We start from the raw sequence: 57,671 nt of genomic DNA on the forward strand, positions 1-57,671 counted from the left end.
GCTAATCCGCGATGAACCACAAAAAAGCCCATTATCGATAAAGTGATCTATCAATAATGGGCTCTTTTAATGAACATGATTTCTGAGCGTTTTTTATGCGTCCGACGCTAGTGGTTGAGAAGCGGTCTCGATAACTTCTAATGGAATGTCTGAATCTTTAAGGATGTTCAGGATCTCTTCTGGTGGCTGTTTATTGGTGAACACCATGTGTGCTTGAGAGATGTTACCCAGCTTAACCATTGCGTTACGACCAAACTTACTGTGGTCAACTGCCAGGAAGATGCTGCGGCTGTTTTCGATGATGGCTTGCTTCACTCGAACTTCATGGTAGTCAAAATCAAGCAGTGAGCCGTCAAAGTCGATACCGCTGATCCCTAGAATGCCGAAGTCGAGGCGGAACTGCTTCACGAAATCGAGTGTTGCTTCACCCACGATACCGCCATCACGGTTTCTTACCTCGCCACCCGCCAAGATAACCTTTATCTCTGGGTTTGGTAGCAGGATACTGGCAACGTTGATGTTGTTAGTCACGACTCTGAGTTGTTTGTGGTTCTTGTTCAGCGCGCGCGCCACCGATTCTGGCGTAGTGCCGATATCAACGAACAAGGTTGCACCATCTGGAATGTGCTTAACCAGTTCGTCGGCGATCACGTCTTTTTCGTTGAAGTTAAGCGCTTTACGCGTGTTATAAGAGGTGTTTTCCGAGCTTAAAGGAATGGTTGCACCACCATGATAGCGACGAATTTTGTTGCTATCGGCCAGCTCATTGAGGTCTCGTCTGATGGTTTGTGGGCTGACATCGAACTTTTCAACGAGCTCTTCGGTACTCACATATCCTTGTGTTTTTACCAGATCTACAATCTGCTGGTGTCTTGGTATCTGCTTCACTTAACTTACCACTCCCTGCGCGCAAAGGGCTCTAGCGCGTCAAAATCGAAAATATAAACTCACGCTATTGTGCTCGAATTGATGAAAAGAGAGAAGTAATGATGGTAAGGAATCATGTCTAAACCGCAAAAACGCTGGTCAAAACGTGGAATTTGAGCCTGAAACGCAAAAAAAGAGCACAAAATAGTGCTCTTTTTAGTTTCGTTTGCTGAGGTTCGAGCAATCTAATCGATGAGATTGCTCGAGTTCCGAGGTCAACGGTTAATGATTAACGATGAGCTGAATACTCAGTATTACTCTTCGTCGTCATCGTGCAGTTCAGACCAAACCTGTGCACACTTGATAGCACGCTTCCAGCCTTTGTAACGGCGGTTACGTTTCTCTTCGTCGTGGTGTGGCATGAAGGTGCGGTTAAGAACGGCTTTGTCTTGAAGCTCGTCAATGCTGTCCCAGAAACCAACCGCTAGGCCAGCAAGGTAAGCGGCACCCAGAGCCGTTACTTCTGTTACTTCAGGGCGGTGAACTTCAGTATCCAGCACGTCTGATTGGAATTGCATTAGGAAGTTGTTCGCTACTGCGCCGCCATCAACACGTAGGTTTGCTAGCTTGATGCCTGAATCAGCTTGCATCGCGTCTAGTACGTCACGCGTTTGGTAAGCAATGCCTTCCAAGGTTGCACGGATGATGTGGTTCGAGTTAACACCGCGAGTCAGGCCAACAATTGTACCGCGAGCGTAAGCATCCCAGTATGGTGCGCCTAAACCAGTAAACGCAGGAACCACGTAAACGCCGTTTGAAGAGTCCACTTTAGTTGCGAAGTACTCAGAGTCTTCTGCGCCAGCCAGTAGTTTCATTTCATCACGTAGCCATTGGATTGATGCGCCGCCCATGAATACCGCACCTTCCAATGCGTATGCTGGTTCGCCTTTAGGACCACACGCTAGCGTTGTTAGTAGGCCGTTCTTCGATGTTACTTTCTCTTGGCCCGTGTTCATTAGAAGGAAACAACCTGTGCCGTAAGTGTTCTTAGCTTGGCCTGCTTCTACACACATTTGACCGTAAAGTGCAGCTTGTTGGTCACCCGCAATACCCGCGATTGGAATACGAGTACCGCCTTTACCACCAAGGTTCGTTTGACCGTACACCTCAGAAGAACGCTTCACTTCTGGCATCATTGATGACGGGATACCCATTTCATCAAGTAGCTTTTGATCCCAGCATAGGTCGTTGATGTTGAACAACATAGTACGTGACGCGTTAGTGTAATCCGTAACGTGAACACGTCCTTGAGTCATCTTCCAAACCAACCAAGTATCAACCGTACCGAACAGTAGTTTGCCAGTTTCAGCGTCTTCGCGAGCGCCTTCAACGTTGTCTAGAATCCATTTTACTTTGGTACCTGAGAAATACGGGTCAAGGACTAAGCCAGTATTGTCACGTACGTAGTCTTCTAGGCCACGTGCTTTTAGGTCTTCACAGATGTCTGCTGTACGGCGACACTGCCATACGATTGCGTTATAAACCGGCTTACCCGTTTCTTTGTTCCAAACGATGGTGGTTTCACGTTGGTTAGTGATACCGATACCCGCTAGCTCGTCGCTGCGAATGCCTGCTTTAGCTAGAGCTTCAACCAATGTAGAGCTTTGAGTCGCCCAGATTTCCATTGGATCATGCTCAACCCAACCGGCTTTTGGATAAATCTGAGTAAATTCTCGTTGAGAAGAACTAACGATGTTTGCATCGTGATCGAGGATTACAGCGCGAGAACTTGTGGTGCCTTGGTCTAGGGCAACAATGTATTTTTGCTCGGTCATGGTAAGAATCCTTTTTCTTTTGTTATTTATATTTTAGTAAATGTAGGGTCGCTTAGGAATTAAGCTTGAGCTTGTTCAGCTTCTTCTTCTGTTTCACATTGGTTTGGAATTGTGCAGCCTTGGCCTTCTACTGGTAGGTAAGCACCGATAACACGTGGGTACAACCAACCACCAAAACACGCACCAGCAATTGGAGCAAGAATTGGAACGATGAAGTAAGGAATATCACGAGCACCGCTTAGTGCGAAATCCCAACCTGCAAAGTAAGCGAACAGTTTTGGTCCGAAGTCACGAGCAGGGTTCATTGCAAAGCCAGTCAGTGGACCTAAAGAACCACCGATAACCGCGATAAGAATACCGATCAGTAGAGGGTTCATTGCACCGCGAGATGCGCCGTTGTTCTCATCACCTAACGCTAAAATGGCAAACATCAACACTGCAGTAATCACGAATTCCACAGCAAAAGCGCCGAAGAAAGAAAGTGAAGCATGTGGGTAAGTCGAGAAGATACCAGCAGTTGATAGTGCGTCTTGGCTGCTACGAACAAAGTTATGTGCGATTTCGTAGTCAGTAAATAGGTTGCTGTACAGGCTGTAAACCAATGCTGCAGAGCAGAAAGCGCCAAGCAGTTGCGAAATGATGTAAGGCACCACTTTCGCTTTATCAAAGCCATGGAACATGGCCAGTGCAATCGTTACGGCTGGGTTGATGTGTGCGCCTGAAACGCCGGCAGTACAGTAAATTGCAATCGCAACACCGAAGCCCCAGATGATGCTGATTTCCCATTGTCCGAATGTCGCACCAGTTAATACCAGAGCGGCCACACAGCCAACGCCAAAGAATATGAGTAATCCTGTACCGATAAATTCAGCCAAGCATTGCCCAAATAAAGAAGGGTGTTTGTTTGTTGTCATGTTCGAGTCCTTTTTAGTTTTGCTTATCTAGCACGTGTATTGTGCATATATTTGCGAACTCGAAAATAAACGAACATCAAAAGTGAGCGTTTGAGCATAAAATTGTTAATTAAAGTCACTTGAAATGTTAATTCGAACACTTTTGCTCGAAAAAGATGCTCGCATGAACGTCATTGCTCGAATTGATAGGTTGCGAAGCCGCTCAAACTACCTATATGTAAATGAATGCGCAACTGGTACGAGGAGTTTATGTTTGGATTTGTGATGCTACTTCGTGAGTGGCGGATTATTAGACTTAATTAGGGAGGGCTGTGTGATGTTTTTGCTATGTAACAAGGGAGTTAACAAATGAGCTTATATGCATAAATGAATAAACTGCCAACTATGTTGTAGTTTGGCAGTTTTCATTTGGGTGTATGTTCTTGTTATACGAGACGAACTTACCGCTCTAAACCAGAGCTGCCACTTTTCCTTTCGCAACCAATTGATATCGAACCGAGTCATACGCCCAGTTGAACGCAATCGCGTAAAGTACGAAGAAAATAACTAGGCCGATGTCCATGATCAGTACGGTTAGGAAGTCGAGTTGTAGAACCCACATCAAGACAGGTAGAGTCACTGTCATTAAGCCAAGCTCAAAACCTAATCCGTGCAGGATACGTGTTTTCGTGGTTCTTTTGCTTCGGTCTGCTCCGTAAATTTTGTCGTAGCCATAGTTGTAAACGTAGTTCCAAGCCATCGCTATCAATGATATTGCGAGCGCTAAGCCTGCCATTTCACCTGCGCCGTTTCCTGTAATATAGGTTGCAAGCCCTGCCATTAAAACCAAAGCAACCAATTCAAATAGCACCATGTGCAACATGCGTTCTTTATGTGACATTTTTCTAACTCTCTTTACGATTAAATAGCCGCCGATGGGCTAATGACTTGGCTAAATAATATCTACTTAAGTGATAATATAAAGATAGTAAACATCACATATAGTGATAGTAAGTTTTGGGAGACACCGAATGTACAACATTGAACAACTGAGAATGTTTGTGTATGCCGTTGAATTAGGGTCATTTTCTGCCAGTGCTCGTCATTTGGGGAAGGTGCAGTCGGCGGTGAGCCAAGGCATCAGTAATCTTGAAATAGATTTTAATGTTGAGCTTTTTGATCGTTCGACTCGAAAGCCTTCACTAACCAAAGCGGGCGAGCAGTTATTTAAACAGGTGAAAGCGATCGTGCTTCAGGTTGAAGATCTGAATGTGACGGTTAGTGCGATGGGCAGTGGTGAAGAGGGGCTCATCAAAATTGCATTAGATGATTCACTATTGGTCCCGAATCTATCTAAGATCTTTAGTCAGTTCAGTCAACAATTCCCTGCGACTGAAGTGGAACTGGTTGCGTGTACCACGACAGAGGTCAATCCGTTAATTATCGAAGAGAGGGCCGACATTGGATTAATGTTTACTAACTTGGCTTTTGATGTCGGTTCTGAGCCTTGCTTTATCGGTCACTTACCGTTTATTGCTGTGTGTCATCCAAGTCATGCGCTCGCAAAAACAGGTGTGGCGAAACTCTCTGACTTACTCCCGCATCGTCAGTTAATGTTGAGGGGAGACAAAGGTAAGGTGATGGATCAGTTTCCGCTGATTGCCGGAAAGGTATGGTGGTCAAACAGCTTTATCGTCATTAAAGAGATGATTCTTGGTAGCGATATCGGTTGGGCATACTTACCGAAACACCTTGTTGAAGAAGAGCTTATTAAACAGCGCTTGGTAGAGGTGAATGTGTCATTTGACCATAAAACTTGGTCGCCTCCGGTTGATCTTGTTCTGTCTAAAACACGCTCAAAAGGTCCTGCATTACTTTGGCTTGAACAAGCATTGAAAGGCCTATTAGACGAAACTGAATAAAGAAAAGGCTCACCGTTTAACGTGTGAGCCTTTCTGTTCAAAGTGATGCTGCTTTTTGTTAGTTCTAGTTCTAGGTGTAGACGTAGATGCTATACGCTAGGTTTAACCGTCTGACCGTTGTAGTACTTGTCTTTCATCTTAAGCGCCACGTTCACAAGGTAAATCAGCACAGGGACTTCAATCAGTGGACCGATAACGCCTGCAAACGCTTGGTCTGAGTTGATACCGAATACTGAGATAGCCACGGCAATCGCTAGCTCGAAGTTGTTACCTGTTGCTGTAAATGCAATTGATGCGTTCTTGTCGTACTCGATGCCCATCTTTTTACCGATGAAGAAACTGATGAAGAACATCGCAGTGAAGTAGATAGTCAGTGGAACCGCAATTAATAGAACGTCCATTGGCAGTTCAACAATCATTTCACCTTTCAGGCTGAACATCAGAACGATAGTCGCCAGTAGTGCAATCAGTGTGATTGGAGAGATGCGTGGAATAAATACGTCGTTGTACCACTGCTCGCCTTTCATCGACACAAGGATCTTACGGCTTAGGAAGCCCGCTAGGAATGGTATACCTAGGTAGATAAGTACACTGTGTGCAATGTCGATCATCGAGATATCAACCAACATGCCTTCGTAACCAAATACTGGTGGAAGAACGCTGATGAACAACCACGCCATAAAGCTGTAGCTCACCACTTGGAATGCACTGTTTAGAGCAACCAATGCCGCGCCGTACTCTTTGTTACCGCCGCCGATGTCGTTCCAAACCAGAACCATCGCCACACAACGAGCAAGACCAATCAGAATCACCCCAACCATGTAACCTGGGTGGTCTCCCAAGAAAGTTAGTGCCAATACAAACATCAGAATTGGACCAACGATCCAGTTCATGATCAAAGAGAGCTTAATGGCTTTCTTATCTTTTACCACAGTGCCTAGCAGGTTGTAGTTAACCTTAGCCAGAGGTGGGTACATCATTAAGATAAGGCCAACCGCAAGCGGAATGTTAGTGGTGCCAACAGACATTGAATCGTTCCACTGTTCGATCTGTGGGAATAGGGTGCCGAGTAGTACACCAAGGCCCATGGCAATAAAAATCCACAGTGTTAAGTAGCGATCTAGAAAACCTAACTTTGGTTTCATGATAATCTCTCTTAGTTGATATCGTAAATCGTCGAAAGACGATTGGTTGTGGCAAAAAAACACGCTTAAAAGTAAAGGCTATCAAAGCCGATCATTCAAGCGTGAACTTCTATTTTAAAATGCTGTTAAATATCGATTCGAAGCGTTGAATATTGTCGCGGTCGATGCGGTAACACATCTTCGGCGGAATCGACTCAGCCGTAATAAAACCTGAGGCTTTCAATATTCTTAAGTGCTCTGATACCGTTGATTGAGCTAAACCCAATTCACTCACCAGATCACTGTTCAAGCAGCCGCCCGATTTTTCTAACGTGGAAAGGATACTCAATATACGTATTCTTGCTGGGTGAGCGAGTGCTTTCGCCAGTGCGGCCATTTGCTTTTCTGCTTTAGCATCACCGTGTTCGATGGGCAGAGAACAGCCACCAGATGTCGAGCAAGTTGAGTTCATATTGACGTCTCACTTTCATTAATCGTTAAAAGACGATTAATGATAAGCCTATTTTAAATAGGGGTCAATGCTCACTGTCTATTTGAACGAACTTTAAGGTGGCGATTCAGGGACTATGGTTGAACTCTGCTTTGACTCAGCTACGCAAAATGGCGTGAACATCGATTAAACGCCATTTTGCTCGGTTATCCGCTAGTTAAGAACGGTATAGCCTCGGTTGATCATACAGTTACGATTCACTTGAAACTTCTGCTGCTCAGATAGCTCGGCGGATTGTCTTTTTTGAGCACCGTGCTTTAAAGCGCCGCTGATAATACCGATGCCAGCACCAATTTTTGCACCATCATGACCACTCCCGCCAGAGACGGCTCCACCAACCGCACCCAGCGCTGCACCCTTAGCGGTTGAACCGACAATATCGCTGCCAAGAGAATCGACCTCTTCAGGCTTCACTTGTTGAGCGTATTGCTCACATTCATACAGATCGGCGTGATACTGTGTTTCATCAACACCTTTAGTATCGACAATAATTTGATTAGCAAATACTGAACTTGATGCTACAAGCAATATCGCTGCGATTGGAGAGAATGGAAATTTCACAATATAGACCTCTAGAGTATTCATTGCATTGTTAAAGTGACGTGTAGTTCTCGATGAAATCAAGGCGACGATCGGTGTACTCACCAGAATCCAACATCTTAGATAACCCGCGAAGCGTGTTGTAAGGCTGAGAAACGGCCACCATGTTAATGAGCCAATACGGAATATCGCCACCTGGATCACTCAATACTCGATAAGAGATATGGGTGGTGTTTTCGTCGATTGGTGTCAGGATCCAACTCGCCTCTAATTCAGCCACTCTGATGATTTTTTTATTATTGTTTGGCAGGTAATCAGGCCTACCATGCTGACCAATGGTGACAACCATCGTCTCTGGATCTTGAGTGATGACGTTCTCTACGATAGCTTCACGATCGGCAACTGGCCAAGGTGCCTTGGTATAGGTTTTGGTGATCGTGTGCGCCGCACTAAAATGCTCTATTTCTTCCATGTCATCGATGTTTTCTACCCATTGCGTGCCAACAGAGGTATCGATAAAGAGTGCGATAATAGAAGTGAGGGACGCGTTGATGTCGCCTTCTGCTCGAAATTCTTTAAAGTGACTGCCTTCAATTTTACGGTTATAAACCTCGATGCCTTTTTTATCGCGTGCCAGTGACCAGCCATCGGTGTCTGATGCAAACACCGAAACTGAACAAGCAAGAAGAAGCAAAGTAATAATCTTATTCATCATGTTAATGAGCGCCCTTTCCAGCTGATTTTATTGGTTTTAGATAAGCGGTAACTGTTCAGCACGAGTAGGCTTTGAACACAAATACCGAAGGGTACGGTTAACGCAAATTTTGCGGGAACAAACAGTTCCTTAACCAAAATGAAGTAGGTGACGATCGACACCAAGAGCATCACAGAGCTGACAATGAGCGAATAAGCATGAATGGCAGACATGTCACTGATGAAGGCGTTCGCCGATACCAGCATCAAAAGCGGTCCCGCCCATGCGATGATGTTGGCTTTGATGAAGACTTTTAAAGCTTGTGCTTGCGATTGACAATTCACAATAAGATTCATGTTTTTGGAAAAGCCAGCCCAGATTGAGTTGAAGTCTGAATACATGTGCGTACTCATTAGTTTGTCTGCAAATGCCCAGAAAATCTTAAATCCATTGACCTTCATGACTTTTGCAAAGGCGATGTCTTCCGATATCGCGTTTGCTACTGCGGCGTGTCCACCGACTGCGTCGTAGGATTTTCGGGTAAACAACATCGCCTGACCGTTAGCAATCGCTTCTTCCTTAGTCATGTCGTTCGAGTTTTTAAAGTTCATATAAGATGCGATCGATAGAAAGATGCCCGGCAAGGTCGCTTTTTCTGCCACAGACGCAAAAGTTTGTTTTGGATTAAACGATAAGAGATCAGTTTTTTGTTGGATAGCAAAGTCGATAACGCTCTGTAGCATCGCGGGTGCTGAATCGGTATCTGCATCAATGAAATACACATATTCACCGCTCGCGTTGAGTGCGCCAGCCATACATGCATTGCTCTTACCAAGCCATCCGGTCGGTAACGTTCTACCTGAAATACAGCGCGCGTTAACGTCGAACTTACTGATCAATGCTTCTACTTTTGCACGGGTTGAGTCAGTAGAAAAGTCATCAACAACAATGACTTCAAACTTGTCTTTTGGGTAGCTCTGCTTCAATAGAGAGCCAAGGCTGATTTCAATATTGTCTTCTTCATTTCGCGCAGGAATAATGACGGAAACAGTCGGCCACTCAGTTCTTTTGAACGATATTTTAGGTTCAATGTGAATACGATGGCGCTCTAAGTTCGCAAGTGTGATTAGAAACTTGACGGTAACGATGCAAAGCAAGGTCGTAATAATAGCTAAAATCATAATGACTGTGGTCGGAATAAAGTGATGGAGAGACAGGAAAGAATATAGTGGAGTGTGACCTAACGCACATCTTGTATGTAGGACTTAACCCTTCAAACTGGAATGCGCTTCTGTTAGCGTTTGCCTTGGAAAGATGTGAAACAGTGACTGACAGGCGGTAAAATAAGCATTGTATTCACCAGCGACTCTAGCGATATAATCGAACCCAGAACCGTTACTCAAGATAACGAATGATCATAATCCAATAATAGGTACGCCCGACATGCCCCAACAAAACATCAAATTTATCGCGACTGATATGGATGGCACCTTACTCGATGAGCATGGAAAGCTCGACCCTGAGTTTTTCAATCTTTATGAGCGCTTAGAAGCGCAAGATATTATTTTTGCTGCCGCGTCTGGCCGCCAGTATTACAGCTTGCTAGAAACATTTTCCCCGCTTAAAGATCGCATGATGTTTATTGCTGAAAACGGCACATTAGTGATGCACAAAGGCCAAGAACTTTACAGCTGCTTGCTTGATACCGATGCCATTAAAGAGATCATTAAAGAAGCTCGAGCTATTGAAGGCGCGCATGTGGTGCTATGCGGTAAGAAATCGGCATACATCGAAACCAAAGATGAGCGTGCTCTGGCGGAGATCTCTAAGTACTACCATCGCCGTGAGCAAGTAGAAGACTTACTGGCGGTAGAAGACGATTTCATCAAGGTGGCTATCTGTCACTTCGACGGTTCACAAGAGAAAGTGAACCCAACTATTGATGCCAAATTCGGTGAGAACTACCAAGTGGTTGTAAGCGCAAAAATTTGGTTAGATGTGATGAACGCTGAAGCGTCAAAAGGTGCGGCGATTAAACATCTACAGAACACATTAGGTTTCACTTACGAGCAGACCATGAGCTTTGGTGATTACCTAAATGACTTGGAAATGCTTAAAGAGAGCTACCACTCTTACGCGATGGAAAACGCGCATCCAAAGTTAAAAGAGATCGCGCGTTTTGGCGCGCCAAGTAACGTTGACGCGGGTGTGTTCCAAGTACTTGAGAAGTTGCTAGCGTAACGCTCTTAAGCTAGATTCGATTTTTATCAAAGCCAACTCGTGAAAATGAGTTGGCTTTTTTGTTGGCTGCTGTTGTATTGAGTTAAATTTGAACGAGTGTTCAGCTTGTTGTAGTCTAACCAGAAAGATGGGTATTCACTTTGAATTGGATACGCCTTAGTAACGATATTTGGAATGATTATGAGCAAGAAACTTCAACTTGATATTATTTCTGACGTAATGTGCCCGTGGTGCGTAGTCGGTTACAAAAACTTAGAGCTAGCCGTTGCGGAACTTGGTTTAGAAGACCAGATTGAACTTGAATGGCAGCCGTTTGAGCTTAACCCTGACATGCCGCAAGAGGGCGAAAACCTGCGTGCCCATATCATGAGAAAATACGGTTCTAGCGCAGAAGAGAGCCAACGTTCACGAGAACAGCTTTCGGCTCGCGGCCAAGCGGTTGGTTTCGATTTCAATTTCTATGACAGTATGAGAATGGTCAATTCACGTCATCTACATGTACTTCTCGATTTTGCACTAGCGCACGGCAAACAGACTGAGTTAAAGCTACGCTTCTTTGCTGCTCACTTCACAGAGCAAAAAGACCTGTCCGATCTTGAAGTCATTGCACAAGAGCTTGAAGCGGTTGGCTTAGACTCAACGAAGGCACTGAAGCGCCTAAAGAACACCGACAACTTGAAGCAAATTGAAGCGCAAGAGTTTGAATGGCAACGCATGGGGATCTCTGCGGTTCCTACTGTGGTGTTCAACCGTAAGAGTGCAGTAACGGGCGCGCAGACGGTAGAAACCTACAAGCAGATTCTTCAAGAGCTTATTGCTGAATCATAAACGGATCATTGCTATCAATTAGAGTCTGAATTTCATGGAATCACTGTCACTCGCTCAAGCGCAAAAACTGGTATTGCTTTCGCAAAAGCTGCCGCCTAAGAAGTTGCCACCTAAAAAGCAACGCAATGGGGGCGCTTTGGCGAACACGTTGTCTGCGATTGAAAACCTTGGCTATGTGCAAATTGATACCATCTCTGTGATTCAGCGAGCTCACCACCACACGCTTTGGAATCGCAATCAAGATTACCAACTGAACCATCTTGATAAGCTGTTAGAGCGTCGAGAAGTATTTGAGTATTGGTCGCATGCCGCCGCGTATTTACCCATGCGTGACTTCCGATTCAGCCTACACCGCAAGAATGGCTTTGCGAGCGGTAAGCTCAAGCATTGGTATAAAAAGAATGACGCACTGATGGCTCATGTTCTCAAACGTATTGAGAATGAAGGGCCGTTGATGGCGAAAGATTTTGAAGGGGATAGGCCAAACCCCGGCGGTTGGGGCGGTAAACCGGCCAAGCAAGCATTAGAAACATTGTTCATGCAAGGCGACTTAATGGTGCCAAGCCGAGTTAACTTTCATAAGGTGTATGACCTAACCGAGCGAGTTTTACCGAGCGGAATTGATACCTCTGAGCCGACAGAACAAGAGTACATCGAGCATCTGATAACACGTTATTTAGAGGCTAACGGAGTTGGAATAGCGTCGGAAATGAGCTACCTACTCAAGAACACAAAGCCTTTGATTCAGAGAGCACTCCAACAGATGCTTGAAGATAAGCAGGTTCTGAAAGTAGATATTCAAGGCTCTGATTACTATGTCCTGCCAGGTGCTTTTGAACTGCTGAATCAACCTCTTTCCAGAACCAAGCTTAAGATACTGTCTCCGTTTGATAACCTGCTGATTCAACGAAAGCGAATGCAATCATTGTTCAACTTTGATTACCTCCTAGAATGCTATGTTCCAGAGGCCAAGCGTCAGTTTGGTTATTTTAGCTTACCGATTCTGTGGCAAGGTGAGCTGGTGGCACGAATGGATTGCAAGGTCGACAGGAAGAGTGGTTTGCTCAATATCCGTAACTTGGTTGTGGAAGAGCGAATTAAAAACCATGAGTCGTTGGTTCATGCTTTATGCGATGAACTAAAACACTTCATGGTGTTCAACCAATGTGATGAGATGATCGTCCATAACACCACGCCCTCTGATCTTGGCAAGCGCTTGATGAGCCAATGGCAAACAGTCTAGCGGTCTTTGTTGTTTAGAAAGCGCTTAGTTACTCAGCAAACGCAGCTAACAAGAACTCGACAAAGGTTCTGTTCTTCAACGACAGTTGCTTGGTTTTGTAGAGCAAGTGAATCGGCTTTGGTAACGGCGCCATGCCGGGTAGGATTTCCAACAGCGCTCCACGATCAATCTCTTCTGCGACTAAGATAGTCGGTTGCAACAACACGCCCACACCCTGCAGGGCGGCATACCGCAACACATCACCATTATTCGACATCAAGCGCACACGTTCTTTATTCGGTGTGGCGTGAGGAGCTTGGCTGCTGTAACTGAATCCAAGCGATGGGTGCTGCGCCAAGTCTTCCAATACTCTGATTTCAGCATGTTGGTTTAGGTAAGCGGGCGCCGCGCAGTAACACATCTCATAATCCCCTAAATACCTTGCGACCAAGCTTGAATCGGATAGGTCACCAATTCGCACAATCAAATCAATGTCGGATGAGTAAGGATCAACAAGGTCATTATTCAACATCAGCTCAACGTTAATGGTTGGGTGATGCGCGAGAAACTTAGCCACGATAGGGGCGAGCACCTTGTTTCCATAGGTAACTGGGCAGTTAATTTTTACCGTGCCTTGCGGTTGATTTTCCAAGGTCTGAATCAGGTTCTCTGCATTGCTGATGTCTTCGAGAATTCGCTTACACTCACGATAGTAAAGCTGCCCTGAGTCGGTTAACGATTGCTTACGCGTGGTGCGGTGGATCAGCTGAGAGTTCAGACTGGTTTCTAAGGAATGGACATGTTTGCTTATCATGGTCGCCGACAGGTTGAAGTGGTTTGCGGCGCTGCGAAAGCTACCTTGTTCCACCACATAGACGAAGACTTTCATGCTGGTTAACTTATCCATTGAACACTCTTGGTTGATAAACAATAAACAAAAGGTGAGTTTATCAATTATTAGGGGTTAATTATATTAATGGCAAACCGATAATTAACTAAAATAAGAGTGTGCAATGCCTCAAACGAATGAAACTATCTTTGTTACTGCCGAACTTAAGATCAAAACCAACATAGAACGAGCAGCTGCGCTCGAAGCTATCGAACAGTTTTGTTTAGACATGCAAAGCGAACCGGGCTGCCTACAAGCGATTGCAACCTATGACCAAAACCAAAGCGATCGTGTGATCTTGCTTGAGCAATACGTAAACCGCGAGGCGATCAATCAGCACTTTGTGATGCCTCATACCCAAGCGTTTATTGAGCGTGATATTACCGAGTTGGTTCAAGCATTCGAAACGCAACGTGGGCCTATCAAAGCACAAGAGCAGGAGATCTAAGACATGAAATGGGGAATCCTAGGAACCAGCTTTATCTCAGGCGTAATGGCGGATGCGATTAAAGGCGATGCTCAAAGTGAGCTGTATGCTGTTGCTGGACGCACAGAGAAAACACTCAATGAGTTTGCTGCCCAATACCAGCCAACACGAACCTTCAACAACTATGAAGCCTTGATTGAAGATGAGTCGGTCGACATTATCTACATTGCTCTACCAAACCACGTTCATCATGAGTATGTGATTAAAGCGGCTCAAAAAGGCAAAGCGATCTTGTGTGAGAAGTCTTTGTCGGTAGATATGGAAAAAACCGAGCAAGCTTTACTAGCCGTGAAAGAAGCGGGCGTATTCTTTGCTGAAGGTTTGATGTACTTAAACCACCCAATGATCGCCAAGCTTCATCAAGAATTAGCTACTGGTGAGATTGGCGAAGTGCGTTCAATTCAAGGTTCCTACGTTGCGGCGATTGATCAGTTCGTGAACCCTGCAAGTAAAGGCGCGTTGTACAACCTGGGTTGTTACCCAATGTCTTTGATTCACTCTGTCGCACAACACCAGTTTGGTGAGAGTGTGTTTGATGATGTGCAGATCTCAGCAATCGGCCGACGAGGCGAAGATGGCAATATCTGTGAGTCGTCGGCGATGATGCGTTTCAACGGCAGTTTTACCGCGCAAATCCACACTGCTGAAGATCACGGCTTAAAGCATGGTTTTACGATCCTAGGTAGCAAAGGCTGTATCACGCTAGATACTAATCCATGGCTACCGACGGCAGAAAACACGTTTACGGTAGAGATCTATGAGACGTCGACACGTGAAGTGAAAGTCGAAGCGCAAGGCGATGGTTTCCATTATCAAGTGCGCAATATCCGCCAAGCGGTTGAGCAAGGTGACACACAACTTGCTGCGCCGATGGCAACCCACCAAGACTCTCGCGTAATCATGAAGTTATTAACTGATTGGGAACAAGCGGCGAGCTAATGTTTTAGTAAATTCTATACTCGTCTCATGTTTGATCGCCTCGTAAGCTATCAAACATGAGGCGTTTCCTCTATATCTTCCAGTCGACTCTCCCCAATAAATACTTTGCATTTGAAACCGCCACAGTGTCCAATATCAGGTAGTACGAAACTGACCGAAAAACCTTATTTTTTAAGGTGTTAAATAGGACCTTTGCCGCATGCGTAAATCAGATAAGAAAATCGAGAATCAAATCAGAGACGTGTTAACTGACGTTTGTGAAGACACGCTGAAAGGCTTCGATGGTTTTTTGTGGGTGACTCACTCGGTCAACTTTTCCTCTTTTCCGCAAAGTTTGAAAATTGTCTGTGTATTCGATACCAATCAGGATAGAACGAACTTCTTAAGTGGCGAAGGTCAACAGAGTGTCTCAGGGGCTATTCAACAAGCGTTCAATCAAGTTGGAATTCAACTGAAGAATATCGATAAGCATGTTAGCTACGATACGCAAGAAAATTGCGATCGCGACCATCAAGGGAAGTGGAACAAGAGGCTTTAAGGAGCGTTGTCATCGTTCTTGTTTAGACAGCCTATCCAAATTGAGTTTCAATAGTGTGGCGCTCAAACTGAGATTCGATACAGCAAATCCAAGTCCTATTCTGAGTTCTAGGCTCTGATAACTTCTCATCTTCCAAACCGTATTATTCTCATTTTGAGAAAATCTGAGCTGATTTCTCGTTAGCCGGAGATACTTGGTTTCCAAATAAAATTAAAATCACAAAAACTTATATTTTCCTTAATGCATTGATTTTGAATCGGCATTTGCTCGTTTTACTTGCCACCGATGAAACAAGACAGACGAGCACTTGAACAATAGAGCCATGTAGTCGATACTTTTTTCGTATTTTGATTCCTAAATTGACACGTAAGTTGGCTGACTTTTCGTCTTGTGATTTAAGGCATGACAGTATCGATTAGGAAATTTGAATCATGAAAACCTACATTTCTGGGCTGCTCGCACTCATACCGTCATGTTTAATCGCTGGCTACGCTTTTGCTGTTGGTACAGCAGTTGTGCTGCCAGGGCAACATGAAGCGGGTGTTGATCTTTCGGGCTCCCCACTATCTGCGAATGCTGTCATTGATTGGGAAATTACCAACAGTGACATTGTGTTCGGAGCGTATGCCGACAAAGCCGACAATGAGCGGGCCACGACAATTGGTTATATGTACAACCAAGTCATGGCGATGAACTCGGGTTGGTTGGAGAACGATCTCCGTAACCAAGCTGAGTTAGAAGGCCTCAATTTCGAAGACTATTTCCTGCACTTTTCTGAAGATACTGTCATTGCCGAAGTTGATAAAACTCATGGCGAAAAGACCCTTTTAAACCGAAAACCTATGATCTTGGGTTATACAGCCAGTGAAGACCATGCTGGTTTTTGGTTGTATCAAGAGCCTCCGTGGGATGCCGATGTGTTTGAGAATTTCGAACAGGGTGGGGCTTTGTATGTCTATCATGCTGAACAGTTCGAACGGCTGACCTTTAAGTTCTCACAGTTTGCTGGCAGCGGTGAATTTTGGATTGAATACCCAACTGCTATTGATTCTCAGGGTAGGGTTTCACAATGGGAAAGGCTTGATGTAAAGAAAGACAAAACGCTCAATATGACCAAAAACCAATCGGTGATCTGGAACCTTCCGGATAACTGGTTAAGAGCTACAACTCATGATGGGAGCGGTGCGAGTTATGGCGGCGGCCAGTATTTTGGTTCAACCTTTTTGAGAGATGGTGGGCGCTTATACGTTGTGAGAGTTCGTTGGCAAAGTGAGAATGCCGACGACAGGCCGCGTTTAAAAGAAGTAAAACTCAAAAACAGTTTTCCAACCGTCAAGTTAACCGATGCTCCGACTTCAACCCCGGACGGCAATGCTATCAGCCAATGGCGAAAAATCCGTGGTTTTGATGTGTCTGCAGATCTAGATGGTGATAACTACTTGTCGCCAAGCGAGTATCGAAATCGAACCAATAAGAACGCAACAGCGCGTTTTCGTTGGGAATCAAGAGTGGTGCCATTTGGTCGAATGTGGAGCGCTAACTCGTCTTGGTCGCTAACAAACGTCGCAAACGCGGATTATCTATCTGCCATTCATCGCTACTACAAGCAAAGCTGGGCAAGCCAAGGTTTGAATGGTGCGTACAACGACGACACAAATAAACTCATTGGCTCGAACCAGTTCTATGTTCACTCTGGCGGGCATGTTCAAGAGTTAGGAGCTGTTGCGGGTTCGAATCAAGCGGATGATCTCTACAAGCAACAATTTTCAGCGTTTCTCAAAAATCTTTCTGCTTTAGAAAGTGATGCGTCGATTGGGTTGAATATCGGAACCGCGAACTTACTGGGTCGAAATGGACAGTCTCATCTTAGCGAGGCGGGCTCTCTGTATTTACGCGAGCACTACATTTTTCCGTCTACTGGGTTTAGTGGTTACTCGGGGATCTCAAAATTCTGGGATAATTCTGCGCTCGCCTACAATGGGCAAAGTGTTATTTTTCAGGCGACAACGCGTTATGGGCGAGTTCAGTATCTTGGAAATAGTGAAGATAATTGGAAGCAAGACCAATACTCGACCCTAGCGATCTACCACCTCAATCGACACGCTCAACATAGCTACTTTAATCAGTGGAACAATGGTTACGTCTATGGAAGTGGCAATACGACGGCTGAGATTTTCTGGCAAAGTGGTGTCCCTAAAAACATCGCCTACCAACCCAGTTCGTTATTGGCCGTTGACTTGGGAGAGCCGAGTCATCAAATCCCACATGGCTTTGCGCCGATTCCTTTGATGCTTTCGACAACGACACCTCAGCCTGCTGACTACACCATCGTTGGCGATTCCTCGATGAACGAAATGGTGCATGCTGATCTGCCCAATGGTATCACTCACGTTCTACCGACGTTCACGTACTTTATGTATCAATCTGAAAATCAGGTGGTTGCTGGTGGCCCTGAGGACATGGTGTTAGCGAGAGAGTTCAGCAATGGTCGTGTGTTGTATCGCACGGATTTCCACGGTAAGAATCCGAGCTTTTATGACGCGGCAAAACTCACCATCGCGCTGGATGTTCCAATGAAACCTGTTGATGCTAACGGTAACGTTGGTGACTATGTGAGTGAAATAGAAATTGGCGGTTATGAAGGGCTGTTCTTACTTTATTAGAACTAATGCGAGTGAGCACTCTCGAACCAGAGCAGACTAGAGCTTAGGTTCGGGATATGAGCTTATTCTTTTTACACTGCTTAAATTCTTTGGCGATCCACGATTGCTCGTTTAAACCATTGTCGATTAGAGCAAAAAGGTAGCCATCGACTTTGCTTGAAGCTGCTGGATATTCTTGAAAAGCGTGCTTAGGGTAGCCGGGGTAATCTGTCTCGTATTGAGCGTCTAACTGCTTACCGAGTTGACGCCATTTTACGAATAACTCCGAAGAAGACGTCTCAACCTTATATTGCCCCAAAATGCGTTGGTGATGGGTTAACGCCACTTTAGCGCAGTGGTTGGTCTGTACGACTTTTTGTATCAATTCAACTTGTTCTTCACTCATGGTTTTCGCCAGTACATTCTCTTGTTCGATGCGCGCCATTCGCTCACCAAACGTTTCAGCATGGATGGGAAACACAAAAGTAAGCGGTAAAGCCAATACCAAAAGACGCTTGTAGAACATAACCAAACTCGTTAGAAGGATTCGCGGCTATTATGCCGCCCGCCGCCAATATTATTAATCAATATAAACGCTTAATTGTAAGAATTATTTTTATCGAGTAGATAAATAGATGATTTTGGAGTTGTGGTATTCAGGCTCTGAATGTTTGGTTGGTGAGCCTGAAATTTGATGAGGGATCCGTTACGAATTAATGACCTTGATGCCTTTATCTTGAAGCTCATCAATCACACTACTCGAAAGATCAATGTCGGTGATTACGCCATCAAGCGCACTTAAATCTAAGGCGTGGAAGGTAGCGATACGTCCGTATTTGGTTGAGTCTGAAATCAGATAGTTTGAATGAGCTGCTTGAACAATGGCTTGTTTGACTAACACCTTATTTTCACAAGGTGTCGAGAGCCCTTTTAGATTCCAAGATGAAGATGAGATAAACGCAATATCAATATTCATCCCTGCCAAGAACTCAGCTACTTTGCCCCCAATACTTGATTGATTTTCACGGTCAATCTTGCCACCAGTATGGTAAATCTCAGATTGTGTGCTGTTCATTAGGTACGCGGCAATCGCGAAGTCATTGGTGATGATAAGCAGATCATCTCGCCCTGCAAGTTGGTGAGCGATCTCCAAAGAGGTTGTTCCAGCGTCTAAGTAGATAGTCGAATACTCAGGAACCAATTGAGCAGCTAGTTGACCTATTTGAGCTTTTTCGCTTGCTTGCTGTTCTACCTTTATGTCGTGTGACAATTCGCAGTGAAGTGCTTTAGTCAGTTGAACGCCACCCGAAACTGAAATCACTTTCCCTGATGTCTCTAGCTTTACGATATCTCGACGAATGGTCATATGAGACACCTCTAAGTGCTCAACAAGCTCAGAAATACTGATCACTTCTTGGTGTGATAATAGTGACAAAATAGTTCTCTGACGTTCCGCTGGAATCATGATTCTTCTTCTATGTTCTTATTTTTCATCATCCTATCAATCTTTAGCTATTTTGTGAATATCTGTGAATATCTGTTGTGAAATAGCAATTAGAACTGTGATTGCTGCCGAAATTACCCTTACCTAATGCCTCTAAAGGGTTAAATTACTCAGGTGTGTTAACTTTTGTTAAGAGTGTGACTTATCACTAAGTCGCATTCGATTGCTTCACATATAATCACAAACATAAACAAGAATTAACAAATCTAGAATTAAATAATTACGTGAAAGGCATCTTGCTATGAATGAAGTTCAATCTGTTGGTGTTATCGGTTTAGGTTCTATGGGCATGGGCGCAGCGAAGTCATGCGTCCGTGCAGGCCTTGATGTATATGGTTTCGATTTGAATCCGCAAGCGCTTGAAACCTTGGGTGAATATGGCGCAAAAGCGGTCTCTACAAGCGCGGTTGAGTTTGCCGACAAACTTGATTCAGTTTTGGTATTGGTTGTGAATGCAGCTCAAGTTAACACGGTACTGTTTAAGACTGGTCTTGCGGCGGCACTAAGACCTAACACGCCAGTTATGGTCTCGGCAACGATCTCAGCAGAAGACGCGAAACAAATCGAAGCTCAGCTTGCTGAACATGATCTTGTGATGCTGGATGCGCCAGTGTCCGGCGGTGCAGTAAAAGCAGAAGCGGGCAAAATGACGATTATGGCTTCAGGTGCGGTGACCACATTTGAAGTACTGGCTCCGGTACTTGATGCAACTGCAGCTAAAGTCTACAACATCGGTGAGACCATTGGCCTTGGTGCGACCGTTAAGATTATCCACCAGTTACTAGCAGGTGTTCATATTGCTGCGGGCGCTGAAGCGATGGCACTAGCCGCACGCGCAAACATTCCGCTTGATTTGATGTACGACGTTGTTACGAATGCAGCGGGCAACTCTTGGATGTTCGAGAACCGCATGAAGCACGTAGTCGATGGTGATTACTCTCCAAAATCTATGGTTGATATCTTTGTGAAGGATTTGAACTTGGTATCAGATACCGCTCAAGACCTGAAATTCCCACTCCCATTATCAAGTGCAGCACTGAACATGTTCGTTAGCGCGAGTAATGCTGGATTTGGTCAAGAAGACGACAGTGCAGTGATAAAAGTCTTCCAAGGTATTGACCTACCGGGTGTAAACACATCAAAGGCGGAGAAATAATCATGTTATTAGGTGTTATTGCAGACGACTTTACAGGTGCTACAGACATTGCTGGTTTCTTGGTTGAAAACGGTATGCGCACTGTTCAATTGAATGGGATTCCAACGGGAGAGTTTGACACATCAGCAGATGCTGTGGTGATCAGCCTTAAATCTCGCTCTTGCCCAGCTGACCAAGCGGTGACGGATTCGGTTACTGCGCTTAAATGGCTTCAATATCAAGGCTGCCAACAGTTTTACTTTAAATACTGCTCAACGTTCGACAGTACCGCTGAGGGCAATATTGGTCCCGTAACAGATGCACTTTTGGCTGAACTTGGAGAATCTTTCACTATGGTTTGCCCTGCATTGCCAGTAAATGGTCGCACGGTTTACAACGGTCACTTGTTTGTTTTTGATGAGTTGCTCAGTGATTCAGGTATGCGTAATCACCCTGTTACACCAATGACGGATTCAAGTGTGGTTCGAATGATGGACGCACAATCAGAAGGTGTTTCCGGTTTAGTTAACTTTCAAACGATTGAACAGGGCGCTGATGCGGTTACCGCTCGTTTTAACGAACTCAAAGCTCAAGGTAGTCGCTACGCCGTGGTAGACGCATTTAATGCAGATCACTTGGTGACGCTAGGTCAAGCGGCTAAATCTTTGAAACTAATCACAGGTGGTTCAGGCCTAGCTGCTGGTATCGCTAAAAACTGGACAGAACATCTTGCTGACCAAAGTGATGCAAAACATGCCGGTAGCCCAGTCAAAGCACCAACCGTTGTGTTCTCTGGTTCTTGTTCAGTGATGACTAACCAACAAGTTGCGGTATACAAGCAGCTTGCTCCTCACTTTGCTATCGATGTGAAGGCTTGCTTAACCAATGATCAATACGCCAATGAAGTGTTCGATTGGGTGATGACCAATAACCAAGGCGAGTTTGCTCCTTTGGTTTATGCAACCGCAGATGCTGCCGCACTAAAAGCAATTCAAGAAGAGTACGGCGCACAAGCTTCAAGCCACGCAGTTGAACAATTTTTTAGTCAACTCGCTATCAAACTACAACAACATGGCGTGAAAAACTTCATCGTTGCTGGTGGTGAAACATCAGGCGTCGTGACGCAAAGCCTAGCTGTGAAAGGTTTTCATATTGGTCCTCAAATTGCACCAGGTGTGCCTTGGGTTAAATCGGTCGAAGGTGAGTTATCACTAGCGCTAAAATCGGGCAATTTTGGTGATGAAAACTTCTTCGCTAAAGCTCAATCATTCTTTTCATAAGCGAGATTCAAATGAGTAAAGTTTTGATGAACGAGCAGCAGTTAAGAGAGCAAATGGTCACGCTCGCTCGTTCAATGTTTGAACGAGGTTACGCCACTGGTGGTGCAGGTAACCTGTCTATCAAATTACCTAATGGGTATTTTCTAGCAACACCAACAGGCTCTTCATTTGGCCGCCTTGTCGCTGAAGAATTGTCGGTTGTTGATATCGATGGCAACCACATCTCAGGTAAGAAGCCTTCTAAAGAAGCGGCATTCCACCTAGAGATTTATAGAAATAATGCGGAGTGCAATGCGATTGTACACCTGCACTCTACATACCTAACTGCACTATCTTGCCTTGAAGGGTTGGATCGTAACAACGCGATTAAGGCTTTCACACCGTATTTCGTGATGCGAATTGGCGAGTTACCAGTCATTCCTTACCTACGTCCGGGTGACCCGCAAATCGCTGAAGAGTTGGCAAAACGAGCAGGTGATTATCGAGCATTTTTGTTAGCAAACCACGGCCCAGTAGTAACAGGCACTGACTTTGTTGATGCCGTTGATAACGCTGAAGAGCTAGAAGAGACCGCCAAATTAGCATTCTTATTGAAAGGGAATGATATCCGTTACCTAACGGACGAAGAAGTTATGGATTTAAAAGGGAGAGGCAAATAATGGCTAAGTTCGCAGCAAACTTAACGATGTTATTCACAGAAGTACCATTTTTAGATCGCTTTGAAAAAGCACATCAAGTCGGTTTCAAAGCAGTTGAATACCTATTCCCTTATGCATTTGAGGCCGAAGAGCTTGCCGAAAAAATGCAAAAATTTGGCTTTGAACAGGCGCTGTTCAACATGCCTCCGGGTGATTGGGACGCAGGTGAACGAGGCTTCGCAGCGATTCCTGGCCGTGAAGAAGAGTTTAAAGCTAGTGTTGATACGGCGCTTATGTACGCTAAAGCGCTGAACTGCAAGAAAGTTCACGCGATGTCGGGTCTACATGATGCGAATTTCACGAGGCAGCAACACGTTGAAACCTTTATCTCAAATATTCGTTTTGCCGCAGATAAGTTTGCTGAGCATAACATCGAATTGATGATTGAACCGCTAAATAGCCGTGATGTTCCTAATTATTTCGTTGCTCACCAACGTGACGCTGTTGAACTTATTAAGTTAGTCGATAGGCCAAATGTGAAGCTGCAACTCGACCTTTATCACGCGCAAATCATGGATGGTGATTTAAGTACTTTGATTCGTGAAGTGGCTGCTTATACCGGTCATATCCAAATTGCTTCTGTACCAGAAAGGCATGAACCATCGGAAGGCGAACTGAATTACCCACATCTATTTAATGTTCTGGATGATTCAGGTTACCTAGGTTGGATTGGTTGTGAATATAACCCAAGAGGCACGACAGAAGAGGGGCTTAGCTGGGTAAAAAGTTATTTATAGCGCGGTGTGAATGCCGTTTATATGTAACGAACCATAAAAGTAAAGAACTGATTTAGATAACACGTCTTACAGGTAAGCCAACACATAACGATAAAGTGCAATAGGTGATCCCGATATCACCTATATGCACCACCCTACAATTTTCATAAAAATGAAGAAAGAGACAAAAGGAATATAAAAATGGATGGAGCACTGATAGGCATCGTAATTGGCATCTTAGCCATGATGGGTATGATCATTAAAACGAGAATCCCAGTCGCACTTGCTATGGTTATTGCAAGTATCATCATGGGTCTTTTTGCGGGTATGGCGCCAACAGAGTTGATTGATGCAATTAAAGCTGGTTTTGGTGGCGTGCTTGGTGGCATTGGTTTGATCATCGCATTCGGCGTTATCATGGGCGCGTGTTTCGAACGATCTGGAGCCGCTGTTCGAATGGCAAAAACGTTTGTAAAGCTGTGTGGTAAAGGTCGTGAAGACTTAGCACTAGGTTTTACAGGGGTGCTTGTCGCTATCCCAGTTTTCTGTGACTCTGCGTACATCATTTTGCATTCTCTTGTTCGCGCAATTTCACGTGATACGGGTAAGTCAGCGGTTGGCCTTGGTGTGACTCTAGCACTTGGCTTGCTTATCACTCACGCACTTGTGCCACCAACACCGGGCCCAGTTGCTGTGGCTGGAATTCTAGGTGTAGATCTAGGTGAGTACATGTTGTGGGGTTTGATGGTTTCTATCCCTATGATGCTTCTTTCTATGATTTATATTCGCCGAGTAGGTAACGAGTACTACCGCGTACCAAACGGTGAAACATGGATTACGAACCAAGCTGATTGGGCAAACCTTGAGAAAGTAAAAGAAACAGATGACAGAGAGCTACCAAGTAACTTTTTATCATTCGGTCCAATTCTGCTGCCAATCGCATTCATCCTAATCAACACGCTTGTTGGTCAAGGTGACACTGCAATGCACAACGTTATTTCGTTGATTGGTAACCCAGTGGTTGCTGTTGGTATCGGTGTTCTTATGGCGCTATACGGTCTTACTCGTCATATTGAGCGCAAAGACATGGTTAGCTCTATGGATGATGCTCTGTCTACTACAGGTCTAATTCTTGTGGTAACTGGCTGTGGTGGCGCAATGGGTGCAGTACTTAAAGCATCAGGTGCTGGCCCTCAAGTAGCCGAAGCTATCGCGAGCAGCGGTATTCCACCACTACTTGTACCACTAGCAATTGCTTCAATGCTTCGTCTAATCCAAGGTTCAGCAACGGCATCAATGATGGTTGCAGCAACGATGACGCTGCCATTGGTTGAAACGTTAGGTCTAGACCCAGTATTCGTAGCACTTGCATGTGCGGTAGGTCCGGTTGGCTTCTCTCATTTGAACGATTCATACTTCCACATCATCAACCGTACGTTAGGTATTACTGAACTTGCTGACCAAATTAAGATCTGGTCTGTGTCTTCAACTATCGCATGGGCGATTGGTGCAAGCATCATCATGATTCTAAACTTAGTGTTTGGTAAAGGCGGTACGTTGATCGACCCACTGATTCCAATTGCGGTTCTAGGTGCTGTATTCGTGTGGCTAAAAAGCAAAGAGAAATCACAAGTAAAGACAGCCGTTACTAACTAATACTACTTACCTTTATATACTGCCCCTATTAAGTGATTAGCTTGCTGATCTTCAATAGGGGCATTTTTGGATCGGGCACTCATCAAAACTAATATTCTTTTGGATCTCTCAGTATGAAAATTGTTATTGCACCAGACTCGTTTAAAGAATCTTTATCGGCTGTATCGGTAGCGGCGTGTATTGAAAAGGGCTTTCGTGAAATCTTCCCTGACGCTGACTATGTGATCTTACCTTTGGCCGATGGCGGTGGAGGTACGGTAGATGTATTACTGCAAGGCTTAGCAGGGCAAAAGCGAACACATCTAGTTGAAGGGCCGTTGGGCGCATTGGTTAATGCTGAATGGGCGATGTTAGAACCATCGGAGCATAACCAGAACAAAACGGCATTGATTGAAATTGCTGCTGCATCGGGTTTGGACTTGTTGAAACCAGAGCAGCGTGATCCATTGATTGCTTCTTCATTCGGAACGGGGCAATTGATTTTGGAGGCGATAGAGCAGGGCGCTCAAGCGATTATTCTTGGATTGGGTGGCAGTGCAACTAATGATGGCGGTGCAGGTATTGTTTAAGCATTAGGTGGGACACTGTTAGATAATGCAGGGCAAGAGCTTAACCGAGGTGGCGTTGCACTAGCTGATTTATCATCGATTGATCTTACTGGTTTAGATTCACGCTATGCTGATATCGAGTTAATTGTGGCGTGCGATGTCGATAATCCGTTGTGTGGTGATAACGGTGCTAGCCATATATTCGGCCCACAAAAAGGCGCAAGCCCAGAACAAGTTGTGATGCTTGATAAGGCGCTTGAGAATTTTGCTCAATCAAGTAGTTGAATCGCAAGGTTGTGTTCGTGGGGATGATCCCGTTCACAAGCGTACTGGTTATGGCGCGGCTGGTGGTGCTCCAATGGGGCTTGGTTTGTTGTTTAACATGCAGATTAAACCGGGTATTGAGATGGTGCTTGATGTTTTGCAAGCCGATGAAGTATTGAAAGGCGCAGATCTTGTGATTACCGGTGAAGGGCAAATGGACAATCAAACTCTGCAAGGAAAGACGCCTTGTGGCATTGCCAAACGTGCGAGCTTACAAGGCATTCCGACCATAGGGATTGCAGGTTCTTTAGGTACAGAAGTCGAAGCCTTATATGGTGAAATGAACAGCTTGTTTGGTACAGTGCGCTCTCCTCAGTCACTCGAGCAAGTACTGCGAGAAGCTGAATTGAACCTAACCAGAACGGCGAGGAACATTGCCTCAACTCTGAGGTTAGGCCATGCCATTTTTAAATAAACCGAAGTTATACATAGGCTTATTCGCAGTGAAGTTCAATAGGTTTCATAGATAACAACGATAAATATAAACGATTATATTTTCTGCCAACTCAGGTCTATTCTTTATCCATATTGTTTTAGTGGTTTTTAAAGTATTGAATCCACTTAAATCTAAGATGTGGCAACGATGCGATATCTTTAACCTTAAGGAATAGACCATGAGTAAAAAACTGACCACAGCTGCGGGTTGTCCTGTCGCTCATAACCAGAATGTTCAAACGGCGGGCAAACGTGGTCCACAACTTCTTCAAGACGTTTGGTTTTTGGAGAAATTGGCCCATTTTGATCGTGAAGTGATTCCAGAGCGTCGTATGCACGCGAAAGGCTCAGGTGCTTACGGCACATTTACCGTTACACACGACATCACAAAATACACCAAGGCAAAATTGTTCTCTGAAATAGGTAAAAAAACCGACTTGTTTGCACGTTTCACAACAGTTGCGGGTGAGCGCGGTGCTGCCGATGCTGAACGTGATATTCGTGGCTTTGCATTGAAGTTTTATACTGAAGAAGGCAACTGGGATATGGTGGGCAACAACACGCCAGTATTCTTCCTTCGTGATCCTCTTAAGTTCCCTGACTTAAACCACGCGGTGAAACGTGACCCACGCACCAACATGCGTAGCGCGAAAAACAACTGGGATTTCTGGACTTCTTTGCCGGAAGCTCTGCACCAAATTACTATCGTAATGAGTGACCGTGGTATCCCTGCGACTTACCGTCACATGCACGGCTTTGGTAGCCACACGTTCAGCTTCATCAACGCTGATAACGAACGTTTCTGGGTGAAATTCCACTTCAAATCTCAGCAAGGTATTAAGAACCTTTCTGATGCAAAAGCGGCACAAGTGATCGGTGATGATCGCGAAAGCCACCAACGTGATTTGCTAGACAGCATCGATAACCAAGATTTCCCGAAATGGACGTTGAAAGTGCAAGTGATGCCAGAAGCGGATGCAGCGAAAGTGTCTTATAACCCGTTCGATTTGACTAAGATCTGGCCTCATGCGGATTACCCATTAATTGAAGTGGGTGAGTTTGAATTGAACCGTAACCCACAAAACTTCTTCGCTGAAGTTGAGCAGTCGGCATTCAATCCTGCCAACGTGGTTCCGGGTATCAGCTTCTCACCAGACAAGATGCTGCAAGGTCGTTTGTTTGCTTATGGTGATGCGCAGCGTTACCGTTTGGGTGTTAACCATCAGCATATCCCAGTGAACGCACCTCGTTGCCCTGTACACAGCTACCACCGTGATGGTGCGATGCGTGTTGATGGTAACTTTGGTAGCACATTGGGTTATGAGCCAAACAACGAAGGTCAATGGGCTGAGCAACCAGATTTCGCTGAACCAGCATTGAACCTCGATGGTGCTGCAGCGCACTGGGATCACCGTGAAGATGAAGATTACTTCTCGCAACCGGGTGACTTGTTCCGCCTAATGACACCAGAGAAGCAAGCGATTCTGTTTGATAACACTGCTCGTAACCTAGGCGGCGTACCAAAAGAGATTCAATTGCGTCACCTAAGACACTGTTACAAAGCAGACCCTGCATACGGTGAAGGCATTGGTAAATTGCTTGAAATCGACGTGAGCGAATTTAAGTCGTAATTAATCATCTTGATTCGTTAATCGAAAGGCCGTTGAGTGAATCACTCGATGGCCTTTTTTGATCTCGCTGATCATCAAGCAACCCTAAATCATTGAAAAGTTGAACTATTCACATTGATAGTTTTTACCTATCGAATTGATAAATCTATCCCATTATCTTTGTAAGAGTGATGGGATTATTCTACGACTATCAGTTTATAAAGTAGAAGAGTTTGAGATGAATAAGAGCGCATTAATCGTTGAAGGTGGAGCAATGAGAGGTATTTTTGCTGCTGGAGTTTTAGACGCCTTCATGCAAGACGATTTCCGTCCTTATGATTTTGCCATCGGCGTATCTGCAGGTGTGTCGAATCTGGTTGGCTACTTATCTCATGCACCAAAACGCAGTTATGATGTGATCACCACGATGGCGACGGATAAAACTTTCTTTAATCCTGCTCGCTTTGCCAAAGGCGGTAACTTGGTAGATGTTAAATGGTTATGGAACGAATCCAATCAACGTTATCCGCTCGATTGTGGTGAGTTGTTTTCAAGTATCCCACTCATTGCTGCTGTCACAAATGTCGATACGGGCAGTGCAGACTACTACCATATTAAGCCAGAAAACCTTTCTAATGTTGTTGAAGCAACAACGGCTTTACCTATCGCTTACCGTGAAACTCCGTGTTTCTCTGGTGGCTGTTATACCGATGGCGGTGTAGCCGATTCGATTCCGGTTCGTGAAGCATATCGCCGTGGCGCACGCGATATTACCGTGATTCTGTCTCACCCATTGAGCTACCGAATGAAGCCTCAAAAGCACCAATGGATGCTGAAGAAACTATTAAAGAAATTCCCAAATATTGCTGAATCGATGGCGGTGCGTGCTGAAAACTACAACCAGTCTCTGGAGTTCATTCGTAACCCACCCAAAGATGCGACCATTAAAGTGATAGCGCCGCCAGAAGCGTTCGCAGTAAAGCGTTTAACTATGGATCAAAGTACTCTTAATGCAGGTTATGAGATGGGCATTAAAGCGGGTGAAGAGCACCTTGCCATTCGAAAAGGCGTGTATGGTTTAGACACCGAAGATTGTCATTTCTGCGTCTAGGAACGGTTTTAGAATACTGAATAAACGACGAAGCCACGCTGTTCACTTCAGAATAGCGTGGCTTTGTATCTGTAGACCTAGTTTGTTTTTAACTCAGCCTGCTGTTAACTCAATCTGTTATTAAACGAGTTCGTTGCCGCTGGTGTTGCCAGCAAAGAAAGCATCAACACTGGTGAGTGTTGTGTTCGCGATATTGAACAGAGCATCTTTGGTTAAGAAAGCTTGGTGACCTGTGAACAGCACGTTGTGACAAGCAGATAGACGGCGGAACACATCATCGACAATCACGTCATTTGATTTGTCTTGGAAGAACAGCTCTTTCTCGTTGTCATACACATCAAGACCAAGTGCGCCAATCTTACTCTGTTTAAGCGCTTCGATAGCAGCTGTGGAATCCAGTAGTTCACCACGGCTGGTGTTGACAATCATCACGCCGTCTTTCATCTTCTCAAACGCAGTCGCATCTAATAGGTGGTAGTTCTCTTTACTCATTGGGCAGTGTAGAGAAATCACATCAGACTCTTGGTAAAGTTCGTCGAGTTCAACGTATTTAGCGCCTAACTCAACAGCTAACGGGTTTGGATATGGGTCATAGCATAGGATATTCATGCCTAAACCCTTCAGAATTCGCATCGTCGCTAGGCCAATCTTACCCGAGCCAATCATACCGACCGTTTTACCGTGGAAGTTAAAGCCAACTAACCCCTCAAGAGAGAAGTTCGCATCACGAGTGCGTTGGTATGCCTTGTGTAGTTTACGGTTCAAACACATCATCATGCCAACCGTGTGTTCTGCTACTGACTCTGGTGAGTAAGCCGGAACGCGAACCACTTGCAGACCAAACTCTTTGGCTGCGTCTAGGTCGACCTTGTCAAAGCCCGCACAGCGCATCGCGATTAACTTGGTGCGGCCTTGAGCAAGAATCTCTAACACGTCTCGCGATAGGTCATCGTTTACAAACGCACAAACCACTTCGTTGTCGTGCGCCATTTTTGCTGTTGTTGTGGTGAGTCGAAAATCGTGAAAATGAAACTCAGCGTTGAGTTCGCCTTTTGCCAGTTCGAATGATTTTTCGTCGTATGATTTTGAGCTAAAAAAAGCAATGTTGAGCATGGCTTCCTCTCTTACCTAAAATATAAATAACCCACTAATTCATTCTCTGAAACGGGATTAAAACAAGGGCATGTTGACCTTTCGCGGTTAAGTTTTGTTCGAGATAAAATCGTTTTAATCGCGACGAGAGGTTTGCCGCCTAGTCATTCTAAGCAAAACCCTCTCAACAAAGAGTAAAACGATTTTAGCCGAACCCTTCGGGCAGTGTTTGTGGTTCCTTTCTACAGCGTTATCGAATTCTCATGTAGGCGAGCTACACGTCGAATTCTCTGCCTTGTATAAATAACCCACAAACGGCTGCAAAAATCAGCTCGATAGGTCAACATGCCCTACAACTCTGTTCAGTGTGCTAGAGTTTTTTTCTCTTGTCTATCACCATTAGTCATTGTAATTGCTATGGTTATTTGATCTTTTGTCTTCACTTATTGAACATTAAAAATCACATTACGAGGTTGCTTGCTTATAAGTTCATCAATATTGAATGAATATTACTTTCGGGTGTGGAACGTTGAATTTTCCAGTGTGACGGAATACGTAAATGACTCATATAAAACCTCTTCTCTAACTGTTCTTTGAAAGTTGTGCTTCTGTCTAACGAGTGGCGGTTGTTATTTACCAGTAGTTCTCACTGCTGAATTGACCGGGTTTTCTGCGTAAGTGCTTTTCGAAACCTAAGTTAGTTAGCGCTTCGCTTGTGTCACGAACCATTTGCGGATTGCCGCAAAGGTAGAAAAAACTGCGGGTTTGATTGAAAGCGACAGACGCGGCTTGCTCGAGGTCGCCTCCAAGTAACAAATTTGGGATTCGTCCGCGCAAAGTTCCGGTAACTGATTCTCTAGAAATAATTGGCACATATTTAAGTCTCCCTTGAAAGTGATTAACGAGTTGAGTGATACGATCTCGATAAGTCAGGTCTTGCTCTGTTCTTACAGCATGCACTAGAACCAGATTCTTGAATGAAGAGGCTTTGTCTGAAGCCAACTCATTTTGCTGTATCTGCATGCTCTCAAGTATTGAGATAAATGGGCCTACCGCGGTTCCGGTTGAAAGCATCCATAGATCGTCGGCGATCTCTGGGATCTCATCTAAGGTCATAAAGCCACTTGGGTCTTTGCCGACAAAGATGTCATCGCCCATCTTCAACTCATGAAGTTGAGGTGAAAGCTGACCGTTCTGATCCTTAATAATCAAAAATTCCAGATGTTGATGACCTTGTTCGTGCTCTGGTGCATTCACCATAGAATAAGCGCGTCTCACAAACTCACCTTCGTTATTGAGCAAGCCAAGCTTAGTAAACTGACCTGCCTGATAAGAAGAGACAGGTGCACTAACCTGGAGTGAGAACAATTGATCTGTCCATTCTGTTTTGTTTAGGACTTTGCCTGTAACTAAACCATGAGGAATATCTGTCATATCATCCACCTTTAAGAAGAGAAGTTATCTCATTAAGGATACTCAACTATTTACACTTTAGAGTTGCATGTACCATGCCAATAATGAGAATGCTTATCAATACTTATTAAAGGTTAATTATTGGGTCGAATGTTGTCAAAAAGAAAATATACTATTTGAGTCCAAATGACTCGTACATGTGTTTTTGGTTTCGTTTTAATAGACTTTAGCTGGTTGAACATCGTTAACATAGGTTGAGTGGTTTGACCCCTAGGATATTCAATCAATTACTGAAGAGAATAATTTATAGATGCGTATAATGGCGGCTTTCCTTCTCAATATAACTGTGTTTTATGCTTGATAATCTTCGTATGGCCTTGAACGTATTGTTCGTGACCATTAATACTGCATTCACCGCATTGGCTGTGATCCTGTTTGCCCTAATCAAACTTATTTTGCCAATTTCTGTCGTTCAAAAATCATGCACTCGCTTAGCTAACTTCACATTCTGGTGTTGGGCTTCTCTTAATTTATGGATGTTGAACGCCAATAACGATATCGAATGGCAAGTGGAAGGGGGGGAAGATATTTCGACCAAGCAGTGGTATTTGATGATGTCTAACCACCTAAGCTGGGCAGATATTGTGATTTTGTCTTCAATCCTAAAAGACAAAATGCCGATGACGAAGTACTTCTTGAAACATGAATTGTTGTACGTACCATTTGTTGGCTTGGCCTGCTGGGGCTTAGATATGCCATTCATGAGACGCCACTCTCGTGAGTTCCTATTACGCAACCCAGAACGCCGTAATGATGATTTTAATGCAATCAATAAAGCGTGTACTAAGTTCAAATTAGCACCGACAACATTGGTTAATTTTGTTGAAGGGACTCGTGCAAACCACGAGAAACTGGCGTCAGCAAAGACCCCTTATCGCCACTTATTGAAGCCGAAAACTGGGGGCGTGGCATTTGCTTTATCTGCAATGGGCCCAATTTTGGATGGCATCGTGGATGTGACCTTAGCTTACCCTGAAAACCAAACCTCTCCGTTTGAAGATATGCTGAAGGGCAAAATGACTAAGGTCGTTGTGCGTATTAAATTGCATCCAATGGATGAGAACGTGAACGGTAATTACTTTGAAGATAAGGCTTTTAAACGTCGCTTCCACAATTGGTTGAACAGCACGTGGAAAGAGAAAGACGTCTACCTTGATACGGTTTATGGGGTTGATAAGCCTTCTGAGGTAGAGACAGTTGACGAGCCTGATGTGGCTTATAAGAAACAAGAACAGTAAGCTAAAACTGAATCGATAGCATTAATAAAGCCGATAGCTCATTGAACTATCGGCTTTTTTATTAATTTGACTTTCTTAATATTCAAACCATTAAGTTAGTACTTACTATGGCTTAACCGCCTGGTAAGCATCAATAATATGCTTTACTTGGCTAGGTTTGCCTTGCTTCTCTTGTCCTTGATGGATACGTAAGTAGTGCTGCAATGTTTTGGCTTTGTATTGCTGTGATACCTTCACTTGTTCATCACAACTTGGTGTCCAGATCTTGTCACCGACGTTTGATATCTCGCTAACGGTTTGGCTCTTTTCTGAATCACCGCGACTATTACTCACCAATAAAATCTCGTAATAACGACGGTTCTCTTCAATCAACACTTCATCAATAAGACCAAAATGGATCGCCTTTAAATGGCTTCTCAACTCGAATTGCTGATGCACCGGACAAAGCAAGAAATCGATCGCTTTGTCTGGGTGTTGACGATGAATATCATCGACGAGCTTTTGAGTAAGATCGCCACCGACGCCCGCAATAATCACCAGGTGTTTGCCAGTATGTTTCTCAAGCGGGATAGCGGCGACATCCATACAGTAGACTTGCCATTGGCTAGTCACTTTCTGTTCTGCTATTGCACCTTGCGGAAAGTAACGCGTAAGTTTGCTTTCCAAATCGCTCATAAGAGACGGGACAATATCGACAAAGTGAAGCTGAGGTGCTTTGTTATCCGACAACAGTTGAACACCCAAGAAGCCGTGATCACAACAACAGTCCCAAATATGTTGGTAGTCATTGCTGACAAGGGAATGGAGAGTTTGCAGTCGGTTACTTAGCTTCATAAGGCTCGTGTCGTTAGAAAAGGGGTATTGTCGTGTTGAACGCGCATTGTAATGACTTTCCATAAAAACAAAAGCACCTAGGGTATGAATCCTAGGTGCTTTGTAGTGGCTACAGAAATGTAAGTATAGGTTTACGATGCTTTGGCAACGGCTCTGATATGGCCTTCCACTCGGTTCTTACCAAGTTGTTGCGCGATAAGTTTCGCTTGTTCCGCCAGCGCTAAAGCTGAGTCTGTTTCACCCTCTATTTGCGAGTATCCCACGCTAACCCCTAGCGATAAGGTGATATCTGGAGTGACGATGGTTTTCTCCGCGATTGCGACTCTGCACTGGTCTAGCTGGAATTTGGCATCTTTCACATCATTGGCTTTGAATAATACTGCGAACTCCTTTCCTCCAACACGAGCCAAGCAAAGTCCCTTTGGCTTGGGGAAGTAACTGCGTATCGATTCTGCAGTCAGCTTGATCATCTTGTCGCCCACCGCTTCACCGTAGGCTCGGTTTACGTGGTCGAAGTTATCGATATCAAGCAGAGCGACATAGGTATCGGGCTCGCTCACGTAGTTTTCGATGGCGATGTTGAAACTGCTCTTATTGTCTAACTGCGTCATCAGATCTTTGCTGCTCAATTGATGTTGAAGCAGTAAGTTAGACAAAGAGACTTCAGTGTAATCACGGATCATTCGTAGAATACTCTGGCTGATCGGTAAGTTTGCGTTTACGTACAACACTGCGATCAACTGCTGACGAGAGTGCAAAGGAATACAGTAATGACGTTGGTGTATTTTGAGTTTACACGCCAGTGGATCGGCGTACTTACCACTTCGGTAAGCCATGGTGTCCGGTGTAAATCGTTCGGCAAGGGCTTTGTCACAATGTACCGTGGATTTGTTTCCGTGATAGTCGATGGTACTGAATGCGTGGTTCTCAGGCTGATAGAGACAGAATTGAATGCCTTTTTGGTAGGTGAAACTATCCAGTATGGATTTTAACTCTCGCTTAAAGCTTACAAGGTCATCGACTTTATTCAGTTGTGACAAGGACACGTTCAAACGATAAGCCAGATAGTTGGCACCAATCCACAATAGCAGGAGTGAGCCCAGTACTAAGCCCGTCAACGTAAATTGATGTGAGCTGGTTAAGATGTCATGGCGATCAGTGCCCGCAATGAACACCCAATTTAAGCTGTTGTCTGCGTCAAATACCGATATTTTGAAGTTATCTTGATAGTAGTATTCGTGCTTACCAACGGTTTCACCTTGTGAGAGTTGGTGGCTGATCCCTGCATGGAAGCTGATGGATTTAGAACCGATACGCTGTGGATCCGGGTGGAATACCAGTCGCTCTGTTGCTCTGTCTACAACAAATACATAGCCATTATTAAGCGTTTTTAAATCTCTTAAACCTTGCGTGGTATGCATTAAATCAAACTCAATCCATATTTCTTCGTTGAGCTTTTCGGCAGTGTGTTTAACGGCGAAAACCCATCGTCCATCGGCTTTTTGGTAAACGGAAGAGATGTAAAAATCTTCTACAACACCGTCTATTGAATGCCATTGTATTGTGGCGATTTGTTCATTGGAAAGAGGAAGGCCACGAGTGGAGACATAATGTTGGGAGTTAGGTTGGTATCGAACGATATCAGAGAAATTTGGTGTTCTTCTTAGAATATTATCACTCAATTCTCTGAATTTTTCATCACCGATTGGAGCCGTTTTAGGCAAGCCTAGACTGGTTTCTAAAAAATAGAGTTTGCCGAATGTGGCTTCGATGTTGGAACGAATGGTAGAGCTTGCGATACGAATGTTTGATGATGATTGTTCTGTTGCTGCTGTTTCTACTTTTTCAAGCTGAGTCATAGCAAGATAGAGCATCCCTCCAGTTAATAAAATAATGTATGGTTTAAAAAGCCGAATTAATGTTTTAGGTAAAGCCATGATATCCAAAGACGTTATAGATTCATTTTTATAGTACGGCAATACTAAACAGTTTCATTAACCACATCAATGCAAATGATTCCATATGGATGAATGATTTTTGTGATATTCAGCTAACAAAAAAACCAGCTGTAAATATAACTGGCTTCTATGGTTTTCGGTGTTTTATTAAGCTGACTAAGCTTTTGCTTTAATCAAATCAGCCTGATCTGGCGAATAGTGCAAAATTGCCATCGAAGTTGGCGACAACAACATTTCACCTTCTGCATGACCGGGTTTAACGTTTCGCGAGTTGGTATCACAGATGGTTACCCAGTTTTGTTCACGGTCATTCGGTAACGAGAAACGTGCTGGCGCATTGGTTTGGTTGATAAGATAAATTAACTCGTCGCCATCTTTACCAATACCTAAATGCAAAGCGACTGAGCTTAAGCGGTTCCAGTCGTCATGCTCCATAAGTGTGCCATCGACACGGCTCCAGAAGATGCGGTTAGAGTTACGCTTTTCGCCACTGAATGCCTTAATAAACGGCACCATGTATTGCTGACGAGCAGAGATCATTTCAGATAACCAAGTCTTGAAGTAAGTCTTGCGCTCTGAATCTTCCCAGTTAAGCCAGCTGGTCACGCCATCTTGGCAGTAAGCGTTGTTGTTACCTTTTTGAGTATGAGATAACACATCGGCCGTCAAAATATGAGGAATACCAAAAGCAAACAGCAGGCTCGCCATGAAGTTGCGTTTCTGCTTTTCACGTGTTGCGATAACTAACAGGTTTTCGGTTTCACCTTCAACACCGTAGTTTTCAGAACGGTTATCACCATGCCCATCGCGGTTATTCTCACCATTTTCTTCATTGTGCTTGTGCTTGTACGAGACAAGGTCCTGCATGGTGAAGCCATCATGGTAAGTGATGTAGTTGACGGTGAGTTTGTAAGGCCAGTGCGCTGCACTGTAGATATCACGAGAGCCCATTAGGCGTGTAGCAAACTCTTTTAGGTAACCCTGATCACCGCGCCAGAAGCTACGTGTGATGTCTCTCAGCTTGTCATTGCATTCATTCCAACCAAGCGGGAAATTACCCACTTGATAACCATTAGGACCAATATCCCACGGCTCTGCGATTAACTTAGTTTCTTTAAGTACAGGGTCTTGAGCTACGGCTTTAAAGAAAGCAGCCTCAGGGTTGTAGTTGTCACCTTCGCGCCCCAGTGTTGCAGCCAAATCAAAACGGAAGCCGTCGACTTGGAATTCACTCACCCAGTACCGAAGTGTATCCATCACTAAGTTGAGTGCAGGTTGGTGGGTGAGGTCAACAGTGTTACCACAACCCGTAAAGTTCGCGTAATGACAGCCATGTTTAATGTAGTAGCGGCTATCTAGCGCTTTGAGGTTGAAGGTTGTACCACCTTCGCCACCCTCTGCCGTGTGGTTGTACACGACATCTAGAATGACTTCGATACCGTTGCGATGCAGCTCACGAATTGCAGTTTTGAGTTCATTAACAGCGTCTTTTTCTGCGTAGCGAGGGTCTGGCACCATGAACAAATATGGGTTGTAACCCCAATAGTTCACTTTATCCATGTCCAAGAGATGAGGCTCATGCATACACGCAGCAACGGGGAGAAGCTGTAGAGAGTTGATATTTTGTTGTTTGTAGAACGCAAGCATTTCAGGGCTCACTAACCCTAAGTAGCGTCCTTTAGTCTTGGCTGCCACTTCTGGGTGCAGTTGAGATAGACCTTTTACATGAGTTTCAAAAAGAACGGTATCTTCGCGACTAATGCGTGGCTTTTCTACATCTTGCCAATCGAAGGTGTCATCAACAACGACACATTTCGCCATAGCAAAGCTTTTTTCATTGGTATATGGCGTGACGTAATCGAGCGGTTCGCTTATTGCTTTGGCATACGGGTCTGAAAGCAGGATAGGGCCATTGTCCGTTTCGGCAATGAAGCCGTATTTTTGCCCCGCTTTAATACCATCAATAAAGACATATCTGATATCAGCGTATTCATTTTCCAATTTATAAGTGGTGAATTCGTCGTTCTCGTCAAAAAGAGCGAGTGAAAGAGATTTACAGTCAGGAGAATAAATAGAGAAGTTGCAGCCAGTGTTACCTAGCGTTGCGCCTAGCGGATAAGGGCGAGCGAGCGTTCTAGTCATTGCTTGATTTCTTGTTCGTTTATCAACATCAGTGAACTATTAGTAAAAGGCTTTGTCACAGTAAGGTCAAGCAACTTCACAGATTAATTACGGTAAAAAAATAATTCATCGATGAAGTTCAAATTATATATTTGAGCTAGATCTCACTTATGTTGAATAATTAGATCTGTGTGCTGTCTACTCCTCCTATATTAAGTGATCTACCTCTTTAAAACACCATTCTGTATATTTCCTACTCCCCTCTAGTCCCCCTTAATTAACTTAGGGGCGGAGGAAGTCAAACTTGTCATCCCCTCTTAATATTGACCCCGTTGAAACGAATCAGGGGAAACCCTATACCTCTCTATCTTACGACTACCATTACTGCCTTTGGTTGCCGCAAGAGAGCAAAAATATAAAAACCTAAAATAAATTGTCCTTAATGGAGTTAAGAATGAAAAAAGTAAGTTTGATTGCTGCAGCAGTGGCAACTTCGCTAGCTGCTGGTTCTGCGTTCGCTGTTGATTTTAGTGGCTACGTACGTTCTGGTATTGGTCTTAGTGGTAATGATGGGGAAAACCTAGGTTACGAAAAAAGTAAATTAGGTCGTTTGGGTAACGAGAATGATACATTTTTCGAAGTAGGCCTAGGTCAAGAGCTATACAACGAAGATGGTGTGAGCTTTTATCTAGATTCTCTAATTGCACACGCAGTCGATGGTGATAACGATTGGGAAGCAAGTGACTCTGCACTTCGTGTGATCAATGTTCAAGCAAAAGGTCTAATTAAATCTGATGCTGATGCTACTATGTGGGTTGGTAAGCGCTATTACCAACGTCGTGATGTTCATATTACTGATTTCTACTACTTGAATACTTCAAGTGGCGCCGGTGTTGGTGTTGAGAATCTGTCTTTAGGTGGTGGTAAACTATCAACAGCTTTAATTACTGATGAAGGCTCACAAGCTGGTGCTGCAACCTATGGTTACGTCGCTGGGAATAACAAAGTAGATCCAGATCAAGATCCAGATCAGGTTTGGGCTCAAACTGGCTACGGTTCTGAAGACGTAAGTGCCTATATCTTAGACGTTCGCTACGCTGGGATCGACTTGTGGAGTGACGCAAGTTTGGAATTAGCGGCTGCGTATAACTTCGCTCACGAGAAGAAAGACCAGACTGCTGTTGGTGACGATGGCGCATTACTTTCTGCAATCGTTCATCAAGGTTTAGATAACGGCTTTAACCAAACTGTATTCCAATATGGTACAAATTCTTACGCAGCTCAAATGCCAGGTTTAGGTGGCGGTAACAACTACGACCGCTCCGGTGCTAATAATGATGCAGATGGTTTCCGCATCATCAACTGGGGTGTGGTTGGAATGGGTTCTAACTGGGAAGTCGGCCACCAGATCATGTTTGCTTCAGCTTCTGATGTCGGTACTTCTGACTCATTCAAGAACAACTATGACTCCGTTACTGGCGCATATGTTGACACAACAGCAGTTGCAGGAACTAAGTTTGATCACACTTTAGCTAATATTGTTGTTCGCCCTGAGTACAAATGGGACAACAACATGAAAACTATCTTTGAAGTTGGTTACTACGCTGAAGAAAAAGATAACGTAGATTATGCAGCTTCTAAATATACTGTTGCACAAGCATGGGGTGCAGGTTCAAGCTTCTGGGCTCGTCCAGAGATTCGCCTGTTTGCTTCTTACTTCGTAGACCATGAAGGTACAGCATTCTCTGGTGAAGATTCTGAAGTTAGCATTGGCGCACAATTCGAAGCTTGGTGGTAATGTATAACCTAAGTTAGAAAGTTAATTATAGCCGACACGTAAGTGTCGGCTTTTCCATATTTCGATTGGAGTGTTCATGAAGATTAATAGTATCGCATTACTATGCAGCTTATTGGTAACTGGCTGTCAAAGTACCCAAGTAGTAGATTTTTCACAGCCTGATATGATGACAGTTAGCAGTATCGAACAACTGCAATCTCAAAAATTAAACTTGCCTAGTTCAACAAAGATTATTATTTCTGATTCAACTCAGAACCTAGTTACGAATGATATAAAAAGTCCAACAATTAAAATTGAGTTACCAATTTATCAAGGACCTCTTAGCGTTGAATTAACCAGCTATATTGAAGAGAGTGTTTTCTCTCCTCTAGCTAAGATTGTTGATGGAGAAGGGCACGAAATACTCACAGTTCCTTCTTCTAGCTTTTACTATGAAAAGCCGCGTTTAGGGCAAGGAAATCGTTTAATTTCAGAATTCTCGTTTTTCCCGCCAAGTAACATAGAAAATGCTTATCTATTGGTTTATACGGACCAGAGAGAACTAGAAAAAGTAACAAATGTTATTCATCCAGCTCGCTTAGATGCGGAAGCAAGAGGTAATTATTTCCCTGAAGCCAAAGATATACCTGTACCTCATGTAAAAACCGGTGAACTTTTGGTTGATATCCATCCTTATACATCAGGTTCTTTCTTTGGGTTGAACTCAAAAAATGAAGAAGAAAAGTCAAGCCAAGTGAAACCAATTGAAGCAAATAGTGATACTAAGGTTTACTATTTTAACTCGATTGAACAGGCCGTCGCTGAAAATGATATACCTAAGGCTTTAGCTTTGTTAGAAGAAGCTAAAGCTCTAAATATTGAAGGCGCACAAGAAGTCTTTGTAAAAGCCGTCAATAAAAAATAGCTATAGATCCCCCAACACTTGAAGCAGTTATATATTATTACTAACTGCTTCGGGTGTTTACCCTCTCTATCTTATTAAATATTCAACACCCAAGCCAAAGACGCCAGCGGTTTCAATTCAATATTAAAACTGCCAACACTGTTCTCAATGTCGAGCACTTGTTGCGCTATGCCTTCAATATATTCATTGAGTATGTAACGACCATCAACTAATTTGAGTTTTTGGATTACATCACTTGGAATCTTTAAGTGAATATTTTCAGTGGTATGTTGGCTGAAATTAGCTGCAACAATGGTTAGCTCTTGGTGGTCAGAGCGCAGAAATGCGTAGACTGAATCACTTAAGTTACAGCACTGGTGTAAGTCTTGGTAATCACCTGTTATCGATGAGTGCTCTAGCGAAAAGTTCATTACCTTTTGATAGAAGTGACGCAGCTGCTTTTCGTTTTCGTCTAATAGCCCGCCATCGAATGCGCCGTGGTTCATCCACTTTTGGTGTTGTGGGACTCCGATGTAGTCAAATATGGAAGTTCGTGAGGGCTGTCCAAAGCCAGCGTTCTCCGCACCCGGTTCGCCGATTTCTTGCCCAAAGTAGATCATGGTTGGAGAACTACTCAATAACGCGCTGACTAGCATTGCAGGCTTCGCTATATTTGGGTCACCTACAAATTCAGGAGACGCGATGCGTTGTTCATCATGGTTATCCAAGAAGTGCAGCATGTGATGTTCAATATCCATCATTTGATGTTGGATTTTGGGGATGATAGCCGTGGAAGTATTGCCTAGCATGATGTCTTTTAGACCGTCGTACAGATCTACTTTGTCATAGAGGTAGTCCATTTTGCCTAAGTGGATATAGTCGCGATATAAGTCCGGTTGGTACACCTCAGCCATTAAAAAGGCATCTTGGTTTTTCATCTTTATAGATGAATTAAGGTAGCTCCAAAATTCGACTGGAACCATCTCAGCCATATCGTAGCGAAACCCATCAACACCTTTATTCAACCAAAACAAGGCGATATCTCGGAATTTAGCCCAAGAGTTAGGCACATAAACAGATTCCCAGAAACGGAAATGATCCATGTAATTGCGTTGAGCATAGTCACTCGGTAGTTCAGGGAAGTCTTTTGAACCGTCTGGTCGCATGCCATAATTGATTTTCACCGTTTCATACCAATCATCGAAACTAGGCTTGGCTAAACGTGAGCCGTTACCTGTCCATTTGGCGGGCGTCTCTATAAACGGGGAGTTTAGGTTGGGATGCTGTTCACCACCTAGCGGCGTAAAGGCGGGCTCTATGTCTGGCAATTCAAAGGTGCTGTTGGGAATGTAGTAGAAGTTATTGTCTTTGTGGTATTCCAGCGTTGTGTCATCTTGAGCGCCGAAGTCACTGACACCTTCTGGGTTGTTTAAGCCTTTATAATGACGCGCAACGTGATTCGGTACGATATCGATAATCACTTTTAAACCATTGTCGTGACTTCTTTTGATTAGTGCCTCGAACTCCTCTAGTCGGCATTCAGGGTTGTCTGCGAGATCTGGGTTTACGGAATAGTAGTCTTTGACGGCATATGGTGATCCCGCACGGCCTTTTACCACGCTAGGGTGATCGTCTGAAATACCAAGGTGCTTGTAGTCATTGATGAGCGCATGATGTGGCACTCCGGTATACCAAATATGAGTCATACCGAGTTTGCGGATTTCAGACAGCGCTTTGTCGGTAAAATCACTGAACTTACCGACGCCATTTTGCTCGATTGTGCCCCATGGAACATGTTGGGTGTTTTTATTGCCAAATAAACGCGTAAAAACTTGGTAGATGGCGTACTTTTGGTTGTACATATTTATAATTCCTTTAACTTCCATCATGTTATGTAGGGATGAAAGGGCTTGTTTATTCTTTGCAGGCTAACCGAATTACAATATGCCTTACTCATCCTTATCAAAATCTACAGGGCGTAATTGCTACAGTATGTGAGCTGTTGCTCAAAAGGAGTCATGTTGTCTTCATCTATTCAAATCGTTATCACTTATTTGGTTCTGGTGGCGGTGTCTGTGTTGTTTGCGGAAAGTTCTAAAGCGCTGTTGGTGTGGTATTTGGTTATCGGTTTCGTGACGTTTTTTGTGTACGCGAAGGACAAGCGAGCAGCGATCAATGGCAATTGGCGTGTGCCAGAGAAAACTCTGCATATTTTTTCTGTTGCTGGTGGCTGGCTAGGGGCGTTGATTGCTCAAGATAAGCTGCGTCATAAAACGCAGAAGCAGCCGTTCAGAGCCATATATTGGGTGACAGTGGCAGTGAATGTTGCGGCGTTTGTGTGGACACTAACCCCGAGCGGGCAGGCGACGTTTGGACGTTGGCTTAGCGAGGTTATTGGATACTTGTAATGAAATTGATGGCTAGTAATCACTTACTAACCATCATAGGAAAGCTATTTTGTTATAACATCGGAATCGTTGAGGCTAACAGCAAGCCTGCCATACCGTAGTTGAAGCTTTTGATACGGACTGGTGTTGTTAACCAGTGTTGCAGTTGTTTACCTGCCGCTGTCCAGAATGTCACGGATGGTAAGTTGGCGAGCGTGAAGATACCTGCGATGATTGCAAGCTCCCACCATGAACTGCCACTGCTATAAACTGAAATCGCCGTCAGAGCCATCGACCAACCTTTAGGGTTCACCCACTGAAAACTGGCAGCGCCGATGAAGGTCATTGGTTTAAAAGCCTCGGTACTTTTCGCTTTGCCGCTCAATGCTATCTTAATCGCAAGGTACACGAGGTAAGCAAGACTCAGGTATTTCAAGATTTGGTGAGAGACCGGATAGGCGTTAAAAATTCCCATTAAGCCGAAGCCAACCAGTAGCAACATGGCTGCAAACCCCAGAGCAATGCCCAGCATGTGCGGAATAGTACGGGCAAAGCCAACATTTGCTCCTGATGTCATGAGCATGATGTTATTTGGACCTGGTGTGAAGGTCGAGACAAACGCAAACAAGGCAAGTGCGCTAAGTTGTTCTAAAGGCATTGTGATTCTCCAGCAGTAAAATGAACGAAGTGACTGACCGGTCATGACTTTCACGTGTTGAGAAACATAGTAGGTGGAAAGTGAGGCAATTATGTGCTTTTATTTCTTCTATTATCACTAAATGCACAATAATAAGTACTTATGGATAGATTTGACGAAAGGATATTGCAAGAGCTTAAATTGGACGGCAGAATCTCCAATATTGAGCTTTCAGAACGGATTGGTTTGTCGGCTTCAGCGACCTTAAGGCGCGTACAAGATCTCGAGCGTAAAGGGATCATTCAAGGTTACCGTGCGGTTCTGGATAATGGCCTGATGGGCGTTGGTTTTATTGCTTACGTTTCGATTGGCTTGTCGAGCCATAGCAAAGCGGTTCAGCTAGAGTTTGAACAGCACGTCAGTATGGAAAAAGAGGTGGTGGAGTGCCACAACATTACTGGTGCCAATGAGTACTTGCTAAGGGTAGAAACCAAAGATCTACCGGGCTATAAGAAGTTTCATGCCGATGTGCTTGGGGAATGTGCTCAGGTTCAATCCATTACGACTATGGTTGTGATGGACACCCCTAAAGACGAACGCTAGTCGAGTTTTATTTCAGGAGAGGCGTAGTGCCAAATACTAATCAGTTGTTATTGTTCTTAGATGTCGTTCAACAAGGGTCGTTTACCAAAGCGGCAACCTTGCACGATATGGACAACTCATCACTCTCTAAACAGATCAAAAAGCTGGAGCAAGATTTAGGTGTTCAGTTGCTCAACCGTTCTACGCGTTCGTTCTCGTTGACGTCGGCAGGGGAAGATATTCTCGCGCAAACCTATGTACTGAAAGATACTATTAATCAGATCCAAGGCATTGCCGACTCGTACCAATCTGAACCCAAAGGTGTGCTACGAATTACGTCGCCGATTTATTTTGGTCAGCAATACTTGCAACCTATTATTACTCAGTTCATGAGAAAGTACCCTGATGTTCAGATTGTGCTGTCATTGGACGACAAGATCGCTAACATCATTGCAGGACAGTTCGATATCGCGTTTCGTTTTAGTAAGCTTGTTGAATCGAATTTGATTGCGAAGAAGATCGCTGACAGTAACTTCATGCTGGTTGCATCGAACGACTTTGTGAAGCAGCATGGTGAGCCGAAGACGCCACAAGATTTGCTCGCGTTACCCGCTGTGATTTATACCAATGGCGATATGACGGTCGATCATCTGCGCATCAGTGAAGAGCCGCATGGCAACACTTTCCAAAGCCTAACGATTCGTGGCAACTATAAGGTCAGTGATGTTCGTACTATGGTGTCTTGTGTGAAAGATGGTCTAGGTTATGGCTTCCTTGACCAATCAAACCTGTATGCCTCAATGAAAGAACTTGGCTTGGTCACTTTACTTCCGGATTATCCGATTTCTACAATCGATACCGCAATCTACGCTGTCTATCCGCACCGTAAGCAGACCAAGCTGGTGAAAGAGTTCATCACTACGGTGCAAGAATATATTGGCTCTCCGACCATTTGGGAGAAGATGCAGCAAGGTTAGTTGTCTTTCTAAAAGTTTAAACACAAAAAAGGAGCCAGATCGTCACACGACCTGGCTCCTTTTTATTCTTCCGGCGAATACTGATTTACAATGTAAAGCTTAGCTATAGCTGGTGTGAGCGGTTCTTGCTCTCGAAAAGAGAGGCTCATGATTCGAGATCAGTGCTCGTGAATCGCTTCCTTGCCACTTGGGTACGCTTTAGAACCCAGCAAATCACCGTCGACTTCTTTACCATAGTAACCTTGGTGGTTGTGGTAACGCTTAGCATTGCCTGCAACATCACCCTTGTATCGTGGGTCTTGTGGGCGTTCATGACTGTTCACAAACGCGGCCACATCCCATGCATCCTGAATTGAAAGCTGTTGGCTCTTTCCAAGCGGCATGTTTTCATAGATGAAGTAGGCGGCGGTGTTCACTCGGTGCATACCTGCGCCCCAGTTGAACGAATTCTCTCCCCAAAGTGGTGGCAGGTATGAGCGACCATCTGCTCCTTTGATTCCTTCACCATTTTGACCATGACAGGTTTGGCAGCTGGTTTGGTAAACCTTTTCACCACGAGCGATTGAGGGTTCTTGTTCAGGGTTTGCAATCTTAGGGTAGCCACGACCGGCAAGTTTACTGCGGCCATCGATTGGGTATTTGCTTAACAGCTCTTCTGGAAGAGGGAAGCTTTCCGCTTTACCACCGACTTGTAAGTCGGCATCGCTAATCTCAGGAACGGGTGTATCTTGCATGCCGTTCTTGTCTAAGATGCCGCCCATCGCCAGCCAGTATGAATACGCCGTTAGTGCGACCATTTCTTTTGAACCCTCAGCCGGTGGCAGGCCATTCATTGAGTAGGTGAAGCAACCTTGGATACGTTCTGCGTAGCTGTTTACCTTGTCGTTCTTGGAACGATACGCAGGGTAGGCCATGTACGCACCCCAAAGAGGTGCTGCGTTAGGCTTCATGCCCGCTTGCATGTGACAGTTTACACAGTTTTGTTCATTGCCTACGAACGTACCACGCATCTGTTGTGAATCGACAAACAGGGAATAGCCCAGTTTTACTTTGTCACCAAATTCCCCAGCAGGGATATCAACCAAGTCTCGTGGCACCAGATATTTGTTATCTTGAGGCTTCTCAACGGCGGGCAGTTCGGTTTGGCGATCTGGCAACTCTGCTTCGGCATAAGCGATTCCAGAGGCAAGGGTTGCGGTAATTAGAAGTAATGTTTTCATGCGAGCCCTTTAGTATCGGAAAGAGGCGAAGTAGTAAGACAGGTTTTTGATCTCATCGTCGGTTAACTTGCCCGCGATATTACCCATCATGTTCAAATCATCACCCTTACGAGTGCCATTTTTCCAAGCGTTGAGCTGAGTTTGAATGTAGTCGGCATGCTGGCTTGCTAGGCGCGGGAATTTGTCCACGCCCATACCGCTTGGCCCATGACAGGTTGCACAGGCTGGAATGTTTCTATCCCAATCGCCTTGGAATACAAGTTTACGATAGGGGTTATCGATATCAGCCTGTGAGCCGCGCTGCTCTAAATCTGTGAACTCGTATGAAGGTAGTGAGGCAAAGTATTCGGCAACTTCGCGACGAATAGCAGGATCAGAGACGCCATCGGCCATGCCTTTCATGATCGCGCTTTGACGCTCTCCACTAGAAAATAGAATCAATTGATGTTCTAGGTAGTCAGCATTCAGCCCAGCAAGCATAGGGGCTATGTTAGGCATCCCTTTCCCGTCAGCTTGATGGCACCCGCTACAGGTTTCTGCTGCTTCGGGCATAGGGTTAGGTGCTGCTTGTGCAAAACCGGATAAAGAGAGGCTTCCTAAAGCAGCGATGCAAAGCGTGAGAGTTTGAGTTTTTATATTCAGCTTAATCATGAGGCGTCGCTATTGGTTGTGATGCACGCATTTTCGACATAATTGGTTGTTCGCGCTATTGTGGATTTCCACATTAATTCACTTGGAACTTGAGGTAAGTCTCACATTAATAACCTCAATCACCATGGTGGTATTGATGTGGATTTCAATAGGCGAATCCAGCTGCCGTTAACGAAGTGCAAGGGAACTGCCATGTTCGCCTCGGTATAACTGCTTGTTAAGGCTCTTTTATGGCACCGATTGTATAAGCATAGCTGCTTTATGGATGCGGGCTAAAAAAGTTGTGGTGAAATGAAGATTACCTAATGGCTTTGGGTTGATTACTCTATCTAGAGCGGATGCTTTATCTAGATTGGGTACTTTATGTAGATTGGACGTTTATCCAAATAGGCTGCTTTTCTAGATCAAGGGGACGAAAAAGCAGAGCAACCTCGAATGACGAAGTTGCCCTGTTGTGTTCTAATCTGCAAATCAGATAAGGAAGTGTTTTGAATCAGTGATTAAGTTATAGCTTGCTGAGTTTAAGCTAGACCTTGTAGATCTTAGCCGGAAGCGCTTGCCTTGCTGCTGCTCCTACAACCCAATCTAACATGACGCCTTTGCCTTCTCTCGTCGGGTCAATCAAGCCTATATCATTGATGTTAACGCCATCGTTCGACTTCATCTTCACTGGTTGTTGTGCGTCACCAATCCAGTGTGCGCGTTCACCGAGCTCTTTGTGTCCAAAGCCGTGTTCAAAGCCTAATGTTCCCGGTTTGATGCCATCAATCACCATCGCCAACGCATGTGTGGTTGAGCTCGGTGTTTCAATCGCAAATACGTCACCTGTTTTGATACCCGCAGAAGAGGCGTCTTGCGGGTGGATGTAAACCGGATTTACCCCCTTGATAGATTCCAAGCGTGGTGACAAATTCGATACCGCACTGTGAATGTTGGACTTAAAGTTGGTTAGGGTGAACGGCCACTCTTTTGCTGGGAACTGCTCTGCCAAAGGTGTGCCGTCTGCAAGCTTTTGTGGATACCATGTCGGGCAACCCATGTACTGCTCACCACTGATGGTGTTGCGAGAAGTACCGAGCTTTTCATTCCAGATTGCCAGTGGTTTGGTCCATTTGTACTTCATGGTTTCATTGGTGTAGGCATTGGTGGCGTCTTCGAAACGACCGCCACGCGCAAAGATATACGCTACCTTGAGCATCTCTTCAGGCTTGAGTGTTTTGTTCATCACAGGCACTAAGCGTTCTAGACCAGACCAAACAATATCTTCCGCATCGACATTCGGCACGCCACCTTTTACGAACGCTAAGTTAGCAGCCGAGCGCAGGTAGAAATCTTCAGCGCTATGAATACCGTGCCAGTTACCTTGATTGTCTTTGATTACGTTGTCGCCGAAGCCACCTAGGCCAAGCGTTTTTGCTAGATCAATAAAGAAGTTCTCTAGGTTGATGGCACGTCCGTCTTGAGTGCGTGAGGTTTTAGGCTCAACAATCGGCCAGCGAGCGGTGATCGCTTTGGTCGCGACGCCATGCCACGGGGTTGCCATGCCCCAGCTTTCGTAGGTCACTGTGTCTGGCACTAGGTAATCCGATAAGGCGGTCGTTTCATTGATGAAGGCATCGATAGATACGATCAAGCCAAGCTGTTTGGGATCTTTAAGTTTTTCACCCAGCAAGTTGTCTAAACCCGGAACACCATAAAGTGGGTTCGCCATGTGGTTGATCCATGCCTTTGCGCGGTAAGGATAGCCATCAATCGCAGCTGATAAGTGCTCGGTTAACAGCGGCGCAGAGATTGGGTACCACGGAGCGCGTGTCGGGTAAGGTGACTCACCTGCGGCAACGCGACGTTTGTATTCGCTGGTGTTTTGATACGGGAACTTGCTGCGGGACAAGAATACACCTTGAGGCTTAGTCTTACCCTTGAACTTGGTAAAGTCGTAACGTGGACCTGCAACCGAAGTTGGGTAGCCGCCCGTTTTCACCATCGCGCCACCTTTCGCGTTGATGTTACCGATCAGCGCGTTTAGCATCAGAATAGAGAACGAGTTGTAGAAGCCGTTGGTGTGCATGTTGCCACCGTGAGTATCCACGACTGCTTTCGTCCCGTAGCTGGTGAAGCGTTTTGCCAACGCAATAATTTGGTCCTGCGGGATCTCACACTGCTCACTGTAGTATGCAAGGTCATATTTGAAGGCTTCTTCCTTCAATCTTTGCAGAGAAGACTTAACACGAACAGTCTGACCATTGATTTCTACGTCTTGATCGACGAACAGAGCCGCTTCATTCACCTGAATATGTGACGCCAATAGTGACGTTGTCACATCTAGTGCGATAAATCCGTCATCGTCAGACATCGGTTCGCCTGTTTCTAGCAAACCCATATCCGATGCGCGAAGCATGCGCCCGTTTTGTGGGTGTGCTTCGTCACTGATCACAAGGTGTGAAGCATTACACCAATGCGCGGTGCCTGCTTTTTGCATCGCTTGTGCGCTTGGGCGAGACAAGAAGTCGTGATTGTATCGTTGGTTCTCGATGATCCATTGGATCATACCCAGCACTAATGCTGAATCGGTGCCCGGTTTGATCGGTAGCCAGTTGTTTCGATCGCCCGCAGCAAGGCTTGAAGATCCTGCAGGAAGGCTCGGAGTCACTATGGTGTAGCTCAGTTTTCCGTTGGTACGAGCTTCAGCCAGCTGTCTTGCTTGGCGCTTAAACGGGTTACCCGCTTGAGCTGGAGACATACCGATGAAAAGAATGAACTCTGCGTTGTTGAAGTCGGGCTTTAAGTGCGAGAACTTGTCTAGATCGTTCATGATCGCGCCTGAACCTGCGCGGAACGCGTAGCCACAGTAAGATCCATGGTGACCAAAGTTACGAGTGCCGTAGCTGTTAAATGCAAAGCGCTTCAAGATATCGTCACGGCCTTCATTTCCGGCATTAGTCACCAATAACTGGTTCGCTTTTGGACCGTATTCAGGGTTGTTTGGATCAAGTGGTGTTTCGATGTCGCGAATCGATCGCAAGCCTTCAACTTCGCCTTCACCGAACAAGTTACCACCTTCGGTGATCTCAGAGATAAGTTGCTCGTAGCTGATCGGTTCCCACTTACCTTCACCACGTTTACCGACACGTTTGAGCGGTTGAGTGATTCGGTATGGGCTGTTTTGAATCTCTAACATGCCGTTGCCACGGGCGCAGGCTGTCGAACGGTTATTGATGCCTGATTCACCAGACAAGCCAATGTAGGCGTCTTTTACCGGTGTTTTGAACGGGATCTGCTGATCACTTGAAAGCGGGTGATATGGGTTACCTGAGATACGTAAGATCTCGTCATTGCGATTATCGATACGTACACGCAAGCCACACAGTGTCCAGCAACCAAAACACATTGAGGGTGCCACGCGTTGGTTTGGATTCGGCGAGATCTTACCTTGCTCATCGACACTGTATTCCGTCTCTAGCGAATTACCGTGATGGATGTGGTTGGTTTTCTTACCCGCGGTGCCATCGATAGCACCGTGAACCATGTGTTTTGTGGTTGTCGCATAACCTGCAGCAAAAGCTCCAACACCACCGGCAGCAAGGCCTGTTTTCAAAAATTGACGACGTTTGTTATCCATGATGATTCCTCAGACTACAAGCTATGTGAGCGGTTAAGTGGTGATGATGTGTTTTGGTTTGGCTTAGATGCTGTCTTTGTCGCAGAGCCAGTTGTTCGTGTAGATCCAACAGACACGATTTCAGAGGCGAACAACGCAAGTGCTAGCCACAGGCCGCACATGCCAACGATGCCGAGTAATCCTGCGCTACCCATCGGCAGTTCATAAGGGAATGGGCCAACATCGAAACGTGGAATGGTTTGAACTTCCATCATGGTGACCCAACGTACCGCCCATGCAGAAACTATGGTCGCAAGCGCAACACAGATAATTCCTAGCTTACTTTGCGATAGGCGTTGCAGTGGTAGAACCAAGATCATGCACAGCAAAATGCTGGTGGTCATGATGCCTAGGTTGATACCCCAAGCGTCGTTCTCATACAGATTGAAGTGACCATGGTTAGATGCCCAAATCGACGTAAGAATGATGGCAAGGCCACCCGTTAAGGTAATGGTTCTTTGTACCAGAGCGAGGTCTGTTGGTTTTAAGCTTGGCTTGCTTGAAGGCAGTAGAGCCCAAATCAATAGGGTTAAACCCGTTGCAGCAAAGAATGCGGTTGTAAACCAAAGCAGCGGAGAAGCAGGTTGATGCCAAAGCGGTCGGCTCGCCAAAATCGCAATCTCTGCACCTGTATAAAGCGCGATGCTTAGCCCTGATAACGCAGTTGCAGCGGCTAATGCAATCATCACTTTTTTCGATACCTGCCAATTGCCCAGTGTTAACCAAGACAAACGTTTTAGAAATGGGTTTTCACTTTGTTTAAGCTGTGCGATGTCGTCACGCAGGTAAATCCAAGCCGTCGCGACAGCCAGACCAGAGAATAGAGGTAGAAACAAAGAGCCTAATGACATCCATGACCAAGGTGTGATGTGAGCATAGAAGTGCCACGCACGTCCGGGTTGATGCAAATCACCAGTAAGCGCTAATGGCCCAACAATCGCGCCGATGGCCATCACAAGCACAAGGGCTGCACGAAATTGATGACTGGTTGAATTTTTAAATATCAGGGCAATCAAAAACAGAATCGCAGCCGCGTAAGCCGAACCTATGTAGAAGAAATACTGAACCGCCCACGGTAGCCAAGCGATCTCTTGAGCGGGGACTAACACCTCAGTGATATTCATGCTGTCTCTCCTTGTTTGCCTTGTGTCGCGATTGCCAATTCTTGTTTGCTAGAGGATGAGTTATCGATGGCGGCTGGATCATAAATCGCAGGTTGGCCTTCAATGTGGCTAACGAATCGCTCGTTCATGCCGATATAGAAAACATGGGGGTTGGTATTCTGCTCTGGCTTAAGCACCTTAATGTCGTCTTGGTTTTCATTGAGCAGACGGTTGATCTCGCTGTTTGGATCTTTAAGGTCGCCAATGACACGCGCGCCACCGACACAGGTTTCTACACAAGCAGGCAGTAAGCCGTCTTCAAGGCGGTGTGCACAGAAAGTACATTTGTCAGCGGTAAGGGTGTCGTTATTAATGAAGCGAGCATCGTAAGGGCAAGCTTGAACACAATAAGCACAGGCTACACAGCGTTCGTTGTCGACCATCACTATCCCATCTTCACGCTGGAAGGTCGCTTGAACAGGACAAACCTTGATGCAGGGGGCGTTATCACAGTGATTACATAGGCGAGGTAACATGAATGATTTCACGTCTTGTTGAGCCGTCGAACCATCATCAAGGGAGACTTCATACTGTTTTACGGTGGTTCTGAACTGGCCAATTGGTGCTTGGTTTTCAACGCTACAGCCAACAGTGCACGCCTGACAGCCAACGCACTTACGTAAATCAATCGCCATGGCGTAGCGTTTACCTATTTCGCCTTTGCGGTCAGGTTGGTTGTTATTGCGAATGGCTGTGCTTGCGACTGCGGTGTTGATTCCGGCAATGGGAATGAGCGCAGCACCAGCGGAAACCTTGCCGAATTGGCTGAGAAACCGTCTTTTCAATGAGTCCATGTTGGTACCTATAAATGGGTATTCTATCTGTTGGGCTTATTGTCAGATTTTGACTGTTCACGGGGTATTGTGGATTTCCACATACCCAGATCAAAGTTGATCTAGAACAAATGTGGTTTTACCAATCTAGCTGTTATGCTTTGTTTTAGAGGCTTATTTAAGGCGTTCAAGCATGAGCTAAGCGCGAAACACGCCGCTGACATAAAATGAATCGAGAATAAATTGAATAAACAGTCCGTTTGGAGAAAGAGATTTCAGTGACAGTCAGAAACCTAATATCAATCGTTGGCCTTTGTTGGTTGAGCTTAACCGCAGGAATCTGTTTAGCCGCTCAATCGGAGCAAGAGATTGCAACGACAAGCACTGTTGAGTCTGAGCAAATCATAGAGGTTGGCGTGTTGGCGACTCGAGGTAAGCTTTCCGCTCAACAGCGTTGGCAGCCGACAGTGGATTGGTTGTCGGAGCGCATTCCCGGAAAATACTTTGTTCTCAAGCCTTTCAACTTGGAAGAGATGGCCGAAGCGGTAAAAGATGTGACTGTTGATTTTGTTATCACCAACCCCGGTCAGGCGGTTCGATTAGGACGCCAGTATGCGCTTTCTTGGATGGCCACCATGACCAGTCATAACTTTGAAGCTCAAGACATTAGTAATACACGCAGCATTGGTTCCGCCTTGGTGGTGAGAAGAATGTCGCCTTATATCTCTCTCGAACAACTCAGCGGTAAGCCGATTGCGGCAGTATCTGAAAATGCATTCGGTGGCTATCTCACTATGCGTTACCAAGTGATGCAACAAGGGCTTAATCCCAACCACTTTTTCTCTAATACTCAGTTCTTAGGTTTCCCTATTGATGCTAGCTTGTATCAACTGCGTGAAGGACACATTGAAGCTGCGGTGGTGCCTGCGTGTTTGGTCGAGAGCATGATCAGCGAAGGTTTGCTGGTGGCGGGTCAATATCGTGTTATCGAGAATCAAGCACCAGAAGGGTTCCGATGTCAGGTGTCTACACCGTTGTACCCTAACTGGTCGTTTGCCAAAACAGAGCGAGCGTCTTCGGCACTGGCGAAACAAATGAGTCAGGTGTTATTTGCTATGCCAAAAAGCAGTGCGCCAGCCATTGCAGCGAATGCATCGGGCTGGACGTCACCGACAAGCCTGCTGTCGATCGATAAGCTATATCAACAACTCGACATGCATCCACTGCAACAACCTTGGTGGAAAGAAGCGTTAATCTGGCTCAAGTACAATCAACAGTGGGCATGGGCGTTCTTTATTCTTGTCGTGTCTCTAAATGCTTACCACTTCTGGCTAGAATACAAATTCAGTCGCAGTAAAAAGCAACTAGAAGCGACGCTGTATAAGCTGAAAAGTAAGAGTGAACAACTAGAGCACTCACAACGTATCGCGGTAGTTGGTGAACTGGGAAGTAGCTTGGCACACGAGATTAATCAGCCTCTGGCAGCAATTCGGAATTATAGCGAAGGTGGTTTACTGCGGATTTCGAAGAACAAACCGCTGACTGACATAGAGCCTGTATTTGAGAAGATCCAGTCTCAAGTGGACCGTGCTGACGCCATCATCCAGCGCTTAAGAAACATGATCAAAAAACGCTCATCAGATAAATCTCAAATTGATATAGAAGTGCTTCTTACAGATACCATCGAGCTACTGCAGTTTAGATTAGAGAAACACAAGATAACCATTGAACGTTATGTTGTGGGTAAACCTATCAAGCTACATGTTGACCCTGTCGGATTGCAGCAGGTGGTTGTAAATTTGATCAACAATGCGACTGATGCGTGTAATGCTCAGATGCATCGCGAACAAAGCGCTACGTCTGATATTGGTAACAAAAACAACGAACCATCGACAATTAAAGTGATTACCGAGTATCAACCGGATAAAATGATGTTGTCGGTTATCGATAACGGCACGGGCTTAGATTTTACCGAGCAACAAGTCACTCAAGCCTTTGTGAGCAGCAAAGGAAACGGCTTGGGATTAGGGCTTGCGATTTGCCAAGATGTGATTGAAGACCACAGTGGCAAAATGAGCATTACTTCACTGACTCCTCATGGTTGTCATGTCGCGGTGACACTACCTTCCTCTATTTCAAATGATTAATAAGGAATCTTGTTATGTCTGAACTTCATCAAAGGCTTCCTGTCTACGTGGTTGATGACGATGAGTCGATGCGTGACTCATTGGTGTTCCTATTAGAAGAGCATGATTTCACTGTGTCAGCTTTTGAAGATGGCCCGAGTTTTTTGGACTCAGTGGATTTGAGTGCGCCGGGGTGCGTGGTGTTAGACAGCCGAATGCCTGAAATGAGAGGGCAACAAGTTCATGAATTGATGGTGAAAGCGCAGAGCCCACTGTCGGTGATTTACCTGACGGGTCACGGTGATGTGCCAATGGCGGTTGAAGCCTTACAAGCCGGCGCGGTGAACTTCTTTCAAAAGCCAGTTAAAGGCGGTGAGTTAGCTGAGGCAATCAAACAAGGTTTGGACGCTTCTGAAAAGCATTTACACATGAATGTTTATCGCCAAGCGTATGCGTCGTTAACTGAGCGAGAAATCGATATTCTTAAGCAGATTATCGATGGCAAACGTAACCAGAAAATCGCTGATGAATTATGTATCGCGATGAGAACGGTAGAAGTACACCGAGCGAGTTTAATGAAGAAATTCTCAGCGAAGACAGTTGCCGAGTTGGCTTACATATACGGTCAACTGAACTAACTACAGCGACACGAAATTGCTGATAGGTATTCATCAATTTCGTTGTCGTTTTTTAAGATTATTTTGCTCAAAGGTAGTCTTCATTATCGAACTCTATTGAAGCAAGATCACACCATTTATGGAGTGCATAAGGATAGGTCTAAGTAGACTTTTTATCGTTATGTATTCCTGAGATACTGAACTGAGTTCATTTTAGGGCGGAACGTTTTAATAACGGCGCTTTTCCCTGTAATTAGAAACATACCATTCACTATGGGTTGATCACTTTCCCGATATCGGGGCTAGTATCAGCCGAGTTAGGTTAAAATATTTTATGAGTACAATGGGAATCGCAATTGGTGCGACGGCTCTTTCGTTAATACTTGTCGCCGTGTGGCTGCTCTCTTTATCGCTAAGAAAGCAGCGCTTGGAACAAGAACGTAAGGCTCGTGCTGTCGCTTATCGAAAAGCGATTGAAAAAGCGCGCATACAAGAGCAAAAAGAGCGTCACTTCAAAGCCGAAACCGGGCATGTTCCGTCGATTCTGTATTTGGCGAAGGAGGCGGAACGTAACAATATTAAGGAAGCTCTGTATTGGTACGACAAAGCGGCGCAACTCGATAATATCAATGGCATGTACGGCATTGTGCGCCTAAGCATGAAGCGCAAAGAAGACCTAATTTTAAGAGAAAAAGCCAACTTTTGGCAGCTTGCGATATCCGCATTGGACAATGACGTGTCTGCGAAATTTGAGATGGGCAAAGCGCTCGTCTTTGGTCGCGGAACCGATAAGAACATCCCTAAGGGTTATACCTATATTGAAGAGTCTGCGGCTGGTGGTAATACTGAAGCGATGCTGTTCATTGGTGACTGGTGTCTAGATAAAGAAAACCCAGACTACTCTGCCGAAAGCTCTGTCGAGTGGTACCAAAAGGCCGCGGAAAAGAATAGCTTAGACGGCAAGATCAAACTTGGTATGAGTTATTTGAACGGTGTGGGTGTTGAGCCTAACCATGGCGAGGCTGTTTACTGGTTTGAGACGGCCGCAGAAAAGAACAGTGCAGAAGCCATGTTTAGAGCAGGTGAAGCTTGGATTGACCATGGTGAACACGGCAACGCCATCGCTTATATCTGGCTATTTCTATCGGCTCATTTTGGTTACTCAGAAGCCAAGCATTTGAGGGATAAAGTCGGCGGGGAACTTGGTGTGGATGCCGTCGTGGGCTTACAGGCTCTGACTAAGCCGATAATGACTAAGTTGACCCAAGAAGCAATCACTAAGCACTCAATCATTAAAGCGCTCAACAAGCTCTACAAACGCAATGTCCCTGTCCCTAAGAAGGTTAAAGAAGCGTCCGATGAAGAAGGTGAGGAGCTAAATGTCGATGGTAGTCATATAGAGACCAAAGCGTCGAGTGAGCAAGGTTCTAACGTCGATTACAGCCAGCAGGCGACGCCAAACCATGATAGCGGTGCTGCGCCCAGCGATCAAGCAACGCATAACAAAGAAGCAAGCCCTAACTCTCTAGACTTCAGTCAGGCAGCAGTGGATCCAAGCTGGAAAAGCAACCACTAAAACGTGTTGGTTAGCTTTGATGAGTTAGACAAGAATGACTGAAGCTATGAAGCTATGAAGCTATGAAGCTATGAAGCTATGAAGCTATAAATCTATATAGCTTCTAGCCGTAATCTAGAAAACCAAGACAACAAAAAAGGGAAGCGGATGCTTCCCTTTTTATTTGTGTGCTATTTGCTTTTAGAGCTTAGAGCTTAGAGCTTAGAGCTTAGAGCTAAAGCCTAATACCCAAGAGCTGTTAAGCTTTGTTTTGCTCAGCTTTACATACAGCCGCAGTGAACACTACGTCAGTTGAGCTGTTAAGCGCTGTTTCAGCAGAATCTTGAATCACACCAATGATGAAACCAACCGCTACAACCTGCATCGCTACATCGTTTGAGATACCGAATAGGCCACAAGCTAGAGGAATCAGTAGCAGTGAACCACCGGCAACGCCTGATGCGCCACATGCTGAAATTGCAGCAACAAGGCTTAGTAGAATCGCAGTGAAGATATCAATCTCAATACCCATTGTGTGTACAGCTGCAAGCGTTAACACAGTGATGGTGATTGCAGCACCCGCCATGTTGATGGTTGCGCCTAGAGGGATTGATACAGAGTAAGTATCTTCATCTAGCTCTAGCTTCTTACAAAGGTTCATGTTCACTGGGATGTTTGCAGCGCTTGAACGAGTGAAGAATGCCGTTACACCAGATTCACGAATACATTGCAGTACAAG

At 44.9% G+C, this 57,671-nt stretch carries 49 protein-coding genes and 2 pseudogenes (1 of these 51 running past the window's edge); 25 read left to right on the plus strand and 26 right to left on the minus strand.

Going from position 1 to position 57,671, the window contains the following annotated elements; all coding sequences use genetic code 11:
- Window positions 1-93: 93 nt before the first annotated feature.
- The 4 genes from AB4307_RS09555 to AB4307_RS09570 all read right to left on the minus strand — a co-directional run bounded on the left by AB4307_RS09555 (window position 94) and on the right by AB4307_RS09570 (window position 4,496).
- Window positions 94-888 carry a DeoR/GlpR family transcriptional regulator gene (locus AB4307_RS09555; RefSeq protein WP_017060941.1) on the minus strand — a complete coding sequence of 265 codons (795 nt, stop codon included), beginning with the start codon at window positions 886-888 and terminating at the stop codon, window positions 94-96.
- 293 nt (window positions 889-1,181) lie between these two features.
- Window positions 1,182-2,702 (minus strand): glycerol kinase GlpK, encoded by a 1,521-nt coding sequence (gene glpK, locus AB4307_RS09560; RefSeq protein WP_372111730.1) that lies wholly within the window; start codon window positions 2,700-2,702, stop codon window positions 1,182-1,184.
- A 59-nt stretch (window positions 2,703-2,761) separates the two neighbouring features.
- Window positions 2,762-3,616 carry an MIP/aquaporin family protein gene (locus AB4307_RS09565; protein WP_004732234.1) on the minus strand — a complete coding sequence of 285 codons (855 nt, stop codon included), beginning with the start codon at window positions 3,614-3,616 and terminating at the stop codon, window positions 2,762-2,764.
- A 448-nt stretch (window positions 3,617-4,064) separates the two neighbouring features.
- Entirely contained in the window at window positions 4,065-4,496 is a 432-nt protein-coding gene (locus tag AB4307_RS09570; RefSeq protein WP_017066100.1) for a PACE efflux transporter, read from the minus strand.
- A gap of 130 nt (window positions 4,497-4,626) precedes the next feature.
- Between AB4307_RS09570 and AB4307_RS09575 the strand changes: the two genes are divergently transcribed.
- Window positions 4,627-5,517 carry a LysR family transcriptional regulator gene (locus AB4307_RS09575; RefSeq protein WP_372131709.1) on the plus strand — a complete coding sequence of 297 codons (891 nt, stop codon included), beginning with the start codon at window positions 4,627-4,629 and terminating at the stop codon, window positions 5,515-5,517.
- An 89-nt stretch (window positions 5,518-5,606) separates the two neighbouring features.
- Here the strand turns inward: AB4307_RS09575 and arsB are convergent, their stop codons facing one another.
- From arsB to AB4307_RS09600, 5 genes are all read right to left on the minus strand, one after another.
- Complete coding sequence (arsB, locus tag AB4307_RS09580; protein WP_102320692.1) at window positions 5,607-6,662, minus strand: ACR3 family arsenite efflux transporter; 1,056 nt, start codon at window positions 6,660-6,662, stop codon at window positions 5,607-5,609.
- 109 nt (window positions 6,663-6,771) lie between these two features.
- Window positions 6,772-7,113: an ArsR/SmtB family transcription factor gene (locus AB4307_RS09585; RefSeq protein WP_017064015.1), complete on the minus strand. Its 342-nt coding sequence runs from the start codon at window positions 7,111-7,113 to the stop codon at window positions 6,772-6,774.
- Between the two features lie 192 nt (window positions 7,114-7,305).
- The gene (locus AB4307_RS09590; protein ID WP_029235181.1) at window positions 7,306-7,713 is read right to left on the minus strand and encodes a glycine zipper family protein; all 408 of its coding nucleotides are present in this window, start codon (window positions 7,711-7,713) and stop codon (window positions 7,306-7,308) included.
- A 31-nt stretch (window positions 7,714-7,744) separates the two neighbouring features.
- Window positions 7,745-8,407 carry an START domain-containing protein gene (locus tag AB4307_RS09595; RefSeq protein ID WP_017069715.1) on the minus strand — a complete coding sequence of 221 codons (663 nt, stop codon included), beginning with the start codon at window positions 8,405-8,407 and terminating at the stop codon, window positions 7,745-7,747.
- Complete coding sequence (locus tag AB4307_RS09600) at window positions 8,404-9,567, minus strand: glycosyltransferase family 2 protein (protein ID WP_017064013.1); 1,164 nt, start codon at window positions 9,565-9,567, stop codon at window positions 8,404-8,406. The genes AB4307_RS09595 and AB4307_RS09600 overlap by 4 nt, the downstream gene beginning before the upstream one ends.
- Before the next feature lie 262 nt (window positions 9,568-9,829).
- Between AB4307_RS09600 and AB4307_RS09605 the strand changes: the two genes are divergently transcribed.
- From AB4307_RS09605 to AB4307_RS09615, 3 genes are all read left to right on the plus strand, one after another.
- Window positions 9,830-10,627: a Cof-type HAD-IIB family hydrolase gene (locus AB4307_RS09605; protein WP_017069716.1), complete on the plus strand. Its 798-nt coding sequence runs from the start codon at window positions 9,830-9,832 to the stop codon at window positions 10,625-10,627.
- A gap of 180 nt (window positions 10,628-10,807) precedes the next feature.
- Complete coding sequence (locus tag AB4307_RS09610; protein WP_017060931.1) at window positions 10,808-11,455, plus strand: DsbA family oxidoreductase; 648 nt, start codon at window positions 10,808-10,810, stop codon at window positions 11,453-11,455.
- 34 nt (window positions 11,456-11,489) lie between these two features.
- Window positions 11,490-12,698, plus strand: a complete 1,209-nt coding sequence (locus AB4307_RS09615) for a winged helix-turn-helix domain-containing protein (protein ID WP_372125810.1) — start codon at window positions 11,490-11,492, stop codon at window positions 12,696-12,698.
- 28 nt (window positions 12,699-12,726) lie between these two features.
- On the opposite strand, the gene AB4307_RS09620 is transcribed toward AB4307_RS09615, so the two are convergent.
- A complete protein-coding gene (locus AB4307_RS09620; protein ID WP_017064010.1) occupies window positions 12,727-13,584 on the minus strand; it encodes a LysR substrate-binding domain-containing protein in 858 nt (285 codons plus the stop codon).
- A gap of 106 nt (window positions 13,585-13,690) precedes the next feature.
- Here AB4307_RS09620 and AB4307_RS09625 point away from each other — a divergent pair, with 106 nt between their 5' ends.
- From AB4307_RS09625 to AB4307_RS09640, 4 genes are all read left to right on the plus strand, one after another.
- Complete coding sequence (locus AB4307_RS09625; protein WP_372125813.1) at window positions 13,691-14,014, plus strand: putative quinol monooxygenase; 324 nt, start codon at window positions 13,691-13,693, stop codon at window positions 14,012-14,014.
- Window positions 14,015-14,017: 3 nt separating this feature from the next.
- Window positions 14,018-14,992 carry a Gfo/Idh/MocA family protein gene (locus AB4307_RS09630; RefSeq protein ID WP_372125816.1) on the plus strand — a complete coding sequence of 325 codons (975 nt, stop codon included), beginning with the start codon at window positions 14,018-14,020 and terminating at the stop codon, window positions 14,990-14,992.
- Window positions 14,993-15,191: 199 nt separating this feature from the next.
- Window positions 15,192-15,530 carry a hypothetical protein gene (locus AB4307_RS09635; protein ID WP_017060926.1) on the plus strand — a complete coding sequence of 113 codons (339 nt, stop codon included), beginning with the start codon at window positions 15,192-15,194 and terminating at the stop codon, window positions 15,528-15,530.
- Between the two features lie 431 nt (window positions 15,531-15,961).
- Complete coding sequence (locus tag AB4307_RS09640) at window positions 15,962-18,193, plus strand: hypothetical protein (protein ID WP_372131711.1); 2,232 nt, start codon at window positions 15,962-15,964, stop codon at window positions 18,191-18,193.
- 43 nt (window positions 18,194-18,236) lie between these two features.
- Here the strand turns inward: AB4307_RS09640 and AB4307_RS09645 are convergent, their stop codons facing one another.
- Window positions 18,237-18,698: a hypothetical protein gene (locus tag AB4307_RS09645; RefSeq protein WP_017060924.1), complete on the minus strand. Its 462-nt coding sequence runs from the start codon at window positions 18,696-18,698 to the stop codon at window positions 18,237-18,239.
- A gap of 180 nt (window positions 18,699-18,878) precedes the next feature.
- Window positions 18,879-19,637 carry a DeoR family transcriptional regulator gene (locus tag AB4307_RS09650; RefSeq protein ID WP_372131713.1) on the minus strand — a complete coding sequence of 253 codons (759 nt, stop codon included), beginning with the start codon at window positions 19,635-19,637 and terminating at the stop codon, window positions 18,879-18,881.
- A 280-nt stretch (window positions 19,638-19,917) separates the two neighbouring features.
- On the opposite strand from AB4307_RS09650, the gene ltnD reads away from it, so the two are divergent.
- The 8 genes and pseudogenes from ltnD to AB4307_RS09690 all read left to right on the plus strand — a co-directional run bounded on the left by ltnD (window position 19,918) and on the right by AB4307_RS09690 (window position 29,189).
- On the plus strand, window positions 19,918-20,832 hold the full coding sequence (gene ltnD, locus AB4307_RS09655; RefSeq protein WP_372131715.1) for an L-threonate dehydrogenase: 915 nt from the start codon (window positions 19,918-19,920) through the stop codon (window positions 20,830-20,832).
- Between the two features lie 2 nt (window positions 20,833-20,834).
- Window positions 20,835-22,091, plus strand: coding sequence for a 3-oxo-tetronate kinase (otnK, locus tag AB4307_RS09660; protein WP_137001416.1), 1,257 nt, complete (start codon window positions 20,835-20,837; stop codon window positions 22,089-22,091).
- An 11-nt stretch (window positions 22,092-22,102) separates the two neighbouring features.
- The gene (gene otnC / locus AB4307_RS09665) at window positions 22,103-22,750 is read left to right on the plus strand and encodes a 3-oxo-tetronate 4-phosphate decarboxylase (protein WP_372131717.1); all 648 of its coding nucleotides are present in this window, start codon (window positions 22,103-22,105) and stop codon (window positions 22,748-22,750) included.
- Window positions 22,750-23,526 carry a 2-oxo-tetronate isomerase gene (otnI, locus tag AB4307_RS09670; RefSeq protein ID WP_137001417.1) on the plus strand — a complete coding sequence of 259 codons (777 nt, stop codon included), beginning with the start codon at window positions 22,750-22,752 and terminating at the stop codon, window positions 23,524-23,526. Before otnC ends, otnI begins: the two co-directional genes overlap by 1 nt.
- A 180-nt stretch (window positions 23,527-23,706) precedes the next feature.
- Entirely contained in the window at window positions 23,707-25,161 is a 1,455-nt protein-coding gene (locus AB4307_RS09675) for a GntP family permease (protein ID WP_050620404.1), read from the plus strand.
- 113 nt (window positions 25,162-25,274) lie between these two features.
- Window positions 25,275-26,448: pseudogene (locus tag AB4307_RS09680) on the plus strand (glycerate kinase).
- 199 nt (window positions 26,449-26,647) lie between these two features.
- Window positions 26,648-28,099, plus strand: coding sequence for a catalase KatE2 (gene katE2 / locus AB4307_RS09685; protein WP_372131719.1), 1,452 nt, complete (start codon window positions 26,648-26,650; stop codon window positions 28,097-28,099).
- A gap of 217 nt (window positions 28,100-28,316) precedes the next feature.
- Window positions 28,317-29,189: a patatin-like phospholipase family protein gene (locus AB4307_RS09690; protein ID WP_017063996.1), complete on the plus strand. Its 873-nt coding sequence runs from the start codon at window positions 28,317-28,319 to the stop codon at window positions 29,187-29,189.
- Window positions 29,190-29,309: 120 nt separating this feature from the next.
- Here AB4307_RS09690 and AB4307_RS09695 read toward each other — a convergent pair whose 3' ends face one another.
- From AB4307_RS09695 to AB4307_RS09705, 3 genes and pseudogenes are all read right to left on the minus strand, one after another.
- Window positions 29,310-30,302, minus strand: a complete 993-nt coding sequence (locus AB4307_RS09695; protein ID WP_102398419.1) for a 2-hydroxyacid dehydrogenase — start codon at window positions 30,300-30,302, stop codon at window positions 29,310-29,312.
- Window positions 30,303-30,768: 466 nt separating this feature from the next.
- Window positions 30,769-30,849, minus strand: a pseudogene (locus tag AB4307_RS09700) (DUF1971 domain-containing protein); the annotation flags it as partial.
- 65 nt (window positions 30,850-30,914) lie between these two features.
- Window positions 30,915-31,715: a ferredoxin--NADP reductase gene (locus tag AB4307_RS09705; protein WP_372131721.1), complete on the minus strand. Its 801-nt coding sequence runs from the start codon at window positions 31,713-31,715 to the stop codon at window positions 30,915-30,917.
- Between the two features lie 332 nt (window positions 31,716-32,047).
- On the opposite strand from AB4307_RS09705, the gene yihG reads away from it, so the two are divergent.
- Complete coding sequence (yihG, locus tag AB4307_RS09710) at window positions 32,048-32,992, plus strand: 1-acylglycerol-3-phosphate O-acyltransferase, YihG family (protein ID WP_372131723.1); 945 nt, start codon at window positions 32,048-32,050, stop codon at window positions 32,990-32,992.
- 105 nt (window positions 32,993-33,097) lie between these two features.
- On the opposite strand, the gene AB4307_RS09715 is transcribed toward yihG, so the two are convergent.
- The 3 genes from AB4307_RS09715 to glgX all read right to left on the minus strand — a co-directional run bounded on the left by AB4307_RS09715 (window position 33,098) and on the right by glgX (window position 37,926).
- Window positions 33,098-33,826: a tRNA (adenine(22)-N(1))-methyltransferase gene (locus AB4307_RS09715; protein ID WP_017069730.1), complete on the minus strand. Its 729-nt coding sequence runs from the start codon at window positions 33,824-33,826 to the stop codon at window positions 33,098-33,100.
- Between the two features lie 131 nt (window positions 33,827-33,957).
- A complete protein-coding gene (locus AB4307_RS09720) occupies window positions 33,958-35,700 on the minus strand; it encodes a sensor domain-containing diguanylate cyclase (protein ID WP_372131725.1) in 1,743 nt (580 codons plus the stop codon).
- Between the two features lie 240 nt (window positions 35,701-35,940).
- Complete coding sequence (gene glgX, locus AB4307_RS09725; protein ID WP_372131727.1) at window positions 35,941-37,926, minus strand: glycogen debranching protein GlgX; 1,986 nt, start codon at window positions 37,924-37,926, stop codon at window positions 35,941-35,943.
- 433 nt (window positions 37,927-38,359) lie between these two features.
- Between glgX and AB4307_RS09730 the strand changes: the two genes are divergently transcribed.
- Both AB4307_RS09730 and AB4307_RS09735 read left to right on the plus strand, forming a co-directional pair.
- Window positions 38,360-39,703 carry a maltoporin LamB gene (locus AB4307_RS09730; RefSeq protein WP_372131729.1) on the plus strand — a complete coding sequence of 448 codons (1,344 nt, stop codon included), beginning with the start codon at window positions 38,360-38,362 and terminating at the stop codon, window positions 39,701-39,703.
- Between the two features lie 76 nt (window positions 39,704-39,779).
- Window positions 39,780-40,607 (plus strand): MalM family protein, encoded by an 828-nt coding sequence (locus AB4307_RS09735; RefSeq protein ID WP_372131731.1) that lies wholly within the window; start codon window positions 39,780-39,782, stop codon window positions 40,605-40,607.
- 74 nt (window positions 40,608-40,681) lie between these two features.
- Here AB4307_RS09735 and AB4307_RS09740 read toward each other — a convergent pair whose 3' ends face one another.
- Window positions 40,682-42,448, minus strand: coding sequence for an alpha-amylase family glycosyl hydrolase (locus tag AB4307_RS09740; protein WP_372131733.1), 1,767 nt, complete (start codon window positions 42,446-42,448; stop codon window positions 40,682-40,684).
- A gap of 156 nt (window positions 42,449-42,604) precedes the next feature.
- On the opposite strand from AB4307_RS09740, the gene AB4307_RS09745 reads away from it, so the two are divergent.
- Entirely contained in the window at window positions 42,605-42,994 is a 390-nt protein-coding gene (locus AB4307_RS09745; RefSeq protein ID WP_017066606.1) for a DUF1294 domain-containing protein, read from the plus strand.
- A gap of 52 nt (window positions 42,995-43,046) precedes the next feature.
- On the opposite strand, the gene AB4307_RS09750 is transcribed toward AB4307_RS09745, so the two are convergent.
- Entirely contained in the window at window positions 43,047-43,631 is a 585-nt protein-coding gene (locus AB4307_RS09750; protein ID WP_102541904.1) for a LysE family translocator, read from the minus strand.
- A gap of 141 nt (window positions 43,632-43,772) precedes the next feature.
- On the opposite strand from AB4307_RS09750, the gene AB4307_RS09755 reads away from it, so the two are divergent.
- Window positions 43,773-44,213, plus strand: a complete 441-nt coding sequence (locus AB4307_RS09755; RefSeq protein ID WP_274134853.1) for an Lrp/AsnC family transcriptional regulator — start codon at window positions 43,773-43,775, stop codon at window positions 44,211-44,213.
- 26 nt (window positions 44,214-44,239) lie between these two features.
- A complete protein-coding gene (locus AB4307_RS09760) occupies window positions 44,240-45,169 on the plus strand; it encodes a LysR family transcriptional regulator (RefSeq protein WP_017078583.1) in 930 nt (309 codons plus the stop codon).
- A 158-nt stretch (window positions 45,170-45,327) separates the two neighbouring features.
- Here the strand turns inward: AB4307_RS09760 and AB4307_RS09765 are convergent, their stop codons facing one another.
- From AB4307_RS09765 to dsrO, 5 genes are all read right to left on the minus strand, one after another.
- Window positions 45,328-46,389 carry a c-type cytochrome gene (locus tag AB4307_RS09765; protein WP_372131736.1) on the minus strand — a complete coding sequence of 354 codons (1,062 nt, stop codon included), beginning with the start codon at window positions 46,387-46,389 and terminating at the stop codon, window positions 45,328-45,330.
- 9 nt (window positions 46,390-46,398) lie between these two features.
- A complete protein-coding gene (locus AB4307_RS09770; RefSeq protein ID WP_372131738.1) occupies window positions 46,399-47,040 on the minus strand; it encodes a c-type cytochrome in 642 nt (213 codons plus the stop codon).
- 526 nt (window positions 47,041-47,566) lie between these two features.
- A complete protein-coding gene (locus AB4307_RS09775; RefSeq protein ID WP_372131740.1) occupies window positions 47,567-50,659 on the minus strand; it encodes a tetrathionate reductase subunit A in 3,093 nt (1,030 codons plus the stop codon).
- 14 nt (window positions 50,660-50,673) lie between these two features.
- Window positions 50,674-51,822 carry an NrfD/PsrC family molybdoenzyme membrane anchor subunit gene (gene nrfD / locus AB4307_RS09780; RefSeq protein WP_372131742.1) on the minus strand — a complete coding sequence of 383 codons (1,149 nt, stop codon included), beginning with the start codon at window positions 51,820-51,822 and terminating at the stop codon, window positions 50,674-50,676.
- Entirely contained in the window at window positions 51,819-52,655 is an 837-nt protein-coding gene (dsrO, locus tag AB4307_RS09785) for a sulfate reduction electron transfer complex DsrMKJOP subunit DsrO (protein ID WP_017086571.1), read from the minus strand. The genes nrfD and dsrO overlap by 4 nt, the downstream gene beginning before the upstream one ends.
- Window positions 52,656-52,912: 257 nt before the next feature.
- Between dsrO and AB4307_RS09790 the strand changes: the two genes are divergently transcribed.
- The 3 genes from AB4307_RS09790 (at window position 52,913) to AB4307_RS09800 (ending at window position 56,953) form a co-directional block, all read left to right on the plus strand.
- Window positions 52,913-54,781, plus strand: a complete 1,869-nt coding sequence (locus AB4307_RS09790; protein WP_372131744.1) for a sensor histidine kinase — start codon at window positions 52,913-52,915, stop codon at window positions 54,779-54,781.
- A 14-nt stretch (window positions 54,782-54,795) separates the two neighbouring features.
- Window positions 54,796-55,398, plus strand: coding sequence for a response regulator transcription factor (locus tag AB4307_RS09795; protein ID WP_108091664.1), 603 nt, complete (start codon window positions 54,796-54,798; stop codon window positions 55,396-55,398).
- Between the two features lie 322 nt (window positions 55,399-55,720).
- The gene (locus AB4307_RS09800) at window positions 55,721-56,953 is read left to right on the plus strand and encodes a tetratricopeptide repeat protein (RefSeq protein ID WP_372131791.1); all 1,233 of its coding nucleotides are present in this window, start codon (window positions 55,721-55,723) and stop codon (window positions 56,951-56,953) included.
- A gap of 238 nt (window positions 56,954-57,191) precedes the next feature.
- Here AB4307_RS09800 and sstT read toward each other — a convergent pair whose 3' ends face one another.
- Window positions 57,192-57,671: the 3' portion of a serine/threonine transporter SstT gene (sstT, locus tag AB4307_RS09805; protein ID WP_017068938.1), read on the minus strand. 735 nt of this gene lie beyond the right edge of the window; only the last 480 of its 1,215 coding nucleotides appear in the window; its start codon lies off the right edge, out of view; the stop codon is at window positions 57,192-57,194.

This window comes from Vibrio sp. 10N.261.52.C2, from assembly GCF_041471425.1.
Classification (GTDB): Bacteria; Pseudomonadota; Gammaproteobacteria; order Enterobacterales; family Vibrionaceae; genus Vibrio; species Vibrio crassostreae_C.

What these genes read in the sequence shown, in the direction of transcription:
- glpK (WP_372111730.1), bottom strand. Translation starts at nt 2,702, where the DNA reads ATGACCGAGCAAAAATACATTGTTGCCCTAGACCAAGGCACCACAAGT.
- AB4307_RS09565 (WP_004732234.1), bottom strand. Translation starts at nt 3,616, where the DNA reads ATGACAACAAACAAACACCCTTCTTTATTTGGGCAATGCTTGGCTGAA.
- AB4307_RS09570 (WP_017066100.1), bottom strand. Translation starts at nt 4,496, where the DNA reads ATGTCACATAAAGAACGCATGTTGCACATGGTGCTATTTGAATTGGTT.
- AB4307_RS09575 (WP_372131709.1), top strand. Translation starts at nt 4,627, where the DNA reads ATGTACAACATTGAACAACTGAGAATGTTTGTGTATGCCGTTGAATTA.
- arsB (WP_102320692.1), bottom strand. Translation starts at nt 6,662, where the DNA reads ATGAAACCAAAGTTAGGTTTTCTAGATCGCTACTTAACACTGTGGATT.
- AB4307_RS09585 (WP_017064015.1), bottom strand. Translation starts at nt 7,113, where the DNA reads ATGAACTCAACTTGCTCGACATCTGGTGGCTGTTCTCTGCCCATCGAA.
- AB4307_RS09595 (WP_017069715.1), bottom strand. Translation starts at nt 8,407, where the DNA reads ATGATGAATAAGATTATTACTTTGCTTCTTCTTGCTTGTTCAGTTTCG.
- AB4307_RS09600 (WP_017064013.1), bottom strand. Translation starts at nt 9,567, where the DNA reads ATGATTTTAGCTATTATTACGACCTTGCTTTGCATCGTTACCGTCAAG.
- AB4307_RS09605 (WP_017069716.1), top strand. Translation starts at nt 9,830, where the DNA reads ATGCCCCAACAAAACATCAAATTTATCGCGACTGATATGGATGGCACC.
- AB4307_RS09610 (WP_017060931.1), top strand. Translation starts at nt 10,808, where the DNA reads ATGAGCAAGAAACTTCAACTTGATATTATTTCTGACGTAATGTGCCCG.
- AB4307_RS09615 (WP_372125810.1), top strand. Translation starts at nt 11,490, where the DNA reads ATGGAATCACTGTCACTCGCTCAAGCGCAAAAACTGGTATTGCTTTCG.
- AB4307_RS09620 (WP_017064010.1), bottom strand. Translation starts at nt 13,584, where the DNA reads ATGGATAAGTTAACCAGCATGAAAGTCTTCGTCTATGTGGTGGAACAA.
- AB4307_RS09625 (WP_372125813.1), top strand. Translation starts at nt 13,691, where the DNA reads ATGCCTCAAACGAATGAAACTATCTTTGTTACTGCCGAACTTAAGATC.
- AB4307_RS09630 (WP_372125816.1), top strand. Translation starts at nt 14,018, where the DNA reads ATGAAATGGGGAATCCTAGGAACCAGCTTTATCTCAGGCGTAATGGCG.
- AB4307_RS09635 (WP_017060926.1), top strand. Translation starts at nt 15,192, where the DNA reads ATGCGTAAATCAGATAAGAAAATCGAGAATCAAATCAGAGACGTGTTA.
- AB4307_RS09640 (WP_372131711.1), top strand. Translation starts at nt 15,962, where the DNA reads ATGAAAACCTACATTTCTGGGCTGCTCGCACTCATACCGTCATGTTTA.
- AB4307_RS09645 (WP_017060924.1), bottom strand. Translation starts at nt 18,698, where the DNA reads ATGTTCTACAAGCGTCTTTTGGTATTGGCTTTACCGCTTACTTTTGTG.
- AB4307_RS09650 (WP_372131713.1), bottom strand. Translation starts at nt 19,637, where the DNA reads ATGATTCCAGCGGAACGTCAGAGAACTATTTTGTCACTATTATCACAC.
- ltnD (WP_372131715.1), top strand. Translation starts at nt 19,918, where the DNA reads ATGAATGAAGTTCAATCTGTTGGTGTTATCGGTTTAGGTTCTATGGGC.
- otnK (WP_137001416.1), top strand. Translation starts at nt 20,835, where the DNA reads ATGTTATTAGGTGTTATTGCAGACGACTTTACAGGTGCTACAGACATT.
- otnC (WP_372131717.1), top strand. Translation starts at nt 22,103, where the DNA reads ATGAGTAAAGTTTTGATGAACGAGCAGCAGTTAAGAGAGCAAATGGTC.
- otnI (WP_137001417.1), top strand. Translation starts at nt 22,750, where the DNA reads ATGGCTAAGTTCGCAGCAAACTTAACGATGTTATTCACAGAAGTACCA.
- AB4307_RS09675 (WP_050620404.1), top strand. Translation starts at nt 23,707, where the DNA reads ATGGATGGAGCACTGATAGGCATCGTAATTGGCATCTTAGCCATGATG.
- katE2 (WP_372131719.1), top strand. Translation starts at nt 26,648, where the DNA reads ATGAGTAAAAAACTGACCACAGCTGCGGGTTGTCCTGTCGCTCATAAC.
- AB4307_RS09690 (WP_017063996.1), top strand. Translation starts at nt 28,317, where the DNA reads ATGAATAAGAGCGCATTAATCGTTGAAGGTGGAGCAATGAGAGGTATT.
- AB4307_RS09695 (WP_102398419.1), bottom strand. Translation starts at nt 30,302, where the DNA reads ATGCTCAACATTGCTTTTTTTAGCTCAAAATCATACGACGAAAAATCA.
- AB4307_RS09705 (WP_372131721.1), bottom strand. Translation starts at nt 31,715, where the DNA reads ATGACAGATATTCCTCATGGTTTAGTTACAGGCAAAGTCCTAAACAAA.
- yihG (WP_372131723.1), top strand. Translation starts at nt 32,048, where the DNA reads ATGCTTGATAATCTTCGTATGGCCTTGAACGTATTGTTCGTGACCATT.
- AB4307_RS09715 (WP_017069730.1), bottom strand. Translation starts at nt 33,826, where the DNA reads ATGAAGCTAAGTAACCGACTGCAAACTCTCCATTCCCTTGTCAGCAAT.
- AB4307_RS09720 (WP_372131725.1), bottom strand. Translation starts at nt 35,700, where the DNA reads ATGCTCTATCTTGCTATGACTCAGCTTGAAAAAGTAGAAACAGCAGCA.
- glgX (WP_372131727.1), bottom strand. Translation starts at nt 37,926, where the DNA reads ATGACTAGAACGCTCGCTCGCCCTTATCCGCTAGGCGCAACGCTAGGT.
- AB4307_RS09730 (WP_372131729.1), top strand. Translation starts at nt 38,360, where the DNA reads ATGAAAAAAGTAAGTTTGATTGCTGCAGCAGTGGCAACTTCGCTAGCT.
- AB4307_RS09735 (WP_372131731.1), top strand. Translation starts at nt 39,780, where the DNA reads ATGAAGATTAATAGTATCGCATTACTATGCAGCTTATTGGTAACTGGC.
- AB4307_RS09740 (WP_372131733.1), bottom strand. Translation starts at nt 42,448, where the DNA reads ATGTACAACCAAAAGTACGCCATCTACCAAGTTTTTACGCGTTTATTT.
- AB4307_RS09745 (WP_017066606.1), top strand. Translation starts at nt 42,605, where the DNA reads ATGTTGTCTTCATCTATTCAAATCGTTATCACTTATTTGGTTCTGGTG.
- AB4307_RS09750 (WP_102541904.1), bottom strand. Translation starts at nt 43,631, where the DNA reads ATGCCTTTAGAACAACTTAGCGCACTTGCCTTGTTTGCGTTTGTCTCG.
- AB4307_RS09755 (WP_274134853.1), top strand. Translation starts at nt 43,773, where the DNA reads ATGGATAGATTTGACGAAAGGATATTGCAAGAGCTTAAATTGGACGGC.
- AB4307_RS09765 (WP_372131736.1), bottom strand. Translation starts at nt 46,389, where the DNA reads ATGAAAACATTACTTCTAATTACCGCAACCCTTGCCTCTGGAATCGCT.
- AB4307_RS09770 (WP_372131738.1), bottom strand. Translation starts at nt 47,040, where the DNA reads ATGATTAAGCTGAATATAAAAACTCAAACTCTCACGCTTTGCATCGCT.
- AB4307_RS09775 (WP_372131740.1), bottom strand. Translation starts at nt 50,659, where the DNA reads ATGGATAACAAACGTCGTCAATTTTTGAAAACAGGCCTTGCTGCCGGT.
- nrfD (WP_372131742.1), bottom strand. Translation starts at nt 51,822, where the DNA reads ATGAATATCACTGAGGTGTTAGTCCCCGCTCAAGAGATCGCTTGGCTA.
- dsrO (WP_017086571.1), bottom strand. Translation starts at nt 52,655, where the DNA reads ATGGACTCATTGAAAAGACGGTTTCTCAGCCAATTCGGCAAGGTTTCC.
- AB4307_RS09795 (WP_108091664.1), top strand. Translation starts at nt 54,796, where the DNA reads ATGTCTGAACTTCATCAAAGGCTTCCTGTCTACGTGGTTGATGACGAT.
- AB4307_RS09800 (WP_372131791.1), top strand. Translation starts at nt 55,721, where the DNA reads ATGGGAATCGCAATTGGTGCGACGGCTCTTTCGTTAATACTTGTCGCC.